The sequence below is a fragment of the Streptomyces sp. NPDC104226 genome, from assembly GCF_055584085.1.
In genome coordinates, this window is record NZ_JBVJMS010000002.1 from 791320 (window position 1) to 848990 (window position 57671).

Sequence of the window (57671 nt, forward strand, 5' to 3'; positions counted from 1 at the left end):
GGACGGCGGAGACCGTCGAGGCCGCGGCCCGGGTCCTGCGGGCCGAGGGCACCCCGATGGACGACCACCGCGCCAGCGCCCTCTACCGCTCCGCGATGCTCGGCCAGAGCCTGAACAAGCTGTACGCGCAAACCACCGAGGCGGTGTCGTCATGAGCCAGTTGTCCGAGCGTCCCGAAAAGCCCGTCGTCGGTCTGTCGATGCCGCACGAGAGCGCGAACCTGCACGTCACCGGTGCGGCGCTCTACACCGACGACCTGGTCCACCGCACCAAGGACGTCCTGCACGCCTACCCGGTCCAGGTCATGAAGGCCCACGGCAGGATCACGGCGCTGCGCACCGAGCCGGCACTCGCCGTGCCCGGTGTGGTCCGCGTACTGACCGGGGCCGACGTGCCCGGCGTCAACGACGCGGGGATGAAGCACGACGAGCCGCTGTTCCCCGACACGGTCATGTTCCACGGCCACGCGGTGGCCTGGGTCCTGGGCGAGACCGTGGAGGCGGCCCGGCTCGGTGCGGCGGCCGTCGAGGTGGAACTCGACGAACAGCCCTCCGTGATCACCCTGCGGGAGGCGATCGAGACCGAGAGCTTCCACGGCGCCCGGCCCATGATGGTGACCGGTGACGTGGACGCCGGTTTCGAGGACTCCGCGCACGTGTTCACCGGGGAGTTCCAGTTCTCCGACCAGGAGCACTTCTATCTCGAAACGCACGCGGCGCTCGCCCTCCTGGACGAGAACGGGCAGGTGTTCGTCCAGAGCAGCACCCAGCACCCCTCGGAGACGCAGGAGATCGTCGCCCACGTACTCGGCCTGCACAGCCACGAGGTGACGGTGCAGTGCCTGCGGATGGGCGGCGGTTTCGGCGGCAAGGAGATGCAGCCGCACGGGTTCGCGGCCGTCGCCGCGCTCGGCGCCAAGCTCACCGGCCGGCCGGTCCGGGTACGGCTCAACCGGACCCAGGACCTGACCATGTCCGGCAAGCGCCACGGGTTCCACGCCACGTGGAGGATCGGCTTCGACGCCGAGGGCCGCATCCAGGCCCTGGACGCCACCCTGACCGCCGACGGCGGCTGGAGCCTGGACCTGTCCGAGCCCGTGGTGGCCCGCGCGCTGTGCCACATCGACAACACGTACTGGATCCCCAACGCGCGCGTCGCAGGCCGGATCGCCAAGACCAACAAGGTCTCCAACACGGCCTTCCGCGGCTTCGGCGGCCCCCAGGGCATGCTGGTGATCGAGGACATCATGGGCCGGTGCGCGCCGCTGCTCGGCCTGGACCCGATGGAGCTGCGCGAGCGCAACTTCTACCGTCAGGGCCAGTCGACCCCGTACGGTCAGCCCGTCTCCCACCCCGAGCGGATCTCCGGCGTCTGGAACCAGGTCAAGGAAGACGGCGCCCTGGCCGAGCGCAGGCGCGAGATCGCGGCCTTCAACGCCGCGCACCCGCACACCAAGCGGGCGCTCGCGCTGACCGGGATCAAGTTCGGCATCTCCTTCAACCTCACCGCCTTCAACCAGGCCGGTGCGCTGGTGCTGGTCTACAAGGACGGCTCCGTCCTGATCAACCACGGCGGCACCGAGATGGGTCAGGGCCTGCACACCAAGATGCTGCAGGTGGCCGCGACCACGCTGGGCATCCCGCTGCACAAGGTGCGGCTCGCCCCGACGCGCACCGACAAGGTGCCCAACACCTCGGCGACCGCCGCGAGTGCGGGGGCGGACCTCAACGGCGCGGCGGTGAAGAACGCCTGCGAGCAGATCCGGGACCGGCTGCTCCAGGTGGCCGGCACGCAGCTGGGTACGAACGCCTCGGACGTGCGCATCGTCGAGGGCGTCGCACGCGCCCTCGGCGTCGACAAGGAGCTGGCCTGGGACGACCTGGTGCGCACCGCGTACTTCCAGCGGGTCCAGCTCTCGGCGGCCGGTTTCTACCGGACCGAGGGGCTGCACTGGGACGCGAAGGCGTTCCACGGCTCGCCGTTCAAGTACTTCTCCTACGGGGCGGCCGCGACCGAGGTGGAAGTGGACGGCTTCACCGGTGCGTACCGGATCCGGCGGGTGGACATCGTCCACGATGTCGGCGACAGCCTCTCCCCGATGATCGACATCGGTCAGGTCGAGGGCGGCTTCGTCCAAGGCGCGGGCTGGCTGACGCTGGAGGACATGCGCTGGGACTCCGGGGACGGCCCGAACCGCGGCCGCCTGCTCACCCAGGCCGCGAGCACCTACAAGCTGCCGAGCTTCTCGGAGATGCCCGAGGAGTTCAACGTCAGGCTGATGGAGAACGCCACCGAGGAGGGCGCCGTCTACGGGTCCAAGGCGGTCGGTGAGCCCCCGCTGATGCTGGCCTTCTCGGTGCGGGAGGCCCTGCGCCAGGCGGCCGCGGAGTTCGGGCCCGCCGGAGTCGGCGTGGAGCTGGCCTCGCCGGCCACGCCGGAGGCGGTGTACTGGGCGATCGAGGGAGCCCGCCGGGGCGGTGCGGCGCCGCACGAGGAGCGGGCGTCCGACGACGGCGGGATCCTCGCCGGTGCCGATGCAAGCGCTTTGAGCAATGTCTGACATGAGCTGGGTCGCCGCGGTCGCGCGGTTGCGGGCACGCCGGGAGGCCGGCGTGCTCGTGACCGTGGCGACCGTGCGCGGCCACGCGCCCCGTCGGGCCGGTGCCAAGCTCGTCGTGGGGCGGACCGAGACCTGGGGGTCGATCGGCGGGGGCAACATCGAGGCCGTCGCCATCGACCGGGCGCGCGAGCTGAGCGGCGCGGCCGATCCGCAGCCGGAGCTGATGGAGTTCGCGCTGAACGACAAGGTCACCAGCCGGCACGGCGTGCAGTGCTGCGGCGGAGCCGTCAGCGTGCTGCTCGAACCGCTGCCGGTGGTCCAGGCGGTGGCCGTCTTCGGTGTCGGGCACGTCGGGCTGGAACTGGCGCGCATCCTGGCCCGCCAGGACCTCGACCTGTACCTCGTCGACAGCCGCCCCGACATGCTGACGCAGGAGCGGCTCGGGGTGCTCTCGGACGCGGTGGCGCAGGTCCACGTGCACCACACCCCGCTGCTGCCGGAGACGGTGCTCGGGGAGCTGCCGCCCGGGACCCACGTCCTGATCATGACGCACGATCACGCCGAGGACGCCGCGCTGTGCGACGCCGCACTGCGCACCCCCGGTCTCGGCTCGATCGGTCTGATCGGCTCGTCCGCGAAGTGGGCGCGGTTCCGGCAGCGCCTGGCCGCCGAGGGCGGTCACGACGCCGGCACCATCGACCGGATCACGACCCCGATCGGGCTGGCCGAGATCACGGGCAAGGAGCCCGCCACGATCGCGGTGAGCGTCGCGGCGGACCTGCTCCGCACCTTCGAACAGGACCGCCAGTGGGCGGCTGCGGTCCCGGAGCCGGAGCCGGAGCGTCTTCCGGTCCCGGACACCATCGCCGAGGTGGCCTGCCCCACGGCCGCCGGCAGCGCGTGAATCCTCTGCGGCCCACGCGCCGCCGGGCGGCCGGGCGGCCTCGCGGACTCAGTTCGCGGCGGCCCGCGCCGGCCGCCTGAGCAGGTAGCCGGCCGCGCCCACGACGAGCACCGCCATGCAGGCGATGAACACCAGTCCCGCCCCCTCCAGCCCGAGGGGGCCCTCCAGCACGCCCACGCCGATCACGGGCAGCGAGATGCCCGTGTACGCCACCAGGAACAGGGTGGAGATCACGGCTGCCCGCTGGTCCTCGGGAGACGCTCCGGCCACGGCGGACAGTGCCCCGCGGAAGGCGAGCCCCTGGCCGACTCCGCTGACGAGGGCGCTGAGCACCACCAGCGCCAGCAGGTCCCACCACAGTGCGCCGGCGAGCAGCGCCAGTCCGGCGAGGAGCACGGCGCACCCCAGCGGCAGCGAGCGCTGCACCCCGATGCGGCCCACGGCCAGCTGCCCGGCGGTGGAGGCGAAGAAGGCCAGGGCGACCACCAGCCCGCTCACGGCCCGGTTGTGCACGTCCAGGGACTCCGCGAGGAACGCCGGGCTGACGGAGGTGAACACCCCGAAGAGGGCGAAACCCACGAACGCGGCGATCGCGGCAGGACCGAACACCGCCCGCACCTGCGGGGGCAGCGCGGGCTTCTGCGGTCGTACGGTGCTCAGCGGCCGCCGCTCGCGCACCGTCTCCGGCAGCCGCAGCAGGACCAGGGCCGCGACCGCCACGAGCCCGAGGTGCACCACGAAGGACAGGTACAGCGGCCAGGGGGCGTACTGCGCCAGGATTCCGGCAAGCAGCGGACCGCAGCCCAGTCCGCCCATGTTGGCGGCCGTCGCGACGAACGTGGCCCGCGAGGCGCCGCCGGGCGGTGCCAGCTCCATCACGTAGGCCGTGGCGGCCCCGGTGAACAGGCCGGCGGACAGACCGGACAGCAGCCGTCCCGCGTACAGCCAGGGCATCCCGTCGGCGCACAGGAAGCAGACGGCGCTCGCCGCGGCGAAGCCCAGCCCCGCCAGCAGGACCGGCCGTCGGCCCACGGCGTCCGAGGCGTTGCCCGCGAGCAGCAGTACGCCGATCACCCCGAAGGCGTACACGGCGTACACCACGGTCACCATCAGCGCGGAGAAGCCGAACTTCTCCTGGTAGAGCCCGTAGAGGGGGGTCGGCAGTGTGGTGCCGGCCATGCAGACGACGAACACCGCGCCGCTCAGCAGACACCGGCGCCACCCTTGTCGATCAAGGTCCATGGGGCCGACCGTATCCCGTGGGGAGCCTGGGGCTCGTGTCAGTACACCAGTTTGTAGGTCACGTCCTTGGGGACGGGATCCGGTGCGGTGTCGGTGTAGAGGAGCCGGATCGTGGTGAAGCGCCGGAGGTCGGGGTGCTCCGGCCAGGTCTGCGGATGGGACAGGGTCACGGTGACCGGGTAGGCGCGGAAGCGGCCGGCCGCGCAGTACGGGCGGCAGTCGTTCACCATGTCGGTGCCGGTGGCCGTGGCGCTGCCCGGCCCCCAGCTGTCCCAGCGGAGACCGACGAGCCGGTTGTTCCCGTCGCCGCAGGCGAGGATGTACTCCGCGGGGCGCGTCTGCGCCTGGGAGGAGCAGTCGACGATCACGACGGGATCCTGGGGATCCGGTGTGCGGGCCGTCGAAGCCGCGGCGCCGCGCGCGGGTGCGGAGGAGGCCGCGGAGGCCGGAAGCACGGCGGCCGTCAGCGCCGCCACCGTGCACAGCAAGCTCGCCGTCCGCACCTTGCGCCGGGTTGCGCGTGGGGGGCGGCCACCTGCGGAAACGTTCACGGCAGACCTTCCTTGCGACTCTGCGCACCACCGGCACCACCGGCGTCTTCCCAGCTTCCCCCATGGGAGTGCGGCCCGCACCCGCGGGAACGGCGCGGGTGCGGGCTACGGGTCGCTCGCGCGGCACCCCCTGACGGCACCGGAGCCCGGCGCGGCTACCAGACGGGGATGGGCGCGGGCGCCTCCGTGCCGAGGTCCGGTGCGTCGCGGAGTTCGACGGTGGTCCCGGGCCGGTGGAGTTCGAGGACCACCAGGGTGTTCGCGCCCGCCCGCCAGAGGGGACCCGGTGCGTACAGGGTCTTCTGCGGGCCGCGCTCCCAGAACCGGCCCAGGGCGAAACCGTTCAGCCAGACCATGCCCTTGGTCCACCCCGGGAGGGCGATGAACGCGTCGGCCGGGGCGTCGAGGTCGACGGTGACCCGGTGGAAGGACGGGCCGTCCGGGACCTCGCCGGGGCCGAACCGGAGTCCCGAGAGGTCGTCGAGGGGCAGCGGCCTGATCTCCCAGCCGAACTGGTACTGGTTGTCCAGCCTGACCCCGTCGCGGATGCCCTTGCGATCGGCCAGCAGGGGGCCGTAGTTGATGCGCCCCTGGCTCTCCACGAGGATGTCGAGCTCCGCTCCCCCGTCGGGTACGGCGACGGTCAGCGCCGCGAGTGGCTCGTCCCGTTCCAGCAGCCCGATCTCCCGTCCGTCCAGGAAGACCTGGGCGCGGTCGGCCAGCCCGTCGATGCGCAGCGCCGCCTCGGGCAGGGGTCCGCGCAGCCGGGTTCGGTAGTGGATCAGGCCGAGGGACTGGCCGGCTTCCTCCATGGTCAGCGGCTCGACGTGGTGCAGCGGCTTGGCGAGTGCGTCCAGGGAGTCGGCCAGTGAGACGTGTTCGTCCACGGTGAGCCGCCGGGGAACCACCCGTGGGGGCAGGGCGGGGGGTTCGTGGGTGACGGAGCCGGTGTGCCGGCCGATGACCTCGCGGAAGAGGTGGAACTTCCGGGTGAGTTCGCCGGCCTCGCCCACGGGGGCGTCGTAGTCGTAGCTCGTCACGTCGGGCTGGTACGTGGTGCCGTCGTGGTTGGCGCCGTTCCACCAGCCGAAGTTGGTGCCGCCGTGTCCCATGTAGATGTTCACCGAGGCGCCCGCGGCGAGCAGGCTGTCCAGGGTGTCGGCGGCGTCCTTCGGGTCGCGCGTGTGGTGCGGCTCGCCCCAGTGGTCGAACCAGCCGTGCCAGTACTCCACACAGACCAGCGGGCCTTCGGGCTGGTACGTGCGCAGGGTCGCGAGCGAGCTCTCGGGGCGCGAGCCGAAGGTTCCGGTGGTCAGGACGCCGGGGATGCGGCCGCCGAGCTGGAAGCCGTGGTCGGCCCCGTCGGTGGTGAACAGCAGGCAGTCCAGGCCCCGTCGGACCAGGCCGTCGCGGAGGTGTTCCAGGTAGCCGGTGTCGTTGCCGAAGCTGCCGTACTCGTTCTCTACGCCCACCGCCACCACCGGCCCGCCCCGGCTGCCGAGCAGGGGGACCAGTACGGGTGCCAGGGTGTCGAACCAGGCGTCGACGGCGGCCAGGTAGGCGGGGTCGCGGCGGCGGAGCCTGATGGTCCGGTCGGCCAGCAGCCAGCCGGGCAGTCCGCCGAAGTCCCATTCGGCGCAGATGTAGGGGCCGGGCCTGACGATGACGTCGAGCCCGAGATCGCCGGCGGTCCGGATGAAGGCCGCCACGTCGTTCGGCCCGTCGAAGGTGAACGTGCCGGGGCTGGGCTCGTGGACGTTCCAGGCCACGTAGGTCTCGACGGTGTTCACGCCCATCGCGCGCAGGCGCAGCAGGCGGTCGGCCCAGAGGCCGGGGTGCACCCGGAAGTAGTGGATGGCCGCGGAGACGATCCGGTGTGGGCGGCCGTTCCGCAGGAAGCCGGTCTCGTCCGTGGTCAGCGTCGTGAGGGGGGTGACCGGGGTGGTGACCGGCGTCGCGACGGGCGGGTGGGGTGGCTGCACGTATGCGCTCTCTTTCGGTGCTCCGGGTGCTGCTCGACTCGTCGACCGACGGGGCTCCGGCAGGAGGAACCCCGTACAGAAAGCGCTTTCTACGGTCGCGGATCACGCTAGGCCGAACGGGCCCGGGGGGTCAAGGGAGATCGCACATGCGGGAGCGGGAGCGCCGGGGTGCTGGGGCGTGGGGCTCACTCGTCGGGGAAGAAGTCGGTCGTGCGGACCGCGAGGGAGCGGGTCAGCGTGCGCAGGTCGTCGTCGGAGATCGTGGGCCCGCCTCCGGTGAGGACCACGATGGCACCCTGGCGTCGTGCGATGTACCGGACGGAGTCGTACGTGGGCGAGCGCCAGGTGTCGGGGGCCACCTGCGTGCAGGGGCCCGTATCGCGCCGCGTGCTCGCGGAGGTGACCTCGCACGCGTCCGGCGGCGCGAAGCCCGGCAGCTGCGGTCCGACGGTCACCCGGATGCCGCGCGCCTCGCGGTCGGCCGCACCCACGGGAACCGAGGACGGCAGGATGAGGTAGCCGAAGGTGCCGCCGTACGGGTCGGCGTCCGCGAAGTACAGGCGGTAGCCGTCCAGGTCGGGGGCGAGCAACGGGACCCGGGAGGCGGCGAGTCGCTGTTCCCGGTACGCCGACACCTGCCGGTCGGCGAGCACGGCCGTCAACGGCCACAGCAGGACGAGGACCCCGGCGAGCACCCCCCAGCGCCTGAGGGAGCCGACCCCGGGGAGCGCCACGGCGGCCGCAGCCGCGTACGCCGCGGCCAGCAGGAGCGGAGCGCCGAACAGGAACCACGGGGGCGGGGCGCCCGCCCGCCAGGAGAGCACGCAGGCCAGCACGCCCAACACCCCGCCCACTACGGCCACCCGCCAGGCAGGACGGACGCCGGCCACCCGCAACCCCGCCCACCCGATCAGGGTCGCGACGACGGGTGCGGCCACCAGCAACACGAGGAAGAGCCCCAGGCACCCCCAGCCCTCGCTCCGGCAGAAGTCGTCCAACTCCCAGGGCAGCAGGGCCGCCAGGACGCACAGGCCGCCCAGCAGCGCACCCACACCGGCGGGCCGGACCAACGGCCGGAGAGCTTCGCTGCCGCCGGCACGGCCCACCCCGCCGCCGCTCCCGCCTCCCCGACCCTCCACCGTCACGTGCATGCCCGCCGCCCCCTCGGTACACCTCCGACCAGGCCACCCATCGTGGCGCCGCCGCCGCGCTCGCACCATGAGTACGGATACTCATTCGCCGCTTGCGGCCGCGCCGCCGAGTGCGGCGAGCAGGGCCACCGCCCCGGGCGTTCGGAGCCGGGGAGGAGGCGACCCCGTTCTCGCGCATGCGCTTCGCATCCACTTCGCATACGCGAGCGCGCTCCTCCTGTCGCCGGCGGCCGACGGCGACAGGGGCCGCCCCGGTCGACGGGGGCTCGTGCGGTGCGGGCCACCGCGGGCCGAGGCACCGCGCACGTCGATCTCCGTCCCTCGTGGAGGTACCCGTCGGCTTCGCCGGCGACGGTTTCGGGGAGGTGTCGCCAGTACCGGGCCGGCAGCCCGGTCGGCGGACCGAGGGCGTCCGCTCCTCCTCCGGGACCTGCCTTCATGGCAGTCGCAACGTCCACCGCAACCATCCGAGTCCGCCGATCGGCCGATCTACCGCCAGGAGGTGGCCGGTTGATGAACTGTCAGGGATGAGCGCACCTGCGGACTTTGGGTGGACGTCGGTGGAGCTCTGCCCGTACATGGTGGTTGATTCCGCGCCATGGACGGCTCTTGACGGTACATGGGCGTTGTGCGAATCTCTCGACAGGTCTGGACCAATTGTCTTCATCGGGTGGGGGCCCGAGCTGTGAGACGACTCCGGCGATCCTCGGATCTCCGGCGGTCCCGACCGCTCACGGCCATCGGCCGGTCCCCGGGGGAGGACCGGACACCACAGATGGCCGGTGCCGTCACCGACCCGTTCGCCGCAGCCTGCCGTTGACCTCTGAAGCCCTGACGTGCGGTACTCCGCGACCCATACCGCGTCCGCACGTCGATGTGCGCTGCCCTTCCGCCCTGCTCCGACGTCCTGAGTGAGCCGCCGATGTCCGAAGTACTCCCCCTGCCCGACACCAGACCGGCCTCGCCGGCCCAGCAGGGCGTCTGGCTGACCCACCGGCTGGGACTGGCCCGCGAGGCGTTCCACATGCCGGTGCGGATCTCCTTCGACCGGATCGACGCGGAGGCGCTGGCCCGCGCGGTGACCGCCCTGACCAGGCGTCACCCGGCCCTCTCCGCACGGCTGGTGGAACGTGACGGCCGGATCCGGCAGGAAGCGGCGGCGCAGGAGCCCGAACTGGTGCAGCTCGCAGCACCCGCGGACGAGGCCGACCTGGAGAAGCGGCTGGAGGAGGAGGCCGCCCGCCCGTTCTCCCTGGAGACCGGTCCGCTCAGCCGCTTCACCCTGCACCGGCGCGCCGACGGCAGCGCCGAGCTGCTGGTCACCGCCCACCACGCGGTCTTCGACGGCAACTCCAAGGACGTCCTGGTCCGGGACCTCGCGGCCGCGTACGGCTCGGCGCTCCTGCCCGCGCCGCCCGCGCCCACCGCACCGGGGGCCCCGACGGCGGATCCGGAGGTCGTACGGAGGGCCGCCGAGTGGTACGGGCCGCGTTGGGCCGCCGCCACCGAACCGGTACTGCCCGGCGCCCCGCGCACGCCGACCGCGGCCGGGGCCGGCGCCGGTGAGGCGGTCGAGTGGCGGCTCGCAGGCCCCGAGGCCGGGGAGTTGGCCGCTGCGGCCGCCCTCGCCGGCACCACGGTCTTCGAGTTCCTGCTCGCGGCCCTGCACGGGCTGCTGCGCCGCTACGGCGGCGAAGCGGTGCCGGTGTCCGTCCCGCTCTCCACCCGGACACCCGAACTCGCTGATGAAATCGGGTTGTTCGTCAACGAGCTGCCCGTCCACGCGCCCGCGGCCGGTGCGTCGGCGACCTTCGCGGCCTTCGCCTCCGCCGTGCGGGCCGAGCTGCGGGCCGGCTACCCGTACCGCGGTGTGCCCTTCGGCAGTGCCGTCGCCGGACTGGGCCCCCGGATCGGCTTGACCCCGGTCTCGCTCGGCTACCGCAGGCGCGGCCCGGACCCGGACTTCGGGGCCGGCACCGGCGCCCGGATCGCCTGGGCGGTGCACAACCGCACCGCCCGCAACACCCTCCACCTCCAGGTCGTCGAGGCCCCCGCCTGCGACGGAACCCTGAGCGGCGGCATCGACTTCAGCCTCCAGTACGACCCGGCCGTGCTCGCCCCGGACACCGCCCGCCGGATCGCCGTCCACTACGGCACCCTGCTCGCCGGGGCGGTCGCCGCGCCCGAGGCCCGACTGCTGGACCTGCCGCTGCTGGACGCCGCCGAGCTCCGGGCCGTCACCACCGCGCCGAACGCGACGGACCGGCCCTATCCGGCCGACCGGACCGTGCTCGACCTGGTCCGCGCCCAGGCCGCCGCCACTCCCGAGGCGATCGCTGTCAGCACGGCCGGCCGCCCTCTCCGCTACCGCGAACTGATGGCCCGTACGGAGCAGTTGGCAGCGGTGCTACGCGCCTCCGGGGTCCGGCCCGGCGACCTGGTCGCCCTCCACCTGGACCGCACCGCGGACCTGCCCGCCGCGCTGCTCGCCGTCCTCGCCACCGGCGCGGCGTACCTTCCGCTGGACCCCGGCTATCCGGCCGAGCGCCTCGCCCTCGTGCTGCGCGACTCCGGAGCCGTTCTGGTGCTCGCCGACCGCGAGCCCGCGCCCGAGGTGGCCGCGGCCGCCCCCGCGGTCCTACGGATCCCCGCGCCGTCGGCGCAGGGCCCGACCGAGGCCGCCACGGCCACGGCCTCCGACCCCGGCCCGCAGGACGTGGCGTACGTCCTCTACACCTCCGGCTCCACGGGCCGCCCGAAGGGTGTTTCCGTCGGCCACCGGGCGCTGGTCAACCTGCTCACCTCCTTCGCCGACCGGCTCGGCTCCGGCCCGCAGCACGCCTGGCTGGGCTTGACCTCGCTCTCGTTCGACATCTCCGCGCTGGAGCTCTACCTGCCGCTCATCACCGGCGGCCGCCTGGTCCTGGCCCCGGACGGCCTCGCCGTCGACGGCCCCGGCCTGCTCGCGCTGATCGCCGCCGAGGGCGTCACCCACGTCCAGGCCACCCCCTCCGGATGGCGGGTGATGCTCACGGCCGGGAGCGGCGCCGATGCGCTCACCGACGTCACGGGCCTGGCCGGCGGCGAGGCACTGCCGCTGCCGCTCGCCCGCGAACTGCGGTCGCGCACGGCCCGGTTGTTCAACGTGTACGGGCCCACCGAGACCACCATCTGGTCCACCTGCGCCGAACTCCCCGCCGAGCCGGAGCAGGTCCGGATCGGCCGCCCGATCGCCAACACCCGGACCTACGTGGTCGACGAGCAGCTGAACCCCACCCCGCTCGGCATCCCCGGCGAACTGCTGATCGGCGGGGACGGCGTCGCCCACGGCTACCTCGGCCGACCCGAACTCACCGCCGAGCGCTTCGTGCAGAGCCCGTTCGGCCCGCCCGGCGCCCGGCTCTACCGCACCGGGGACCGCGCCGTGTGGACGCCCGACGGGGAACTCGACTTCCTCGGCCGGATCGACGACCAGGTCAAGATCCGCGGCCACCGGATCGAACTCGGCGAGATCGAGTCCGCCCTGCTGGAGCACCCCGCCCTCGCCCAGGCCGCCGTTGCCGTCCACACCGAGGAGGACGGGGAGCCGTTCCTCGCCGGTTACCTGGTCCCGGCCGCCGGCGCCCCGTCGCCCGCCCCCGCCGACCTGCGCGACCACCTGATGCGCACGCTGCCGGCCGCGATGGCGCCGCAGCGCTGGCTCACGGTGGAGAGCCTGCCGCTCACCCCGAACGGCAAGCTGGACCGGCGGGCCCTGCCGGTACCGCCCCGCGAGGCTCCGGCGCCACGGGCCGACGCCACCGGCGGCACCGACGAGGACGACGCCACGACCGGAACGGTCCGCCGGATCTGGGCGGAGGTGCTGAACCTGCCCGCTGTCGGCCCCGAGGACGATCTGTTCGACCTCGGCGGGCATTCGCTGACGGTGATCCAGATCGCCGCCCGGATCCGTGACGCGCTCGGCGTCGAGCTGGACTTCGACGTCTTCTTCGACGTCCCGACCCCGGCCGGCATCGCCGCCGCCGTGCGCGCACGCCAGTAGGCAGCCCCCTCGGACCGTGCCGGGCCCGCACCGCCCGGCACGCCGGATGCGCCCGGTCCGCCGGGCAGTGGCCGTTCGGCCCTGCCCGGCCCCGCTGGACACCGCCCGGTCGCAGCCCGGCCCGGTCCCACCGCGCCCCCGCGCATCCGCGCGTCCGCCCGCCACCTCCACCCGTACCGACGCGCCCCCGTCCGTCCGTACCCCCGCACGCTCCGATTCGCCCACCGCACGCCCCGAACAGGAACTCGATGACGGATACCCAGGACCTGCCCACCGACTGGTCCGCAGCCAAGCGCGCCCTTCTCAGCCAGCGGCTGCGCGGCGCCTCGGCCCCCGCCCGGGTGGTGAACCCCCGCCCGGCGGACACCGCACCGCCGCTCTCCAGCGGCCAGGAACGCCTCTGGTTCATGGACCAGCTCGCTCCCGGCTCCACTGCCTACACGCTGGCGCCGGCCCGCCGGCTCCGGGGCCCGTTCGACCGTGCCGCCCTCGACGCCGCGCTGACCGACCTCGTGGCCCGGCACGAGAGCCTGCGGATGACCTTCCGCACCACCGAGGCCGGTACCGCGGAGGTCCGGGTCGCCGAGCCCGCGCCGTTCTGCGCCCAGCACCTGGACGCCAGTGCGGACCCCGACCCGCAGGCGCGCGCCGCCACCGAGCTCGGCGCACTGATCGCCGTCCCCTTCGACCTCCAGGCCGGCCCGCTGCTGCGCGCGCTGGTGGTCCGGATCTCCGAGGACGACCACGTCCTCGCCCTCGTGATGCACCACATCATCTGCGACGGCTGGTCGATCGACCTCCTCAACCGCGAACTCGACCTCCGCTACGCCCACCACGCCCACGGAACCCCGGGCGAACTCCCGCCTCTTCCCGTCCAGTTCGGGGACTACGCCGCCTGGCAGCGGGACCGTCTGGAGAACGGGCCGCTCGCCGCCTCGCGCGACCACTGGCGCACGGAACTCGACGGCGTCCCGGCCCTGGAGCTGCCCTGCGACCGGCCCCGGCCGCCGGTGTTCACCTTCGAAGGAGCGGCGACCGAGTTCCGCTGGAGCGCCGAACTCTCCCGCCGGGTCGGCGAGGTGGCGCAGGCCCACGGCGCCTCGACGTACATGGTGCTGATGGCCGCGTTCCAGGCCCTGCTGAGCCGGCACACCGGCCAGCGGGACTTCGCCGTCGGCTCCGCCGTCGCCGGCCGCCTCCACAGTGAACTCGAAGGCGTCGTGGGCGCGTTCGTCAACATGCTGCCGATCCGCGCCCGGCTCGGCGGCGACCTCGACTTCGGCCGGCTGATCAGCCGGGTCCGCGAGACCACGCTCGACGCGTACGCGCACCAGGAGGTGCCGTTCGAGCAGATGGTCAACGATCTCGCGGTGGAACGCGACGTCAGCCGCGCCGCCGTCTTCCAGACCACCTTCGCCTTCCAGAACTACGGCGACCCCGCCGCCGCCCCCACCGCGGGCCCCGCCTCCGAGGGTTTCGGCTACGAGGCCACCACCACCCACGCCGACCTCGCCCTCTACATGCGCGAGGAGCCGGACGGCGGCCTCTACGGTCTGCTCACCTACCGCACCGACCTCTTCGACGCCGGCACCGTCGAGCGGCTCGCCGAGCGGTTCGAGCTGCTGACCGCTGCCGGGTGCGCCGACCCCGCGCTGCCGGTCGACCGGCTCCCGCTGCTCGGCGCGGCCGAGCGGACCGCCGTACTGGGCACCTGGGCCGCCGGTCCCGCACTGCCGGACGGGGGTCCCGCCACGCTCACGCGGGCGCTGGCCGAGGCCGCGGCCCGGACGCCCGGGGCACCGGCCCTGGTCTTCGAGGACCGCACCCTGACCTACGGCGACCTCGACCGGCGCGCCCGCGCCATGGCCCGGCGCCTAAGGGCGCTGGGCGTGGGTCCCGACGACCGGGTGGCCGTCTGCCTGGAGCAGTCCGCCGAGCTCGCGGTCGCCCTGGTCGCGGTGCTCAAGGCCGGCGGCGGCTACCTGCCGCTCGACCCCGAGCAGCCGCCCGCCCGGCTCGCCCACCTGGTCGCCGACGCCGGAGCCAAGGTCCTGATCACCGACTCCGCTCTGCGCCCGCGGTTCGGCGACCACCCGGCGATCGACCTGCTGACCGGCGAAGGCGGCGACGCCGGCGAAGACGACGCGGCGCCGCTGGAGGAGGTCTCCGGCGCCGACCACCTCGCGTACGTCATCTACACGTCGGGCTCCACCGGCACGCCCAAGGGCGTCGCGGTGCAGCACCGCCAGATCCTCAACTACCTCGCGGGCGCGGCCGAACGGCTGCGGATCGAGCCCGGGGCCTCCTACGGGCTGCTCCAGTCGCTCTCCTTCGACTTCAGCATGACCATGCTCTACCTGGCGCTGACGACCGGCGGCCGGGTCCATCTCCTGCCGCGCCGCATCGCGGGCGTGGAACTGGCCGCGGAGATCGAGCGGGCCGGCATCGACTACCTGAAGATGACGCCGTCCCACCTGGCCGCGCTGACCGCCGACGCGCCGCTGGAGCGGCTGCTGCCGCGCCGTGCGCTGGTCCTCGGCGGCGAGGCCAGCAGCTGGAACTGGGCGGCGGGCATCGCCGCACTGGGCCGGTGCGCGGTGTTCAACCACTACGGGCCGACCGAGGCGACGGTGGGGATCACCGTCCACGAGGTCACCACCGACGGGCTGAACGCACCGGGCAGCACGCCGATCGGCAGCCCGCTGGCCGGTGGACGCTGCTACGTGCTGGACGAGGCCCGCAACCCCGTGCCGCCGGGCGTCACCGGCGAGTTGTACCTGGGCGGGGACCGGCTGGCCCGCGGCTACCTCGGGCGCCCGGACCTGACCGCCGAGCGGTTCCTGCCCGATCCGTACGCCGCGCCGACCGGCGTGGACCCGTACGACGCCACGGCGACCGGCGGTCCGCGGATGTACCGCACCGGCGACCTGGCGCGCTGGCGCGCCGACGGGTCCCTGGAGTACCTCGGCCGCGGCGACGACCAGATCAAGGTCCGCGGCTACCGGGTCGAGCCCGGTGAGATCGAGGCCGCGCTGACCGCCCTGCCCGGCATCACCCAGGCGGTGGTCCTGGCCCGCGGCGAAGGCGTCAAGCAGAACCTCGTCGCCTACCTGGAACGCCCCTCCGGCGGCGAACCGCCGGCCGCCGCCGAACTGCGCGCCGCCCTGGGCGAGGTCCTGCCGGACTACATGGTCCCGGCCCGCTACGTGGTGCTGGAGCGGCTGCCCCTGCTCCCCCACGGCAAGGTCGACCGGAAGGCGCTGCCCGCGCCCGCGGACGGCCCGGCCGCCGGCGCCCACGTCGACCCCGAGGCCGGGACCGAGCAGGTGATCGCCGCCATGTGGGCGGACCTGCTGGACCTCCCCCGCGTCGGCGCACTGGACGACTTCTTCGAGCTCGGGGGCCACTCGCTGCTCGCCACCCAGGTGGTCGCCCGGATGCGCCGGGCCTTCCCCGACCTGACCACCCCGGTCAGCGTGATGGACCTCTTCAAGCACCCGACGGTCCGCCGGCTCGCCGAACTGGTGGCCACCCCCGAGGGCGACCGCGGGCCGCGCCGGCTGCTGCACCTGCTCACCCCCGAGGGCCGGAAGCCGGCCGCCAGCGTGGTCTGCGCCCCCTACGGCGGCGGCAGCGCGCTGATCTACAAGCCGCTCGCCGACGCCATGCCGGCGGACTGGGCCCTGCACTCCATCGCCGTTCCCGGGCACGAGCTGGGCGAGGAGGCGATGGACGTCGACGAGGTCGCCCGGCTCTGCGCCGAGGAGATCGTCGCGAACGTCGCCGGTCCCCTGGTGCTGTACGGGCACTGCGGAGTCGGCGTCCGGCTGACGGTGGAGATCGCCCGCCGGGTGGAGGCGGCCGGCCGGGAGATCGACGCCGTGCACCTCGGGGGCATCTTCCCGTTCGCCCGCCCTAAGGGCCGCGGTGCCGCGCTGGCCGAGCGCTTCGCCGAACTGGCCGCCCGGCTGCGCAGCGACCAGGGCATGATCAACGCCCTGGCCGCGGCGGGACTGGACGTGGACGAGGTCGACGAGGAGCAACTGCGGCTGATCGTGCACAACCGCCGGGTCGGCACCAAGGGGGCCGAGCGCTACTTCGGCGACCTGTACGAGAGCGAGGGCGGCACGATCTCGGCGCCGGTCATCGCCGTCTGCGGGGACCGGGATCCCGCGACCGAGTTCTACCAGGAGCGGTTCCGCGAGTGGCACCGGATCGCCGGGACCACCGCCGTGGTGGTTCTGGACGAGGCCGGGCACTTCTACCTCAAGTACCGTGCCGAGGAGTTGGCTGGCATCCTGACCGGGGTGCACCGCTCGATCGCCGCCGGCGAGGAGGCGCGCCACGAACGCACCGCCGACGCCACCTGGTGGCTGGCCGGCCTGTCCCGCGACGTGGCCGGGGCGGATCCGGACACCGTGCGGGACCCCGGGCACACCACGGACCGGACCCCCGAGGGGAACCCCCAGCCGGGATCCGGGCAGTCGAAGGGGCCGGAAGAGCCTGCCGTCTCCCGTTCGCCGTGGAGATCCCGGAAGGCCCGCGGGCGCCATCCCGTCCGTCCGACCATGGGCCGCTTCCTGGCCATCGCCACCGGCCAGCAGCTCTCGATGATCGGCTCGGCGCTCACCGAGTTCGCCCTGCCGGTCTGGATCTACCTCCAGACCGGCTCGCTGTTCCAGCTCGGCCTGCTCGCCGCCTTCGGCCTGGTGCCCGGCATCCTCGTCGCCCCGCTGGCCGGCGCCATCGTCGACCGCGGCGACCGCCGCCGGGTGATGCTGGGCGGCGACATCGCGGCCGGCCTGACCCAGGCGGCCCTGCTGGCGCTCTACCTCGCGGACTCGCTGGAGATCTGGCACTGCTACGTGATGATCTCCGTGCTCTCCGCCGCGCTCGCCTTCCAGCGCGTCGCCTGGGGATCGGCGGTGCCGCAGCTGGTGCCCAAGCGGTTCCTCGGCCGCGCCAACGGCGTGGTCCAGATGGCCCTCGGCCTCGCCCAGTTCCTCGTACCGCTGATCGCGGTCGGCATCCTGCACGTGATCGGCCTCGGCGGCATCCTGGTCTTCGACGTCGTCAGCTACCTGATCGCCACCGTCGTCACCCTGGTGGTGCGCTTCCCCGCCGTAATGGCCGCCACCCGCCGCGAGAGCGTCGGCGCCGAGATCCGCGCGGGCTTCCAACGCGCCCTCGGAAGCCGCCACTTCAGGGCCATGCTGTTCTGGTTCGCCGTACTGAACATCTTCCTCTCCCCGCTCTTCCTGCTCATCACCCCGCTGGTGCTCTCCTTCGCCTCGACCGCCGCCGCCGGCTGGGTCTCCACCGCGGCCGGGCTGGGCGCCGTACTCGGCGGCCTCACCCTGCTGGTCTGGGGAGGGCCGCGCCGGATGCGCCTGCGCGGCGTCCTGTTCGCCACCCTCGGCCTCGCCGCCGCCTGTGTCGTCACGGGCCTGCGGCCCTCGGTGACCGTGGTCGCCGTCGGCGCGTTCGGCATGACCTACGGGCTGGCGCTGCTCAACGGCATCTACGCAACGGTCATCCAGACCAAGGTGCCGATGCGCTTCCACGGCCGGGTGATCGCGGTGAACACCCTGGTCGCCTGGTCCACCCTGCCGATCGGCTTCGCCCTCGTCGCCCCGGCCGGCCCCGGACTGCTCCAGCCGCTGATGGACGAGGGCGGCGCGCTGGCCTCCAGCATCGGCGCCCTGATCGGCACCGGCGACGGACGCGGCATCGGCCTGCTCTACCTGGTGTTCGGCCTCGCCATGGCCGCACTGGTCCTCGTCAGCCTCTGCATTCCCGTCCTGGCGCGCTTCGACCGGGACGTCCCGGATGCCGAGTCCGACGACCTGATCGGCCTCGAGACCCTGCAGGCCCGCGCGAAAGGCGAGTTGACCCGATGACCAATCCGAACTTCCCGACCCCGACCTCCCCGACCCCGACCTCTCCGATCCCGACCTCCCCGGCCCCGCTCTCCCGCCATCCGCTGACCGACGAACAGCGCCGCCTGTGGTTCCTCCAGCAACTGAACCCGCAGGACGCCGGGTTCAACATGTACCTCAACCGGCGCTGGAGCGGCCCCGTCGACCCACGGGCACTGGGCGCGGCGCTGACCCGGCTCACCGCGCGGCACCAGGTCCTGCGCACCCGGTTCGCCCTGGACGGTGAACAGCCCGTCCAGCTCGTGGAACCCGTACGGGACGTCCCCCTCGCCCTGGTCCCGATCCCGGAGGCGGCCGAGGAGGCCTTCACCGCGGCCTGCGCCCCCTTCGTCAACGCCCCCTTCGACCTGGGCGAACGACCGCCGCTGCGGGCCGTCCTGGTCAGCGCCGGCGAGCACGAGCACGCCCTGGGCGTGGTGGTCCACCACATCGTCTCCGACGGCTGGTCGTTCACCGTGCTCTGGCGCGAACTGCTCGCGCTGTACCGCGAGGAAATCGGCGAGGGACCGGCCGATCTTCCCGACCTCAAGCTCCAGTACGGGGACTTCGCACTCGCCGAACGGACCAGGCTCGACGGCGGCGCGGCCGAGGAGGCGGTCCGGCACTGGAGCGGACGCCTGGCCGGCATCAGCGCCCTGCGGATGCCGCTGGACCACCCCAGGCCCGCCGATCCCACCCACCGCGCGGGCTTCGCCGACCTCGCCCTCGGCTCCGGCCTCGTTGCGGGTCTCGACGCCCTGGCCCGCGAGCAGCGCTGCACCCCCTTCATGGTGCTGCTCGCCGCCTACCAGTGCGTGCTGGCCCGCTGGAGCGGCACCTACGACTTCGCCGTCGGCACCCCGCTGGCCGGGCGCAACGAGACCGCGCACGAGGCCCTGCTCGGCTACTTCTCCCGCACCGGGGTGATCCGCGCGGACCTCACCGGCGAGCCCGATTTCCGCACCGTGCTGCGCCGGGTGCGCTCCGCCACGATGGCGGCGCTGACCCATCAGGACATCCCGGTCGAGCGGGTCGCCGCCGAACTGGGGCTGCCCGTACTGCCCGGCGTGGGACCGCTCTATCAGGCGGTGTTCGTCCACCAGAGCCAGTACGAGCTGGCGGGCGCCGACGAGCTGACCCCGCTGCCCGCGGGCGTCCGGACGCAGAGCATGGACTCCGGCTTCGACCGGGCCAAGACCGACCTTCTGCTGGACAGTTGGCGCACCCCGGGCGGCGGGATGACGCTCTCGTTCTGCTTCGACCGGGAGCTCTTCGAGCGCACCACGGTCGAGGCCCTGGCGCGCCGGGTCCGCGACCTGCTCGCCCGGGCCGTCGAGGACGTCGAGGTCCCGCTGCACGGCGACTGGCTGCTGACCGGCGAGGAGCGTGCCGCGCTCCTCGCGCTCGGCGCCGGACCCGCGCTCACCGAGGACGCCCGCCCGATCCTGCGCGGCTTCGCCGACCAGGTCGCCACCCGCCCCGACGCACCGGCCCTCGAATGCGCGGGCAGCACCCTCAGCTACGCCGAACTCGACCGCGCGTCGGATGAGTTGGCGCGCCGCCTGGGACCGGTGGCCGGCCGCGCGGTGGGCGTCCTGATCGAGCCCTCCTTCGCCCTGGTCATCGCCCTGATGGCGATCTGGAAGGCCGGCGCCGGTTACCTCCCGCTCGACCCCGCGCACCCGGCCGAGCGCCGCCGGCTGATGCTCGGCGAGGCGGACGCCGCCCTGCTGCTCACCGGGGGCGAACACCCGGACCTGGGGGTTCCGGTGCTGGTGGTTCCCGTGCCGGGGGCTCCGACACCGGCGATGCCCGTACGGCCCGCCGGCGGCCCGGACACCGGAGCCGCGCTGCCCGGCACCGCCCCGGGCGGCCTCGCGTACGTCCTCTACACCTCCGGCTCCTCCGGGGTCCCCAAGGGCGTCGCCGTCGAGCACGCCGCCCTGGCCGAGCGGGTCCGGTGGATGGCCGGACCGGAGGGCTACCGGCTCCGGCCGGGCGACCGGATCGTCCAGTTCGCCTCCATCGGCTTCGACACCCACGCCGAGGAGATCTGGCCCGCCCTCACCGCGGGCGCCTGCGTCGTCCTGCTGCCCGGCGGCGGCCGGATGCTGCCCGACCTGCTGCGCAGCGAGGCCGGGCGGTCCGTCACCGTACTCGACCTGCCCACGGCGTACTGGGAGGAACTGGTCGCGCTCGGAGACCAGACCCCCTGGCCGCCGGCGCTGCGCCTGGTCGTCCTCGGCGGCTCCGAGGCACGCGCCGCGACCCTCGCCCGGTGGCGTGAGCGGCACGGTGACACCGTCCGGCTGGTCAACACGTACGGCCCGACCGAGGCCACCGTCATCGTCACCGCGGGCGACCTCGGCGGCAGCCCCGTCGGCCACCCCGGTGACGGGCCCGCCGTCGAGCAGCGCCCACCGCTCGGCCGTCCGCTGCCGGGCGTGCGGCTCTACGTCCTGGACGAACGCGGCGGCCTGCTGCCCGCCGGTTCCGAGGGCGAGCTCCACATCGGCGGGACCGGCCTCGCGCGCGGCTACCCGGCCCGGCCCGAGCTGACGGCCGAGGCCTTCCTCCCGGATCCGTTCGCCGGGGCCCCGGACGGCCGGATGTACCGCACCGGCGACCGCGCCCGGTGGCGCACCGACGGCCAGCTGGAGTTCCTCGGCCGCGCCGACGGCCAGGTGAAGATCCGCGGATACCGGATCGAGCCCGCCGAGATCGAGGCCGCCCTCACCGCGATCCCGGCCGTCGCCCGGGCGGCCGTACTGGTCCACGACGGCCGGCGGCTGATCGCCTACGCCGTCCTGCAGCCGGCCGCAGCAGAAGGGTCCGCGGCCGCACGACCGTCCGCGCCCGGGCCGCAGGCGGCCGAACTGCGCGAGCAGCTGGCCCTGCGCCTGCCGGCCTTCATGGTGCCGGAGGCCGTGGTGCTGCTCGACACGCTCCCGCTCAACGCCAACGGCAAGCTCGACACCGCGGCCCTGCCCGATCCCGACCCGGTGGGCGGCGCCGCCGGGTACCTGGCGCCCCGCACCGATGCCGAAGCCCTGGTCGTCGGCCTCTGGCAGGAGGTGCTCGGCATACCGAGGGTCGGCGTACTGGACGACTTCCTCGCCCTCGGCGGGGACTCGCTCCTGGTCACCCGGGTCGCCGCTCGCATCCGGGCCGGCGTCGGCCTCGACGTGTCGATCCGCGACGTCTTCGAGAGCCCGACCCCGGCAGCCCTGGCAGCGCGGATCGAGGCACTCCTGATCGCCGAGATCGATGCCCTCAGCGAGGAGGAGGCCGCCGACCGGCTGGACTGACCCCGGCCGACGCACCCGCCCGCCCCCGCTTCCCCGCTCCCCCAGCCACCACCGCATCCCACCGGAGACCGCCATCGCCACCATCGCGCAGCCCGCCGCCACGACCGTCCCGGAGCTCCTCGACGCTCGCGCCACCGAACACCCGGACCACGTCGCGCTGCAGGTCGTCGGCGGCGGGGAGATCAGCTACCGCCGCTGGCGCGAGGAGGCACTGCGCGCCGCCGTCGGGCTGGCCGCCGCCGGGGTCGCACCGCACGACCGGGTGCTGTTGCGGTTCTCCAACGCGCGCTGGGACCGGTACGCCGTCGGCTTCCTCGCCGTCCAGTACGCGGGCGGGGTGCCGGTCCCGGTCCGCGAGGACCTGTCCGAGGCCGATGCCGCGGCCCTGGCCGCACTGGCCGGGGCGGGCACCGTCCTCCGGGACGGGCAGGACGGGGGCGCCGGGGATGACGGGTACGACGGCGAGGGTGAACCGCCCGCCCTCCCCGGACGGGTGGAGCTCCGTCTGGACGCCCTGCTGGCCGCCCACCCCGAGCCGCCGGCGGCCCCGCCGTACCGGGTCGGCCCGGCCGACCCGGCGCAGGTGATCGGCACCTCCGGTACCACCGGTGCGCCCAAGGGCGTGCTCGCCGCGCACGCCAACCTGACGGCCGGTCTGGTCGCACACCCCCGCCGCCGTGCCTACGCGCACTCGCGGCACGCCCTGCACGCCTTCCCGATCGGCACCAACGCGGGCCAGGTGATGCTGCTGGGCGCGCTGACCGCCGCGCCCACCACGCTCAGCCTGCCGCGCTTCGACGCGGACCGCTTCGGCAGCGCGGTCGAGAAGTTCGGGATCGGCACCGCCTTCCTGGTGCCCTCGATGGCGATCGAACTGGTCAACGCGGGCACCGCCGGTCGGTACGATCTGAGCAGTCTGCGCCTGGTCAACTCCTCCGCCGCCGCACTGCCCGTGCCGGTGGCGGCGGCGCTGGCCGCGGCGCTGCCGGGCGCGACGCTGGTCAACACCTACACCTCGGCCGAGGCCTCGCCCGCGCAGGTCTCCACCGTGGTCGACACCCGCCGCCCCGGCTCGCTGGGCCGCCCGGCCGACCCCGGTGACCTGCGGATCCTCGACGCGGAGGGACTCCCGCTGCCCGCCGGGCAGGTCGGCGAGGTGTGGCTGCGCCAGCCCGGACCGCCCCGCGGCTACCTGGGCGCCGCCGGTGACGGCGAGCGGGTGTTCCGGGACGGCTGGGTGCGGATGGGCGATGTCGGACGCCTCGACCCGGATGGTTACCTGTACTTGGTCGACCGGGAGAGCGACGTCATCAAGAGCGGTGCGCTGAAGGTCTCCACGCTGCGGATCGAGGAGGCGCTGCACGAGCACCCCGCGGTCGCCGACGCCGCCGCGCTCGGCCTGCCGCACCCCGTGATGGGCGCCGTCCCGGTGGCGGTGGTCGTCGCCGGTCCGGGCGGCCTGGACCTGGACGACCTCCGGCTGTTCCTGAGCGGCCGGTTGAGCCGCCCCGAGCTGCCGGTCCGGATCCTCCTCGCCGGCGACCTTCCCAGGAACCCGAGCGGCAAGGTGGTCAAACGCCTGCTCCGCCCCCTGTTCGACGCGCCCGCCGAGTCCGCGGGACCCGCTGTCGCTCCGACATCCCCGACGGAGCTGCGGTTGGCCGGGCTCTGGCGGCGCCTGCTCGGCCGGCCGGTCACGGACGTGGCCGCCGAGTTCTTCGCGCTCGGCGGCGACTCGTTCCGGGCGGTCCAGCTCGCCGCCGGCATCAGCAGCGAGTTCGGGGTCCGGGCGGGCACCGCCGTGGTCTTCGAACGGCCCTCGCTGCGGTTCCAGGCCGCCTGGGTGGACCACCCCGACCGCCGGCAGAGCGCTGCCGACGCGGCTTCCGCGGGGACGGACACCGTGACGCCCTACCTGGCCGCGCTCCGTGCGCAGCCGCACGCCATCGCGCTCACCTCGCAGCAGGAGAACTTCTTCCGCTGGATGGCCGAGGCGCCCGGACGGGACGCCGGAGCGGTGACGGCGCTGTTCCGGGTGGCCGACCGGCTGGAGCCGGAGACGCTCGGCCTGGCACTCACGGAGGTGGTCCGGCGCCATCCGGCGCTCCGGACCCGGTTCGAGGCGGCGGGCGAGGCAGCGGGCGAGGGTGCGGGCGAAGGGGTCGTACGGGCGGTGCTGGACGAGGAGCCCCGGGTACGGATCACGCTGACCCCCGCCCCGGGGGCCACGGACGCGGAGGTGGACGCCCTGCTGCTGGCCGAGCGCGACCGTCTGACCGACCTGGGCCGCGACCCGATGGCCCGCCTCCTGGTGGTCAGCCGGTCGGAGACCGATCACGTGGTGCTGGTCGCGGTGCACCACATGGTCTCCGACGGCTGGTCGGTGGGCGTGCTGCTGGCCGACCTCGGGGTGTTCTACTCGGCTCTGCGGCGCGGGCGTTCGGCCCCACCGGCCCGATCGGGCCCTGGGTACGGAGAGTTGGTGGACTGGGCGAACGCGCACTGGCCGGCCTCCCGGGCCCACTTCCAGGCCGCGCTGGCCGGGGCGCCGGAGGCCGTCGAGCAGTTCGACGGCCGCCGGGCGGTGGAAGAAGTGCTCACCCAGGCGCACGAGTTCGAGGTGCCGGCGCCGTTGGCCGACGCCGTGCGGGCCCGGGCGGCCGAGCTGGGTGCGACGCCCTTCCTGGCCGTCACGGCCGCCTGGACCGGACTGCTGGCGAGCCGCAGCGGCCGCCCCGACCTGGTGGTGATGACCCCGGTGCCCGGCCGCCCGCGACCGGACGCCGAGCGGACGGTGGGCTGTTTCGTCCAGTCGCTGCTGCTGCGGGTGGATGCGAGCGGCGGGCCCGGCTTCGCCGAGCTGGTGGACCGGCTGCGGACGGTCTACAGCGAGGCACTGGACCACCAGTTGTACCCGTTCGCGGAGTTCAGCCCGGCCGTGCCGTTCGCGGCCTGGCTCCGCTACGAGGCCTGGGCCGCGCCCGCACAGCTGCCCGGCCTGGCCTGCGAGCCCTGGGAACTGCCGCGCGGGAGCACCGTGCCCTGGCCCCTGCCGGGCGGCGACCGGGGAGTGCCCGAGCTGACCGTACTGGAGCAGCCGGACGGCAGCCTGCGCTGCTGGCTGCAGTACAACGCGCGGGCCTTCGACCTGCCCGTGATCACCGAACTGGCCCGGGAGTTCACGGCGGCACTGACCGCGGCCTGCGCGTGACCCGACGGGGGCTCCGGGAGCCGGGTACCCGGAGCCCCCGTCATGGCGCGAACAGCGCCTCGACGGTCTCGGAGGCCGTGTCGCGCAGCCAGGTGTGGGCGCGGTCGTCGTCGTAGCGCTGGTGCCACAGCAGGTACACGGGGACGTCGGGCAGCTGGAGCGGCAGCGGCAGTGTGACCAGGCCCAGTTGGTCCCGGGCCGCGCGGGTGACCGCGTCGGGGAGGGTGACGATTAGGTCGGTGCCGAGCGCGAGGTGGAGGGCGAAGGCGGTGGTGGGGCCGGCGGCGACGACGCGTCGTGCGAGGCCTCGTGCGGTCAGGGCGTCATCGATCGGGTCGCGCAGGCTTCCGCGCCGCGAGACGGTGAGGTGTTCGGCGGCCGTGTAGCGGTCGAGGCCCAGCGGGCCCTCGGTGAGCGGGTGGCCCGGGCGGACGGCGACGACCAGCCGGTCCCTGCCGACGAGGCGGTGCCGGATGTCGGGGAGCGCCGGCCGGCCGGAGCTCGATTCGAGGTCGACCTCGCCGCGGCGCAGCTCGGGGGTGTCCGTGCCGGGTTCGGCGGGCAGCCGCAGCTGGACCCCGGGGGCTTGGCGGTGGACGGCGGTGATCAGGGCGGTGCCGCACGCGGCGGCCAGGGCGTCGTGCCAGCGCACGGTGAAGACCCGTTCCAGAGTCGCCAGGTCGAGTTCCTGTTGTGCGGAGAGAAGGCGGTGGGCCTGCTGTACGAGGGTGTGGACCTCGGCGCGGATGGCCAGGGCGCGGGTGGTGGGGACCATGCTGCGGCCGGTCCGGACCAGGATCTGGTCGCCCGTGGCCTTGCGGATGCGGCCCAGGGAGCGGCTCATGGCCGGCGCGGTGACGTGGAGTCGGGCCGCGGCGCCGGCGACGCTGCCCTCTTCCAGCAGGGCGTCCAGCGCGGTGAGCAGGTTCAGATCCAGTTGCATGGGAGTAACTCTACGAGTGAAAAGCATGCACTTGTTGTTAATCCACAGGGCTTCTAACTTCGAAGTGCGGGCAGGGAACGAGCCGCCCGCACCCACCGAAACCAGGGAGCCCGCCATGAGCACAGCCATGCCCTTCGCCGCCGACACGACGCTCCTGCCCGAGGTGACCGCCGCGGTGAAGGCCGCCGGCCGCACGCTCCGGGACCGCTTCACCCCGTACGCCCGGGGAGTGAGCCTCGACGAGGTCGTCGGGGAGATCCACGCCAACGACGACGCGGTCCTGGCCGTACTGCGGGAGCCGCTGCTGCGGGCCCGGCCGGGATCGCAGTGGGCCGAGGACGAGCTGGCCGGCGGCGCGCTTCCGCCCGGGGAGTGGTGGGTCGTCGACCCCGCCGAGGGCAACATCAACCACGTCCACGGCATGGACGACTGGTCCGTCACCGCCACCCTGGTCCGCGACAACCTGCCGGTGCTCACCGTCGTCCACCTGCCGCTGACCGGCGACACGTACACCGCCGCAGCCGGCGGCGGCGCCCACCTGAACGGCCGGCGGCTGCAGGTGTCCGCCAAGACCGACCTGGGCGCCGCACTCATCGGCACCGGCCAGGCCAAGCCCGGCGAGGACGAGCGCACCTTCCGGCGGATCGGCGACTCCGTCACCGCCATGCTCGTGGGCGGCCTGGTCGTACGCGTGTCCGTGCCCGCCACGATGCAGCTCATCCATGTCGCCGCCGGACGCATGGACGCGTTCTGGCAGTTCTCCGACGTCCGCTCCGGCCTGGTCGCCGGCGCGCTGCTGGTCTCCGAGGCCGGAGGCACCGTCACCGACCTGGCGGGCGAGCCCTGGAACACCGGCAGCCGCGACTTCCTGGCCTCCGCCCCCGGCATCCACGCCGCCGCCCTGAAGGTCCTGTCGCCGATCGCCTGACCGGACGACCACCGCCCTTCCCACCCCCTCCCCCGACATCACAAGGAGCATCACGTCATGACCAGCATCGGCATCCTGGGCGCCGGCCGCGTCGGCACCAACCTCGCCCGCAAGCTCTCCGAGGCCGGACACCAGGTCGTCCTCGGCCGCCGGAATCCGACGGAGCAACATACGGCGGTTGCCGAAGGCCCGGGCCCCCGCGTCTCCTTCGCCGACCAGCGCACCACCGCCCGCACGGCGGACATCGTGATCAACGCGACGCCGGGCGACAGCGCCCTCGACCTCCTGGGCGGCCTGCGGAGCGAACTCGCCGGCAAGCTCCTCGTCGACGTCTCCAACGCCACCCGCCACGCCGGTGACGGCCTGCCGGGGGACCTCTGCTACCCGGGCGGCAGCCTCGCCGAGCACCTCCAGGCCGCCCTTCCCGACACCCGTGTGGTCAAGACCCTCAACACCATGCTGTTCATGGTCATGACCGCCCCCGAAACGCTCGCGACCCCACCGACCGCCTATGTCTCGGGCAACGACGAGAACGCGAAGAAGACCGTCACCGGCCTGCTCGGCGACCTGGGCTGGCAACCCGGATGGATCGAGGACCTCGGCGACATCACCACGGCCCGCGCCACCGAGGCCATGGTCCTCGTGGTGCCCCACGTCCTGCGCCGGCACGGCTTCGGCCCCTTCGCCGTATCTCTGGCCCGCTGACCCCCGTCGCCGCGGTGTGAGTACGGTCAGCTCATGCAGAAAGTGGAATCGGGGCAGCGGGGGCATGTCCTTCTCATAGCGGGCGCCGGCGCCGTGCGCCGTCGCGCCGTTCAGGTGGCTCCGAGTGCCAACCTGGCCGCACTGGGGGTCGTTCCGGTTTCGCTGCTCCTGAACAGCGGCGTCTCCTGCGATACGACGTACCTGGACGGGGCCCGGGATCCGAACCTGGTGGTGACGCGGTTGCGGACGGCTGCGGCCACGCGGGGTCCGCTGCTGGTCTACCTGTCGGGCCGCCTCACCGTCGACCGCCGTGGCGGGCGGCTGCACGTGGCCCTGGCCGGTACGACGGCCGGGTCGGTCCGGTACACGGCGCTGCCCTGGGAGTGGCTGGGCAGGGAGCTGCGGGGCCGTCCGCCCGGGCTGACGACGGTGCTGCTGGACCTGGTCGCGGACAAGGCGGCGTGGCCGCTGCTGCAGGAGTACGGCAGCCTGCCCTCGTCGCCGTCCGCCGAGGTGTACGGGGTCGTCTCGCCGCCGGACTTCGCCGGCAGCGGGACTGCGGTGAGCACGTACACCAGGTGCTGGATCGCTCAGCTCGCCGCGGGTCCGGGCCGTCCGGCGAATCTTCAGGTGCACGCTCTGGCCGTGGGTGCGGCGGCGCTGCCGCCGGGCACGCTCGTCGTGCCGACGGCTCGCGAACTCGCCGCCCCCGCCTCCCGGAAGCCGGGTCCGGAGCAGGCCGTGCATCCGGGTCCGGCGGTTCGGGCCGCGGGCGGGGCGCCCGCCCCGGGGCGGGCGGAGGCGGCCGCTCGGCAGCAGCCGAACGCCGGCGCCACCGGCGGGGCGGTGCGCGATCCACGGCCGCAGATCCACGCCCTGGCCCTTGCGGGCCGGCACGCGGAGGCCGCGGGTGCTGCCGAGGCCTGGGAGCAGTACGTGCTGCAGCGGTCGGGGTACGGGTCACCCGGCGCCATCAGCTGGCTGGAGATCCGTGCGGACCTCGCCCGGATGGCGGGTTCCTTCGAGCTCGCGACACGACTGTGGACCAAAGCGGGCCGGATCCGGCTGGGCAGCCAGTCTCCCGACGAGCCGGAGGTCCACGCGGCCGCGGCCGGCGCCCTGCACTGCTGGTCCCGGCTCAGAGAACCGGCGGCGGCCCTCGACACGGCTACGGAGCTCATCGGCTTCCTGCGCGACCTGCCGTCGCTCGATCCGCGGAACGTCGAACTGGCCGAGCAGCGCGTGGAGTTCTTGCACGGTACGTCGAGCAGACCCGGATAGCCCCCACCGGGGCGGCGCGGTGACGGCGGGGCGCCCGACCCCGCTCGGGCGCCCTTCCGGTACCCGGATCCCGGGTACCGGAGACGCCCCCGCTACGCAATCGATACGAAACGGATCGTTGCGTGATCAGTGTGTGGCCAAGAGCCGACGCCTGTCAACACGAGACGTAGCGTTACGCTCGGATAGAGTCGCCCCGTGAGCCCCGCAACGCGCAGCGAAGAGTCCCGGCAGGCCATCATCGAGGCCGCTCTCGGCCTCTGCGTGGAGCGGGGGTTCGCCTCGACCACGATCGAGGGCATCGCCGCCCGGGCGGGGGTCGGCAAGACGACCATCTACCGGTGGTGGCCCTCGAAGGCCGCCATCCTCGTCGAGGGCGTCGAGAACGCCCGGGACGCCGCCACCGGCTTTCCCGACACCGGTGACATCCGCGCAGACCTGGCCGCCCAGACCTCGAGCGTCACGAGCCTGTTCGCTACGGAGTTCGGCGAGGTCTGGCGAGGCCTGATCGGCGCCGCCCAGTCCGACGAGGCCGCCGCGGACGGGGTCACCCGCATCCTGCGGGTCTCGATCGACGCATGCGTCGCGCGTCTCGCCGCGGCACGCGACGCCGGGCAGCTCCGCAGCGACCTCGACCTCGAGCTGGCCGTCGAACTGCTCTACGGGCCGCTCTACCACACGTGGCTCCTGCGCACCCGCCCCCTGCCCGAGGCGTACATGGAATCGGTCCTCGCGACGATTCTGCCCGCACTGGAACCCGCGCCCGACGACCACGCGGCTCCGAGGCCCTGACCACAAACACCCCCGCCCTTCCATTCATTGCAGATTCGTGAATTGAGCCAAAGATTCAAAGGTATCTGGACCAGTTCGATCTACGATCCAGTCACCCCTTCGTTTTGGCTCTTTCTCTGCACATGGATCACACAATGATTTCTGCACCGCCGCGTCGACGTACCCTGCTCGCCGCATCCACCGCTGGCGCCCTCGCCCTCCTCCTGTCCGGCTGCGGCGCCGGAGGATCCGACGAGCACCGCATCCGGGTCGGCGTCTCCGGCGACTCCCCGGAGTGGGACGTCCTCGCCAAGGAGGCCAAGAAGGAGGGCCTCACCGTGGAGACGGTGGTGTTCGACGACTACTCGCTGCCCAACAAGGCCCTCAGCGCGGGCGACATCGAGCTCAACGCCTTCCAGCACCTGGTCTTCCTCGCCCAGTCGAACACCGAGAACAAGACCGACATCGCCCCCATCGCCGCGACCACGGTGGTCCCCCTCGGGCTCTACTCCGGCAAGCACAAGCAGCTCGCGGACCTTCCCGACCGGGCCGAGATAGCCCTGCCCAACGACCCCGCCAACCAGGGACGCGGTCTGCGCGTGCTGGAACAGGCGAAGATCATCGAACTGCGCGAGGACGCGGGGCTGTTCGCCACCCCCGACGACATCACCGCCAACCCCAAGCACGTCAAGCTCACCCCGGTCAACGCCCAGCAGACCCCCCGGACCCTCAAGGACACGGACGCCGCGATCATCAACGACGGCGTGGCCGAGCTCGCCGGCATCAAGGCCGACACCGCACTCTTCAAGGACGATCCGGCCGGGCCGCAGTCCGTCCCCTACCTGAACGTCATCGCCGCGCGGGCGGACCGGAAGGACGACGCGGACTACCAGAAGATCGTCAAGCTGTACGCGTCGCAGGTCGTACAGGACGAGGTACGCCGCACCAGCAACGGCACCGCCCACCACATCGAGCTGCCCGCCGCCGAGCTGCAGGCCGAGGTGGCCCGCATCCAGAAGCAGCTGAAGCGATGACCGCCGCCGTGGAACTGCGCGACGTCGCAAAGGAGTTCCCGGGCGGAGCGCGCGCCGTGGACGGAGTCAGCCTCACCGTCGGGGCGGGCACCGTCTTCGGCGTCGTAGGGCACAGCGGTGCGGGCAAGTCCACCCTGTTGCGCCTGGTCAACGGCCTGGAGGAGCCGACTTCGGGCAGCGTGCTGCTGGACGGCCGGGACCTCTCGTCCCTCGGTGAGCGCCGGCTGCGCCCCATCCGCCGCGACATCGGCATGATCTTCCAGCAGTTCAACCTGTTCCGCTCGCGCACGGTCCTGGGCAACGTGCTCTACCCGCTGCGCCTCGCCGGGATGGACCGCGCCGCGGCCCGGGCCCGCGCCGAGGAGACGCTGGAGTTCGTCGGTCTCGCCGGGCACGGGAAGCGCTACCCCGAGCAGCTCTCGGGCGGTCAGCGCCAGCGCGTCGGCATCGCCCGCGCGCTCGCCACCCGGCCGAAGGTCCTGCTGTGCGACGAGGCGACCTCCGCCCTCGACCCGCAGACCACCGGCGAGGTACTGGCCCTGCTGCGCCGGGTCAACCGCGAGCTGGGCGTCACGATCCTCCTCATCACCCACGAGATGGAGGTCGTACGGACCCTGTGCGACCGGGTCGCGGTCATGGAGGACGGCAAGGTGGTCGAGAGCGGCGAGGTCTACGAGGTCTTCGCGCGGCCCCGCCACGCGACCACGGCCGCGTTCGTCCGCTCCGCACAGCACGCCGAGCCGGACGCAGGACTCCTGGAACGGCTGCGCGCCCGCCACCCCGGCCGCCTGGTCACGGTGCCCGTCGTCGACGGCAGCCCCGCTCTGGACGGCCTCTCCGAGCTCGTGCGCGTCCACGGCGTCGACTTCGCCTTCGTCCACGGAGGCGTCGCCGAGGTGCGCGGACGCCCCCTGGGCAGCGTGACGCTGGAGCTGCGCGGCGAGGCCGGCGCGGTCGAGGCCGTCGCCGCCGGGCTGCGCGCACCCGGCCCGGCGGAAGCGGGTGTCCGGTGAAGGCGGACTGGAGCACGTTCTGGCCCAAGGTCCTCGACGCCACCGGCGAGACCGTGTACATGGTGCTGATCACCCTGGCGCTGTCGACCGTCGGCGGTCTGGCGGTGGGGCTCACCCTCTACGCCACGCGCAAGGGCGGTGTCCTGCCGAACCGGATCGTCCATTCGGTCCTGGGCCTGCTCATCAACGTCATCCGGCCCGTGCCCTTCATCATCGCGATCGTCGCGCTCGCCCCGGTCACGCGCGGGGTGGTCGGCACGATGATCGGCACGAACGCAGCGATCTTCCCGATGACCGTCGTCGCGACGTTCGGGGTCGCCCGGATCGTCGAGTCCAACCTGCTCTCGGTCGAGCCGGGCGTGATCGAGGCCGCCCGCTCCATGGGCGCCGGCCCGCTGCGGATCCTGCTCACGGTCCTCGTCCCGGAGGCGCTCGGCCCCCTGGTCCTCGGCATGACCTTCATGCTCGTCGCGCTGATCGACTTCTCGGCGGTGGCCGGGACGGTCGGCGGCGGAGGCGTCGGCAACCTGGCGATGACCTACGGCTACCTGCGCTTCGACACCTCGGTGATGGTGGTGACGGTGCTCGTGCTGATCGCCCTCGTGCAGTCGGCGCAGCTCCTCGGCAACGTGCTGTCCCGCAAGGTGCTCCGCCGCTGACGGAACCCACCGCGGCGTGGCCGCGCTTCCCGGTAGGGCCCCCGGAATCCGGGGGCCCTACCTGCGTTCCGCCGGATCCCGGCACTCGTAACCCCACCCGTCTCACGTGCATCAACACCGGCGTTTCGGCCAGCGCCTTCCCGGGCGGGACCCGCACGCCTCAAGGGTGGATGCACCCTGCACGAGCAGCCTTCCGCGCTCCTGTACGGGATCCGCTTCGTCTCAAACACGCGTGTTCGATCCGGCGCCCCCGGTCGTTGACCCCGGCACCATCACGTGAGCACAACACACCGCACATCCAGTGCAGTTGACGCCGTCGAGAGGCAGCACCATGAAGCCCTGTGTGACGCCCGCTCCTCCAGAACCCCTCGGTCTTGTACGACAGGAAGCGGGGTGGACCGCATGACCGACCGGCGACAGGCCGACGCAGAGGAGTCCACCGGGGTGGACGAAGAGTCCTCCGTGGTGTCGGAGTCCGAACGACTGCTGTTCGGCGGTGAGCTGGCGTACGACGTCGGCTGGGAACGGCACGAAGGCGCCTGGCTGAAGCTTGGCCTCGTGACCATGGCCAAGGCCTTGCCCCGCATGGTCGGCACCGGGCTGAGGCTCGCGCACCTCGCCGACGCGCGCGCCCTGCGCGTGGTCCTCGGCGCCGAGGTCGGGCGGGGCGTCACCCAGGCGGTCGGGCTGGTCGCGGTCAACGGCGTACTGGGCCACGTGCTGGCCGCCGGCACGACCAACCAGCGCCTGGCCCAGGCCGCCCCGTCGCTCGTCCTGGTCGCGGTGACGGCGTTGCTGGGCTCGCTGCTGCGCTCCGCCTCGACGGCGGCCACCGGCGAGCTCGAACCCAAGGTCCAGCGGGTGGCCACGGAGCGGTACCTGGGACTGGTGCACCGGGTGGAGCTCGCGGCGATCGAGGACGACGAGTTCCACCGGCTCCTGGACGCGGCCCGCTACGGGGCCGACTCCGCCCGCCGGATGATCCGGTACTGCACCAACACGCTGAACTCCGGGATCTCCCTGATCGCGGCCGCCGGTGTGCTCACGGTGCTCCACGTCGCGCTCCTGCCCCTTCTGGTCCTGATGACCCTGCCGAGCGCGTGGAGTTCGCTGACGATCTCCAAGCAGCGCTACATCAGCTTCCACACGTTCGTGCAGCACGCGCGGGCCGGGCACCTGCTGGGGCAGTTGCTGACCCAGCGGGAGGCGGCCGCCGAGGTCCGGGTCCACGAGGTCGGGCCCTTCCTCCTCGGCCACTTCCGGCAGATGGCCGAGACCAGCGAGCGCGAGCAGACCCGCCTGGCCCGCAACGCCGCCAGGATCGGGCTCATCGCGGACGGCGCTTCCGGGGCCGCGACCCTCCTCACCTACGGGGCGCTGGGGCTGCTGCTGTGGAGCGGCCGGATGGACCTGGCGGTCGCGGGCACCGCGGTGCTCGCCATCCGCGCCGGCTCCTCCAGCCTCGACGGCCTCGTCCTGCAGATGGCCGACCTGCACCAGGAGTCGCTCTTCGTCGCCGACTACGAGCGGCTGTGCGCGGAGGCCGAGGCGCGCGCGATCCCGGAGACCGGGGAGGACCTGCCCGAGCAGGTGCGGGAAGTCCGCTTCGAGAAGGTGACGTTCACCTACCCGGGATCCGGCGGCGAGACCCCGGATCCGACCCTGCGCGAGGTCTCCCTGTCCTTCCCGATGGGCAAGGTCATCGCCCTGGTCGGGGCCAACGGCTCGGGCAAGTCCACTGTCGTCAAACTCCTGGCCGGCCTGCACCTTCCCGACGAGGGCGGCGGCACGATCTGGTGGGACGACGTGGACGCCGCCAGGGCCGACCGGGGGCAGATCTTCGCCCGCATCGCCCTCATGTCGCAGTCCTTCTTCCGGTGGCCGTTCACGGTGCGGGTCAACATCGGCATCGGCCGGCCCACCGTGCCCATCGAGGACGCTGCGGTACGGGACGCGGCGGCCTTCTCCGGCGCCGACAAGTTCATCGCCGCACTGCCCCGGGGCTTCGGCACGCTCCTGGGCCGGGGATACAAGGGCGGGCGCGAGGCGTCCGGCGGGGAATGGCAGCTGACGGGCATCAGCCGCGCCTGGTACAAGCGCGCCGGGATCCTGGTGGTGGACGAGCCCACCAGCGCTCTGGACGCGGTCGCCGAGCAGCGGGTCTTCGATCAGATCCGCGCGCTCGCCGCGACCGGCCAGACGATCATCTTCATCACCCACCGGCTGCATTCGGTGCGGCAGGCCGACGTCATCCACGTCATGAAGGACGGCCGGCTCGCCGAGTCCGGGACGTTCTCGGACCTCATGGACGAGGCCACCGGCACGGGGGACTTCCGGGATTCCTACCTGATCCAGGCGGCCGCGTTCGCGGAAACCCTGCCCGCCCAGCGGGTGGCCGCCACGGACACCAGGACGGAGGAGCCGGCGTGAGCTCCGCGATGCGCATCGGAACCGGCCGCCGTGGAACCGGCCTCCATGGGGTGACACGGTGAGCGGCGGCGCCCGGCACACGGTGCCGGTCGACGTCCACCTCGTCCTGCGCCGCGACACCGGGCACGGCCCCGAGGTGCTGCTGTCCCGCCGCGCCGGACCGGTGTACGCGACGGGCCTGTGGCACCTCCCGTCCGGGCACCTCGACCCGGGCGAGACCATGGTCGAGGGGGTGATCCGGGAAGCCCGTGAGGAGACCGGCGTCCTCATCGATCCGGAGGACGTCACCGCAGCGGTCACCGTCCACCACCGGCCTCCCGTCGGCACCAACTCCCGGATCGGCGTGTTCTTCGAGGTCCGGCGGTGGTCGGGGCAGCCCCGGGTGAGGGAGCCCGACCGGTGCGACGGCATGGGCTGGTACCCCCTGGACGGGCTGCCGGAGCCGATGGTCGCGTACTGCCGGGCCGGCCTGGACGCCTACCGCGCAGGGCTGCCCGCCGCCGTGCACTTCCAGCACCCCGGCGACCCCGTCCGGCACGCTCCGGCGGGCCCCGACCGCACCCGCCTCCTGCCCGGCCCGCCCGCCGCCGAAGGCGTGTAGTCGGCGCTTCGGCTCCGGCTGTTCGGTCAGAGGAGGCCGAGTTCCCCGACGCGCAGGCCCGCCTGGAAGCGGCTCTTCGCGCCCAGGCGCTCCATCAGCTTGGCGGTGATCCGGCGCGTGGTCCGCAGCGAGACACCGAGGCGCAGGGCCACCGCCTCGTCGGTCAGCCCCTGTGCGAGGAGTTTGAGGACCTCGCGCTCTTGGCGGCCGAGGTCCTCTCCGTCCACCGGGACCGACTCCATCAGGGGGGTCCCGGTGGCCCACAGGTGGTCGAAGAGCGCGCACAGAGCGGCGACCGTCCCGGGACCGCGGAGCAGTACCGCGCCTTCCTCGCTCCGTTCGGGGTTGGCCGGTACCAGGGCCGAGGTCCGATCGGTGATGATCATGCGCAGCGGGAGCGCGGCCACGGTCCGTGTCTGCCCGCCCCTCGCATTGAGCCACCGGGCGTACTCGACGCTCGGCGGATGGCTGCGGACGCTGTCGACGTACAGGGTGCGCAACCGTACGCCGCGTTCGAGGAGTTGCTCGTCCAGCGGTTTGGCCGCTTCGAGGTTCTGCTCCGTCTGGGCCCCGCCGGGAGACAGTGCCGAGAGCTCCTCGCGGACCTCCTCCACGAGCTCCGCCAGCCGCGCCCGTACCGCTTCCACGCCGATCAGGTGCTCGACGTGGGGGTGTTCGCGCGTGCCGTGCAGATGGGCGAACCGGGCGATCAGCGTGGCCGCGGCGGCCCGGCTGCGCTCGATCTGGTGCTGACGCTCCAACAGCTCGGCCTGCTGGCGTGCCAGTAGGGCCTCCAGCCCGTACTCGGGGCTGATCACCTGTACCGGGCTGCCTCCGTCGACGGGCGGGCGCAGCAGGGAGAGCGAGGCGAGCCGGTCCATGGCGGCACGCACTTCGGCAGGGTCGGTTCCCGTCTGGGCGGCGATCTTGTCCAAGGTCATGTCGGGACTGGACAGCATCAGCTGATAGGTGTGCTCGGCCAGTTCGTCGAGCCCAAGTGATTCGAGCATGCTGCCTGTTCCCCTTCGACGGTGGAACCGATGATGCTCGAATCGGCCGGGAATCGATCGCGCCGTCCTGTCGAGGGCGGTCGTTTCGATGCGCCACAGTGGACAGGACGGCGTACAGGATTCCCGACGGTTCGGAGATGGTTCGGAGGTGGATCAGGGGAGGTCCGGGGCGGCGCGCCCCGTGTAGTACTCCGCCACCAGGCCGGGCCAGACCGCGGACACGGTCCAGTCGGCCGTGAGAATGCCCCAACAGGCCTCGCAGGCCTGGGATTCGGCCTCCGCCAGGGTCCGGGCCCGGACGAACGCGGTCAGGACCGCCGTCCCGGGATCCGGTCCGCCGTGCGTGGTCAGGTGCTCGATTCCGGCCGCGGCCAGGGCGGTCGCGTGGCGGGAGGGATCGACCGTAGGCGGATCGGCGTACGGTCCGTGATCCGCCCGGAGCAGCAGGTGGATCAGGTACACGGCGATCGGCCCGTCTGCCGTCCGGCGACGAGCGACCGGGTGCCCGGGTGCAACGGCCCGGAGCGAGAGGTCGGGGTCAAGGCGGAACAACTCCAAGGCGGTTCGGGGTCCGTGGGGACCGGGGAGGCCGGGCGGGCTCCCGCGACGCGGTACCGGCCCGTGCGGGGGCGGGGGTGGGGGTGGGGGCGGCGAAGGAACGCGCCCCTTCGAAGGCTGCCTTCTACGTGGCCGGTGTGTACACCGTCCGCCGGTTCAGGTTGGTGACAGTGGCACTGCCCTGCCAGCGGCCCGTGGGGTGGCAGGCTGCGGCCCCGTCACCAGGCTGCCGCTCGAATCCATGGCCAGGGCGCATTCACGTCGGCCACGATGGGACCACCGGCCGACAAGGCCCCTCGGAAAGAGCGGGGAGAGGCCGGTTCTCGATTCGATCCCCCGCTCTCCCTTTCCTCTCTTTCCCTTTGGAGTTTTCATGAACCGCTTCGCCATGCTCACTTGCGGACTGATCACCGTTCTCGGATTCGCCGCCACCACCGAATTCCCCGCGACCGCCGGTTTCTCCGGCACCGCGACCCGGATCACGGCCGAGGCCGAATCCACGGTGGCGGTGCCGGCCGATCCCGCGCCGAAGGGTGATTCGGCCGGATGGCAGTGACCGGGATTCGGAGTTCCGTCATGGTGAACACGTCGGCGAAGAGAATCGCCCTGATCTCCCAGGAACACGTCGGGGAGACCGGTGCGGACTGGCATCGGGACGCCCTGCACGAAGTGGCGTCCCGGCTCGAAGACCCCGGCTTCCCCTGCGTCTTCTCGAAGAACGCGCTGCGCAAGCAGCTGCTGAGGTTCGTCTTCGTGGAGAACGGCGACGACGACGGCGTCCGGCACCTGGCGCAGGGGCTCAAGGAGTACGTCGAGCTCTCCAGGGATTGGGACGGCAGGCTGGACACGGCGTATCCGCTGGTCGTCGTGTTCTCGGCCGGGGCGGTCGCGGGCCGCCGTACGGAGGACCACCACGCCTTCGGCTGGAAGGTCCTCCAGGGACTGCACGAGATCGACGCGGCGCCCTGGCCCGCGGACGTCGACCGGGATCCGAGTTCCCCGGGCTGGTCCATGTGCTTCGACGGAATGCCGCTGTTCTGCAACATGAGCACCCCTGCGCACAGGAAACGCCGCAGCCGCAATCTCGGAGAGCGTTTCGTCATGGTGGTCAATCCGCGTGAGCGTTTCGACGTGTTCGCCGGTGACACTCCGAGCGGCCGCAAGGTCCGCGCCAACATACGCGGCCGGATCGATCGGTACGACGAGATCCCGCATGCCCCACAGCTCGGCTCCTACGGAGCCGGCGCACTCGAATGGTTCCAGTACGGCCTCACGGACGAGAACGCCGAGCAGACGGACAGCTGCCCGTTCGCGTTCCGTAGTTCCGGGCCGGCTGCCGAGGAAAGGAACTCCCGATGAATACCGACCTGCCGATCGACCTCATTGTTTCCCAGGGCCGGGTGGCCGACCGCGTGCCGAGGATGATCGAGGGCGCGGCCCTGGTCGCACGGGCCCTGGAGGACCGCTACCGACTGCGGGGCCGGGCGATCGGCACCTTCGCGCCACCCGCCGACGACGACTGGAGCGTGAGCCTGCCCCAGGCGAGGGAGACCCTGCTCGGACTGGGCACGGCGGTCACCGAGAGTCTGGGTGCCGGCCGGCTCCCGGTGCTGATCTCCAACACCTGCTCCGCGAGCATCGCCACCCTGCCCGCCGTGGCGCGGGAACGCCCTGACGCCGTGGTGCTGTACATCGATGCCCACGGGGACTTCAACACGCCGGAGACGACCGGCACCGGCTACCTCGGGGGCATGGTCCTCTCCGCCGCGTGCGGACTCTGGGACAGCGGCCACGGCTCCGGCCTCCGGCCCGGGCAGGCCGTCCTGGTCGGCGCCCGGGACATCGACGAGGCCGAGCGCGACCTGCTGGCGCAGACCGGTGTCCGCGTCATCCCCCCGGCGGAGGTGACCGGGGAGAACATCCTGCGCGCAGTCGGCGGGGCACCGGTGTGGATCCACATCGACTGGGACGTACTCGACCCGGAAACCGCTGTGCCGGCCGAATACATCGTCCCGGGCGGCCTGTTCGAGTCCCAGATCCGGGCGGTCTTCGAGGCGATCCCCCGGGAGCAGCTGCTCGGGGTGGAGCTGGCCGAGTTCAACGCCCCGCTGGACCAGGAGGTCTCCGAGGCCGCGGTCGCCGCCATCCTCGACATGGTCGCGCCCGCCTTCGAGGACGCACGGGCCCGATAGCCGGCCCGCGCCGCCCGACCTACCCGGCATCCAGCCCGGCCACGCCACTCCAAGCCAAGCCAATCCACACCAGCCACACCGGCCGCACCGGCCAAGCCATCGAAAGCGACATCCCATGCCTCTCCACGACAGCATCCTCGACACCATCGGGCGCACGCCCATCGTCAGGCTGCACCGGCTCGCACCCGAGCACGTCTCGGTCTACGTGAAGGTGGAGTCCTTCAACCCCGGCGGCTCCGTCAAGGACCGCCTCGCCCTCTCGGTGATCCTCGACGCCGAGGCCAAGGGGCTGCTGAAACCCGGCGACACGATCGCCGAGTGCACCTCGGGCAACGTCGGCATCGCCCTGGCCATGGTGGCGGCGGCTCGCGGCTACAAGTTCGTGGCCGTGATGTCCGACTCCTACTCGGTGGAACGGCGCAAGCTCATCCGTGCGTACGGCGGCAAGGTCATCCTCTTCCCCGGCGCCCTGGGCAGCAGCGGCGGCAACCGGCTGGCCGACGAACTGGCCGCCCGTCACGGCTGGTTCCGCGCGCGGCAGTTCGACAACCCGGCGAATCCGGCGTACCACCGCGAGACCACGGCCTCGGAGATCCTCAGCGACTTCGCCGGGAAGCGGCTGGACTACTTCGTGACCGGCTTCGGCACCAGCGGCACCCTGACCGGTGTCGGTCAGATGCTGAAGCGGGCCCGTCCCGAAGTCCGGATCGTCGCCGCCGAGCCGGACAATGCCGCCGTCCTGTCCGGCCAGGCGTGGAACGTCCACCGGATCCAGGGCTGGGCACCCGACTTCGTACCGAGCGTGCTCGACCGGAGCGTCATCGACGAACTCCTCACCGTCGACGAGGTGGACGGCCGTGACACCGCGCGCCGGCTCGCCGCCGAGGAAGGCATCTTCACCGGGCTTTCGGCGGGCGCCACCCTGGCCACCGCGTTGCGCGTCGCGCAGACCGCGCCGGCCGGGTCCGTACTGCTGGCGATGCTGCCGGACACCGGAGAGCGCTACCTGTCCACGTTCCTGCTCGAAGGGGTGACCGAGGGCTCGGACGACGCGTGGCTGGCCTCGCTGGACGCCCACGCGCGCAGCGCATGAAGGCCCCGGCAGAGGACCGAAAGGAACGTGGACGCATGACGGAGTTCATCCCCCGCGCGACCCGCTTCGTCGACCTGCCCGACGGCTTCCCGATGAGGGCCGGCGGCACCCTGCACGGCGCGCGGATCGCCTACGAGTCCTTCGGGCGGCCGAGCCCGGCCGGCGACAACGTCATCCTGATCCTCACCGGGCTCTCCCCGGACGCGCACGCCGCCTCGCATCCGCAGGACCCCAGCCCAGGCTGGTGGGAGTCGATGCTCGGCCCGGGCAAACCCATCGACACCGATCGTTGGCACGTCATCTGCGTGAACTCGCTCGGCAGTTGCAAGGGATCCACCGGGCCCGCCTCGGTCGATCCGCGGACCGGTGAGCCCTACCGGCTGGACTTTCCCGAACTGTCCGTCGAGGACATCGCCGACGCCGCGGCACACACGGTCCGCGCGCTCGGCTTCGAGCGGCTGGCCTGCGTGATCGGCGTCTCGATGGGAGGAATGAGTGCGCTGTCACTGCTCACCCGCCACCCCGGGCTCGCACACAGTCACGTCAACATCTCCTCCGGGGTGCACTCGCTGCCGTTCTCGATCGCGGTGCGCTCCCTCCAGCGCCAGGCGATCCGCTTCGATCCCCAGTGGAACCAGGGCCGGTACGACGCGGAGCACTATCCGTGCCGCGGAATGCTGACGGCACGCAAGCTCGGCATGATGACGTACCGCTCGGCCCGGGAGTGGGACAGCCGTTTCGGCCGGGCCCGGCTGAGCCCCGAACGCAGCGGAAACGAGGGTCCGTTCGGCCCCGAGTTCCAGGTCGAGGGGTATCTCGACTTCCACGCCCGGCGGTTCCTGCACCGCTTCGATCCCAACAGCTACCTCTACCTCAGCCGCAGCATGGACCGCTTCGACCTCGGGGAATCCTGCGGCACCACCGCCGAAGACGCGCTGGCCCGGCTGGGCCTGGACAAGTCCTTGGTGATCGGGGTGGAGAGCGACATCCTCTTCCCCCTGTCACAGCAGCGTGAGCTCGCCGAGGCCCTGGGCGCCGGCGGACCCGGCGTCGAGTTCCTCGCGCTGGAATCCCCACAGGGCCACGACGCCTTCCTCGTCGACATCGCCCGCTTCGGGCCGCCGGTGGCGAAGTTCCTGTCGGTCGGCTGGTGACACCCCCCTCCCGGCCTTCCCCGCCTTCCCTCCCCGGGCCGTATCCGACCTCTGGAGCAAGACGTGCCACACACGCCATCCCACCCCTCCCCCACCGCCCTCGTCACGGGCGCCAACCGGGGCATCGGCCTCGAGGTCGCCCGCCGGCTCGGCGAGCACGGCATCCGGGTCCTGCTCGGCGGCCGCGATCCCGGGACGACCGCCGCGGCCGCGGCCGGCCTGCGCGCCGACGGGCTCGACGCCGAACCCCTCGTCCTCGACGTGACGAAGCCGGACACGATCGCGGCCGCCGCGGCGGAGGTCGCCCGCACCCGCGGCCCGCTCGACATCCTGGTCAACAACGCCGGGATCCGCGTCGAGGAGTACGGCCGACACCCGTCGGAGCAGCCTCTGTCCCAGTGGCGGGAGACCTTCGACACCAATCTGTTCGGCGTCGTCGCGGTGACGACGGCCTTCCTGCCGCTGATCCTGCGGGCGGAAGCGGGACGCATCGTGAACGTCTCCAGCCTGCTCGCCTCACTCACCCTGCACAGCGACCCGGATTCGTACACATACAGCCCGGAGTTCAAGTCCCTTCCGGCGTACAGCGCTTCGAAGAGCGCGGTGAACTCCTGGACCGTGCACCTGGCGTACGAGCTGCGCGACACACCGGTCAAGGTGAACGCCGTCCACCCGGGCTACACACGGACCGCCATGAACGACGGCGCGGGCGAACTCGAACCCGCCCAGGGCGCCGAGACCGCAGTGCGGATGGCCCTGCTCGGCAGCGACGGACCCAGCGGCGGCTACCTGCACCTCGCGGACACCCTGCCGTGGTGACCCGCTCCGACACCGACGCGCACGCCACCACCACCAACCCCACCGAAAGGACACCCGCCATGGGCGCCGTTGCCCTGGTCACGGATGCCGCAAGCCTCCCCATCGACCACGACATGCCGCTGCTGCTCGAAGCCTTCGCGGAGGTAGGACTCGCCGTCGAAGTGTGCGACTGGCAGGACCCGGCCGTCGACTGGCCGCGCTTCGGCGCCGTACTGCTGCGCTCGCCCTGGACGTACGTGGAACGGCTGCCGGACTTCGTCGCCTGGTGCGAACAAGTCGCCGCCACCACGGACCTGTTCAATCCCCTCTCGGCCGTGTGCTGGAGCCTCGACAAGTACTACCTGGCCGATCTCGCCGCGTACGGGGTGCCGGTCGTGCCGAGCCGCTTCGTCGAACCCGGGGAGGAACCGCTCTCGGTGGTAAGGGAGTTCCTCGCCGCCCATCCGCAAGTCGGCGAGATCGTGGTCAAGCCCACCGTCGGCGCCTACTCCAAGGGCGTCCAGCGCTACGCCCGATCCATGGCGGAGGCGGCGGCCGGGTACGTCGCCGACATGCTCGACGAGGGGTGCCACCTCATCCTGCAGCCCTACCTGGACGCCGTCGACCGGGACGGCGAGACCGACCTGATCTACTTCGACGGCGTGTACAGCCATGCCATCCGCAAGAGCGCGCTGCTGATGGCCGACGGCACGGTGAACGTCCCGACGCTCGAGAGCCGCACCGCACGCTGCGCCGACGCGGACGAACGTGCCGTCGCCTCGGCCGTCCTCGAAGCGGCAGCCGCCCGCCTCGGGCTGGACCGGCCGCTGCTCTACGGCCGCGTCGACCTGATCCGCGGCAGCGACGGCCGGCCCGTGGTGCTGGAGATGGAGCTCTGCGAGCCCTCACTGAACCTGCCGTTCAGCGAGGACGGCGCCCTGCGCCTCGCCCGAGCCGTAGCCGACCGCCTGCGCTGACCCCGCAGAACCAGGCACGAACCACTACTCAGTCCCAACCCGACGAAAGTTGTAAGTCATGGACGTCGAAGCCCCCGCTGCCGCCCCCGTGCGCGTACCGTCATCGTCATCGTCACCGTCACGGACCCGAGGCACCCTGTTCGCCGCGCTCGGCGTACTGAGCTTCTCCTTCAGCTTCCCCGGAACCGCCTGGGCGCTGGACGGGTTCGGCCCCTGGGCGGCCATAGGGGTCCGCGGTGTGCTGGCCGCCGTCATCGCCCTCGCGGCGCTGCTGCTCAGCCGCGTGCCGATACCCGCCCGCAAGGACTGGCCCGCCCTCGCCGTGGTCGCCGGCGGCTGCGCGATCGGCTTCCCGCTGCTGACCACGCTCGCCCTTCAGACCTCCTCCACGGCGCACTCCGCGGTCGTCATCGGGGCCCTTCCCATGGCCACGGCGACCATCGCCGCACTGCGCACCCGGCGCCACCCCTCGAAGGTGTTCTGGGCTGCTGCCGCCACCGGTGCGGCCGCCGTCATCACCTTCACCCTGGCGCAGAACCACGGCGCACCGACCGTCGCCGACCTGTACCTCTTCGGCGCCCTGCTGGTCTGCGCGGCCGGCTACGCCGAGGGCGGGCGGCTGTCGGCGCGGATGCCCGGCTGGCACGTCATCGCCTGGGGCGTGGTGATCGCCGCCCCCGTCAACCTGGCCGTGGCCGCGCTGGCGCTCCAGCACGAGCCCGTACACCTCACGGCGAAGGCCGTCATCGGCATGGCGTACATCGCCGCCATCTCTCAGTTCGGCGGGTTCGTCGTCTGGTACAAGGGCATGGGCCTGATCGGAGTGGCCAGGGCCAGCCAGCTGCAGCTCGCCCAGCCGCTCCTGACGCTGGTGTGGGCCGTGCTCCTGCTCGGCGAACACCTCAGCCCCGCCGTCCCGCTCACCGCGGCGGTCGTACTCGGCTGCATCGTAGTCACCCAACGCGCCCGAGCCTCCTGACCCCAACTCCCCCTCCCCAAGCGACGCCCAGGGCACCGTGTGCCGGCTTCGGGGAGGGCGGAGGGAGGCCAACAAGGCCTCACACTGCGGGGCGTTCCACCGTCTGCCAGTCCTCCACCGGCTTCGTCCGGAACAGGCCCCGGTACACCAGACGGGTCAGCACCACGGCACCCTCCCCGTACTCGTCCAGCTCCTCGAAAGCCTCAGCCGCGGAGTCGTACACGAACTTCTTGCCCTTCGCGTTCTGGATGACCCACTCCCGATCAGCCGCAACACCAATCCCACCGGTCTGCACGACTCCCCCGTCTGTATCAACAAGCTCTGAACGACCGCGCGATCCTAACGCTGCCAGCAGAGACGCAGACCCCCGCCCCTGGTCAGGGGGTCCTTGTCCGGCGTCTGGTTCCGGGCCAATTTGCGCACGTACTCGCGTGCATGGGCCCGGGCGGTGCGGATCGCGTCCAGGGCCTTCGGCCCGGCTTCGGCCGGACAGTCTCCGCTCAGCGCGACTGCCAGCGTCTCTCTTGGGGGTGGGCAGGACCCTATACAAGCCCTGCTTTCCCAGTTCAGAGACGTTCTCCGGCAGGTCCGGCCTGCGGCTGAACATCAGCTCAGACGTGTCACGGGACCCAGGATCCAGGCAGGTCCAGCCAAGGTTCGCCTTCGATCAGCCGCGGTCGCCGGGAGTACCACCGCGCATCGTCTGCCTGGCCGTTCAGGGGCACGGTAGCCAGTTGGAAGCGGGCATCCAGGTCGTCGAGCTCTGCTTGCCGCAAGACCTGAATCCTGTGGGTGAACATGGGCCATGCCTCCGCGATCCAGCGGCGGCAGCGAAGCCTGTCCGTGTACTCCCAGATGAGCTCGGCGTGGAACCCCTCTTCGGTGTCCTCGACCAGCGCCTCCCACGCCTCCATCATGGCGTTGAGCGTCACCATCCCGTACCGCGCCGCCAAGCTTCTGCTTGCCCGGTGCACCGACTCATAGTCATCTGCGCTGAGCGCCTCCATGTCCATGAACACAGCCTGCCAGCCGTGACACGCCGGATGGATGCGTCACCCGACGGGTGAAAGCACCACGGCAAAGGTGACGGCCGGGCTGATGGCGGGCACGGCCGCGGGCTCCGGGCGCGCCGCCGGCGCGCTGCGCATGGGCGCTGGAGACCGCCGAGCGGTACTACGCGAACGGCAAGGCGAACGAGCGGGCCCTGGCCTCCCTCATCGCGAGTGGGAGGACATGCGGGCCACCACGGGTGCGCCAGCAACCCCCTCACCCACCTTCCCGGAAGCGGCCAAGCAGGGGTACGCGGGCCAGGTCGGCGACCGTCCGGTCTCGCCTTCGCTCCCCGACATCCGCATGGAGCGAGTGGGCGGGAGCCCGGACGAGACCTCCTTCGGTCCCGTCGCCATCCAGGTACGGCGGGGTGTGGAGGTGCTCGGCTACGATCCGGACAATCTCACCGAACAGCAGAGGTCCGTGGTGGAGGAATCCCTCCAGGACCCCGGGCAGAACGTCTTCATCGCCCGGGGTACCTGGCCCAGCTGAAGGCGGAGAGCGAGTTCTCCGACGTACCCGCGCGGGAGATGACCCCCGCCCAGTACCAGGAGCTGGCGGCCCGGTACAACGGCGGCCCGTACTGGCAGGGCGACGACGCCCAGGCTGATCACCCTCCTCCCGTCGATCCGGCCCGTGATGGGGCGGTGGTGGCTCGCTCCGCCCCTGGTGCTGGGGATCGCCGCCGCCGTGCGGTGGATGCTGGGCAGCTGACACGGGGAGCCGTGTCAGGGCGTACTCGGGAGTCGGTGTCGTCAGAAGTCGGTCAGGAGGCCGTCTCGGCGGGCATCGGTCGGGGCGGTGGCGGCCTGGGTGTGCGTGAAGTGGGTGGACGGTGCCTCCACGTTCCCGGGGTTGAGCGGCCTCGGGTGGAAGTAGGACCGCCCTCCCTGGAATCGGGCGAAGGCCAGTGGGACCAGGCCGAGGGCCAGCGCGCCGAGCCCGATGGTGAGTTGCGTGCCCGTCAGGGTCGGGATCGACGCCGCGAGGACCCAGACGTTGAAGGCCGTGCCGGCGAGCGGCCACAGGCCCAGGAAGAGGAGGTTGCCGATGGAGGCGAACAGCACGCTGCGGAAGGCCACGGTGACGGAGATGCCGGCCAGGGCGTAGTAGAACGCGATCAGCAGGCCGATCCCCATCAGCGCATCGCCGAGGACGGCGACCCCGGAGCCGGTGAGCGCGATCAGTGTCAGAACCGATACGGCGACCGCGCCGACCGCCGCCGTGGCGGCCACGGGAGTCTGGCGGCGGGGGTGGATGCGGCCGAGGAAGGAGGGGAGCGTGCGGTCGCGCCCCATGGCGAACAGCGTGCGGGTCGCCTGGAGGAGCGTGGTCTCCAGCGTGGCGATCATGGAGAGCGGCACGGCGAGGACGAGCAGGGTGCCGCCCACTCCGGGCCAGGCCGCCTCGCCGAGCTGGTGGAGGAAGCCGCCGTCCGTCGGGGTGACGGCGTCCGGGCCCAGCAGCATGTTCGCGCTGACGGTCAGGGTGAGGAGGGTGGTGGCGACGACCAGCAGGCCGATCAGGCCGCCGAGTCCGGAGCCGCCCCGGCCACTGCGGGTCTCTTCGCCGAGGTTGGCCGTCACGTCCCACCCCCAGTACAGCCCGCCGGCGATCAGTGCCCCCGCGGTGAAGGTGTGGGCGGTGTCGAAGTGCCCGAAGCCGAACCAGGAGTACGAGAACTCCGCGGTGTGGACGTCCTGCGTCAGCGCGGTGACGGCGACGGCCAGCAGCAGTGCCAGTTGGGCTCCGACGGCCACGGCCCGTACCCGGGCGGCGATCCGGGCGCCGGATGCCACGAGGGCGGCCATGAGCAGGAAGCAGCCGAGGCCGGCCGCGGTGGCCAGGAGGTCGTTCCCGGCCAGGTCTGCGTCGAAGAGCGAGACGGTGGCCCTGCCCGCGGGCGTCGTCGAGGCGATGACGAACAGGGTGGTGGAGACGACCACGGCCCACCCGCTGAGGAATCCGAGGAAGGGGTTCAGGCTTCTGGCCACCCAGGAGTACGTGGCACCGGAATTGACGTCGAGCCGTCCCAGGTGCCGGAAGGCGAGGGCGATGCCCACCATCGGGATCGCGCAGTAGAGCAGGACGGCCGGGGCGGCGAGGCCGACTGCGGCGACGAGCGCGGGGACCAGCGCGATGACGGTGTACGCCGGCCCGCACCCTGCCACCGCCGTGACCACGGAGTCGAACGTACCCAGGGCACCTGCTCGGAGCCCGCCCCCGCCCCCGCCGTTGCCCCCGCCCCCGCCGTTGCCGGGTCTGTCGTTCACCGTTGCGCCTTTCCTCTGTCGTGCTGGACGACGTCCGTGACGTCCGGAGATGCGGACGGGGCGGGGCGGTGTCGGCCGCCCCGCCCCGCATCGGCCCGTCACCGGGCCGCGGTCCTGCCTCAGCGAGCGGGCTGCTGCTGGGTGACGCAGTGGATTCCGCCGCCGCCGGTGCCGAGGCGGTCGATGTTGAGCTGTTCGACGACGCGGCCCGGGAAGAGCCGCGTCAGCAGGGCCTTGGCCGCGGTGTCCGCGCGGGTGTCGCCGAACTGGCCGCTGATGACGGCCCCGTTGCACACGTAGTAGTTGGCGTAGGAGGCGAGGAAGTCCGGGTTGGCGGAGCGGATCTTGTAGTAGTCCGGGCCCTGGAGCTTCTCGGCGGTCATGCCGGCGCCGCCCGCGGTCGTCGCCGTGGACAGGATCTGGTACTGCTGGCGGGCGTCCTTCGCGTAGGCGTCGTTGTCCGAGGCCAGCGGCATCTGGACGAGGGCCTTGCCGGGTGCGAGGAAGCGCGAGGTCGCGTCGACGTGGTCGTCGGTGATGTCCTGGCCGTACACGCCGTCGAACCAGATGACCTTGGACGCTCCGTAGGCGGTACAGAGCGCGGCCTCGATCTGTGCCTGCGACTTGTTGGGGTTGCGGTTGCTGTTCACGAGGCTGCTGCGGGTGGCCATCAGGGTTCCCGCGCCGTCCTGTTCGACCGCGCCGCCCTCGCCGACCAGCCCGGCCACGGTGAACGGGACGCCCGCGTAGGAGGCGATCCGGCCGGCGACGAGGGCGTCCTTGGCGTGGGTCTGCTTGTTGCCCCAGCCGTTGAAGCTCAGGCCGATCGCGTCGAGCCCGCCGGCCCCGTCGGTACGGAAGACCGGTCCCGTGTCGCGCATCCAGCAGTCGTCCACGGGGATGGTGCTGATGACGGTGACGGTGGATCCGCACATGGAGCGGGCCTTGGCGGCGCTGGCGGAGTTGGCGCAGAGGTAGACCGGCTCGTACTTGGCGATGGTGCGGGCGATGAGGGCGATGTCCGACTGGACGCCGCTGAGCTTGCTGCCCCAGATCGAGGTGCTGTCCGGCCAGGCCATCCAGGTGCGGGTGTGGCGGACGTCCTCGATCGGGACGCTGAAGGTGCCCGCCGCCGCGGTCCCGAGGGTCCGCGGTCCCGCGCTGGCCCGGCCCTGGGCTGCGGCCAGGGCCCCGCCGGCGGCGGTCAGGGCCGCGGCCGCCAGGAATCCGCGCCGGCCGAGGCTTCCGCCCGACGGCCGCTTCGCGACGTTCTCGTTCATGTGCATCTCCTGTCTCAACTGCCCGTAAGTGGTGCTGTGGTGGAGAGAAAGCTAGAACTGACCAAGCGCTCGGTCAATCATGTGGACACCGGTTTCCCGGTGGCCCGGGAAACCTTCGGGTGCCCGTGGAAGCGCTCGTTAGAGTGGCGCCATGGCTGCATCCCCGAAGGGTCCTCAGAGCTCCGCCGAGACGCAGGCCCGCCCGGCCCGGCCCCGCGTCTCGGCCAAGGGCGAGCAGACGCGGACGCGTCTGCTCGCCGCGGCGCGCGCCCTGCTGGCCGGTGAGATGAGCGAGCGGTTCACGACCCGCAACGTGGCGGCGCTGTGCGGGGTTTCGCACGGGATGTGCCACTACCACTTCAAGGACCGGACCGATCTCGTCGTCGCGGTCATCGAGGACATCCGCCCCGAGTGGATCCTGCCGCTGGAAGAGGCGGTGGCCGCTCCCGGCACCTTCGCCGAGCGGGCCGAGCGGGTGCTCGGCCTGCTGACGCAGCCCGAGGGCACGGACCTCTCGCACCTGCACGCCGCGCTCCACTGGCACGCACTGAACGACGAGCGGGTGCGCACGTCCCTGGAGGCGGAGTACCGGCGCCGGCGGTCCTGCTTCGTGGCCCTGTTCCAGGTGCTGGCCGACGAACGGGATGGCGGCGTCGACGCACGGTCCCTGGGTGAGGCGGTGGCCGCCGCCGTCGACGGGCTGGCCGCCACCCGGTCCCTCGATGCCTCCTTCGATGCCGCGGAGGTTCTGCGGACGCTGGTACGGACCCTCACCGCCGGCGCCTGAACCGGCGGCGGTCCGTCACAGGGCCCGGCGGGCCGCGGCGATGGCGTCGGGATCCCAGCCGGGGCGGGGTACGGATTCCAGCAGGAGCCGGGTGTAGGGGTGCTCGGGGGCGGCGAGGACCTCGGCGGTGGCGCCCGCTTCGACGACGGCGCCCCGGCGCATGACGATGACATCGTCGGTGACGCACCGGACCACGCCGAGGTCGTGGGTGATGAAGAGGTAGCCGATGCGCGTCTGCTCCCGGATGTCGGCGAGCAGGTTGAGGATCTGTGCCTGCACGGAGACGTCGAGGGCGGCCACGGCTTCGTCCAGGACCAGGACGGCCGGCTCGACGGCGAGGGCCCGGGCGATGGCGACGCGCTGGCGCTGCCCGCCCGACAGCTGCCGGGGACGTGCGTCGGCGGCGCGGGTTCCCAGGCCGACCTGGTCGAGGAGTTCCCGGATGCGGCGGTCGTGGTCCGCGCCCGGGAAGTGCAGGCGCAGGGTTTCCCGCAGGACCGCGTCCACGCTGGTCCTGGGGTCGAGGGAGAGGTAGGGATCCTGGAAGACCATCTGGACCTCGCGGGCCCTGACCAGGCGCTCGGCCCGGCCGCGGCTCCGTGCGGTCCGGGCCTGGCCGCGTACGAGGACTTCGCCGGAGTCGGCCCGCTCCAGGCCGACGACGATCCGGGCGGTGGTGGTCTTGCCGGAGCCCGATTCGCCCACGATGCCCAGGGAACCGCCCTCGGGGAGGGTGAAGGACACGTCATCGACGGCGCGGACGGCTCCGTAGCTGCGGTGCAGGCCGACGACTTCCAGTACGTTCTCAGGCACGGGCGGAGCTCCCTTCGAGGAGGTCGCTGTGGTGGCAGGCGGCCTGGTGCTGCGGGGTCCCCGGTGCGGGGAGGGCCTGCGGGGCCTGCTGGTCGCAGATCTCCGTGGCGAGGGGGCAGCGGGCGGCGAACGGGCAGCCGTGCAGTTCCTGCCGCAGGTCGGGGGGCTGGCCGTCGATGGCGGCGAGTCTGCCCTGAGGGGCTTCCAGGCGGGGGGTGGAGGCGAGCAGGGCTGCCGTGTAGGGGTGGCGGGGCTGCGCGAAGAGGACTTCGGCGGGGCCGCTTTCCACGATCCGCCCGGCGTACATGACGTAGACGCGGTCGCTGATGGCTGCGGCGAGGTCGAGGTCGTGGGTGACGAACAGCAGGCCGGTGCCGAAGCGTTCGCGGAGTTTGGCCAGGAGGGCGATGACCTCGGCCTGGGTGGTGACGTCCAGCGCGGTGGTGGGCTCGTCGGCCAGGAGGAGGGCGGGATCGCCCATCAGGGCTGCGGCGATCATGACGCGTTGCAGCATGCCGCCGGAGACCTGACCGGGGTACTTGTGCAGGGCGGAGGCGTCCAGGCCGACCGCCTGGAGGAGTTCGGCGGCGCGTGCCGTCGCGTCCGCCTGGCTCAGCGTCTTGGTCAGCGTGACGCTCTCGGTGAGGAAGTCGCCGATGCGGCGCAGCGGGTTGATGGCCGCGCGGGGGTCCTGGAAGATCATGGCCACCGTGCCGGCGCGCAGGGCCCTCAGCTCTTTGGTGTCCATGGTGAGCACGTCCTGGCCGCCCACCTTCACCGCGCCTTCGACGACGGCGCCGGGGGGCAGCAGCCGCAGGGCGCTGCGTGAGGTGAGGGTCTTCCCGGAGCCCGATTCGCCCACGAGGGCGACGGTCTCGCTTGCGCCGACGGTGAGGTCGACTCCGTCGAGGACGGGCCGGGCGGTGCCGGGCAGGGTGATCCGCAGCCCTTGGATGTCGAGCGTCTGCGGTGGTGTCATCGGGTTCGTCTGGTTCGTCGGATTCATCGGTCTCTCCTGGCGACGCGGTCGGCCCAGCGTTCTCCCACCACGTTGAAGGCGACCACCGTCAGCACGATGAAGATGCAGGGGAGGATCGCGGACAGCGGATAGCCGTGCTGGATGGCGGTCTGTCCGTCGAAGACCATGCGGCCCCAGTCCGGGGTGAGCGCGGGTACGCCGAGTCCGAGGAAGGACAGGCCGGCGAGGTCCATCAGGGCGTAGCCGAAGTTGATCGTGGACTGGGCGAGGACCACGGGGGCGATGTTGGGGAGCACGTGGCGCAGGCAGATCTGGAGTGCCGAGTGGCCTTGGACCTGGTAGGCGCTGACGTAGGGGCGTTCGCATTCGGCCAGGACCAGGGAGCGGGTCAGGCGGCTGACGTACGGCAGGTAGGCGATCGAGAGGGCGATGACCGGGGCGAGGAGCCCTTCGCCGTAGACCGAGATGATGAGGATCGCGAGCAGCATGCCCGGGAAGGCGAAGACCAGTTCCGTGCTGCGGGAGAGGGCGGAGTCGAGCCAGCCGCCCTTCCATGCCGCGGTCATGCCGACGGCGATGCCGGCGAGGGTGGAGAAGACGACCACTCCGAGGGGGCCCAGCAGGGAGGTGCGGGCGCCCAGCAGCAGGCGGGAGAGGGTGTCGCGGCCGGCCGCGTCCACGCCGAGCGGGTGCTCGGCCGAGGGTCCGGCGAGTGCGTTGCCGAGGTCGATGGCGTTGGGGTCGTGGGTCACCACCCAGGGCCCGATCAGGGCGGCGGCGGTCACCAGGGCGACGAGGCCCAGGCAGACCGCGTAGAGCGACGACCGGGCGGAGCGGACCTTGGCGAGTCCGGGCCGGCGGGTGAGGGTGGCGGTCATGCGCCGGACCTCCTCGATCCGAGGGTGATCCGCGGGTCGACCACCGGAAGCAGCAGGTCGACGATGAGGTTCACGGTCATGAACAGGGCAACGATGATCAGGGAGATGGCCTGAACGGTCGGGAAGTCCTTGGTGGTGGTGGACAGTTCCAGCAGCTGGCCGATGCCGCCGATGCTGAAGGCGGTCTCCACCAGGATCGTGCAGACCAGGAGGGTCGAGATGATCAGTCCCCCGGTGGTCAGGACCGTGCCCAGTGAGTTGCGGAAGACGTGGCGGCGGATGACCTCGCGTTCGGGGACCCCGCGGCTGCGGGCGACGGTGACGTGCTCGCTGTCGAGGGCTTCGAGCATGGCGGAGCGGGTGACCCGGGCGAGCATGCCGATCAGGTAGAGCGCGAGGGCGATCGCGGGGAGGGTCAGGTGCCAGACCATGTCGCCGAATCCCTCGCCCGCGCCGCTGCTGGGGAACCAGCCCAGGTTCACGGCGAACAGGCCCTGGAGCAGGACGGCCGCGACGAAGGAGGGGGTGCCGAGGGCGAACGTGGTGCCGACGAGGATGGCGGAGTCGGTGCCGCCGCCGCGTACGGCGGCGATCCATCCCAGCAGCAGGCCGATCACCGCGACGACCACCAAGGCCATCGTGACGAGCAGCAGGGTGGTGGGGAGGCGGTCGGCCAGGAGCCGCGAGACGTCGGTGCGGTAGGTGATGGACCGGCCGAAGTCTCCGTGGAGCACGTCTCCGAGCCATCGGAGGTACCGGACGAAGAAGGGGTCGTCCAGGTGGTACTGGGCGTTGATCGCGGCGAGGGCCTCCGGCGAGGCCGAGCGTCCCGAGAGCAGGAAGCTGGCCGGGTTGCCCGGCGCCATGTACATGGCGCCGAACACCACGAACGACGCACCGAGCAGGGTGGCGGCCATCTCCGCCACCCGGCGTACGGCGAATCTCAGGAAGTTCACTTCACGGCCCCCACGTCGGCGGCCCACGGGTAGTACATGTACGAGATGGTGGTGGGAGCCCCGGTGATCCTCTTGTTGAGGAAGACGGCCGTGGGCCATTCCGCGACCGGCATCCACAGCAGCTGCTCGGCGGCCTGCTTCTGGAGCTTGGCCTCGATCTCCATCCGCTGCTCGGGCTGGTAGACGGCGGTGGCCTGGTCCACGAGTTCGTCGTATGCCTTGTCGCTGTAAGCGGCGAAGTTCAGGTAGGCGCCGGACTGGAAGTTCTGCAGCAGGTCCAGCGGGTCGGTGATGTTCTGGTACGAGGTGTACGGGAACATGTCGATGCCCTCGCGCGCCTGGGGATCGGTGAAGAGCGCGGTGAAGGCGTTGGGGGCGACGGTCTTGAGGCGGATGTCCAGACCGATCTGGGTGCCGGCCGCCTGGACCGCGGTGGCGAGCAGGGAGACGTCCTGGCCGATGGAGCTGGTGGCGACGGTCAGGGTCTTGCCCGTGGCCCCGGCCTCCTTGATCAGGGCCTTGGCCTTCTCCAGGTCCTGGGTGGCGGGCGGCAGCTCGTCGAAGGCGGCCTTCTTGGTCTGCTCCGAGGCTCCGGCCCAGGCTCCCCGGGGAGTGAGGGAGTTGGTGACGGTGCCCGCCCCGCCGAGTCCGGCCTTGACGAAACCGGACCGGTCCAGGGCCAGGGACAGTGCGCGGCGTACGCGGACGTCACCGAGCGGGCCCTGCATGTTGGTGACGTTGACGTTGACCGTGGTCAGGCCCTCGCCGAAGTACAGGGTGCCCACCCCGCTGTCGCGCAGCCGGCCGTAGCTCTCCGTGGGGATCAGGTAGCCGCCGTCGGCCTCCCCGCTGAGCATGGCGTTGGTGCGGGCGGACGGGTCGGTCAGGAACCGGAAGACGGCCTTCTTGGACTTCGCCTTGGTGCCCCAGTAGTCGTCGAAACGGTCGAGCTCGATCGACTGGCCCTTGCTCCACGTCTTGAGCTTGAACGGCCCGCTGCAGGCGAGGTCGCCGGTGGTGCCGTAGTCCTTGCCCGCGGCCTCGACGCCGGCCTTGGAGGCGACCACGCCGGCGGCGGTGGCCATGTACTGCGGGAACTGGGAGTCGGGCTTCTTGAGCTTGACGGTGACCTGGAGCGGTCCGGTCTTGTCCAGGGAGGCGACGTTCTGGAAGGACTGGGCCCAGGCGGCGGCGTTGTCCGGGTCCATCTGCCGGCCGAGGCTGAAGACCACGTCGTCGGCGGTCATCTCCTTGCCGTCGTGGAAGCGCACGCCCGGGCGGAGGTCGTAGACCCAGGTGGTGGGGTCGGGGTTCGTCGCCTTCTGCGCCAGGCCGGGCTCGGTGGTGAGCCCCGGTGTCCAGCGCATGAGGCTCTCGCACACGTTCGACAGGATCGTGTTCTGCGGGTAGTCGAACGCCACCGTGTAGTCGAGGGTGGGCGGCTCCGCGTAGAGGGCCCAGGTGAAGGAGTCGATCTCACCGGCGGCCGGAGGCGTGGAAGCCGAGAGCTTGATCGCGTCGCCGGTGACGCCTGCGTCCTTGGGAGGTCCGGAGCAGGCCGCGAGGGCGGCGAGGGAGGTGAGGACGGCCGTCGTGACGGCGATCCGGGCGCGCCTGCCGCGGGGGCGTCTGCGGCTGGGGGTCGGGGTGGTGGTCATCGTCGCGCTCTCTTTCCGTGAGGGGTTGCGGGGCGGGCGGGCCACGGGAAGCGGCCCGCCCGGAGCGGTCCGTTCTCGGCTCAGGCGGTGGCGCCCGAAGCCGGGATCTGCTGGGTGATGCAGTGGACTCCGCCGCCGCCGAACGCGATGGCGAGCGCCCGCACCCCGACGACCTTGTGCCGGGGGTACGCCTCGGAGATGACCGCGAGGGCTTCCGCGTCCTGGGGCACGCCGGCCACCGGTACGACGATGCCTCCGTTGGCCACGTAGTAGTTCAGGTAGGACACCTCGACGTCGCCGCCGGGCATGTCGACGAACGCGGTCTGCGGGACGTCGATGATCTCGAACGGCCGGCCCTTGGCGTCGGTGGTGGCCTCCAGGACCGCGCGGTTGGCGCGCATCCGCGCGTAGTCGGGATGCGCCGGGTCGTCGGGCAGGGAGACGACGACCTTGCCGGGGGCGGCGAAGGCGCAGACCCCGTCGACGTGGCCGTCGGTCTCCGTGTCCAGCAGACCGCCGTACGGAAGCCAGACGACCTTGTCGACGCCGAGCCGGGACTTCAGTTCGGCCTCGATGTCGTCCCGGTTCATACCGGGGTTGCGGTTGGGGTGGAGGAGGCACTGCTCCGTGGTGATCAGCGTGCCCTCGCCGTCGACGGTGATCGCGCCCCCCTCAAGGATCATGTCGGAGTGGATGCGCTCGACCCCGAGGTGCTCCAGCAGCAGGGCGCTGGCCCGGTCGTCGGAATCGAAGGGGTGGTGCTTGCGGCCCCAGGCGTTGAAGCGGAAGTCGACCCCGGCGCGGTTTCCGTCGCCGTCGAGCACGAAGAGCGGGGCCGAGTCCCGGAACCAGGAGTCGTCCAGCGGCATCTCCACCACGGTGACCGCGGGGTCGCACCAGTCCCGGGCGTCCTCGCCGTGGCCGGGCGGCGCGACCATGGTCACGGGCTCGAACCGGGCGATCGCGCTCGCCACGTTCGCGTACTCCTCCTTGACGTCCTTCAGCACGCTGCCCCACAGGTCCTCACGCGTGGGCCATGCCATCAGGCACCCCTCGTGCTCGGACCACTCGGCAGGCATACGGAACGCAGTCATCACGGGTCTCTCTTCGTTTCGCCAGAAGTACTCGTCGGGGGCGGCCGGCTCCGTGGAGCTCCCGGCAGAACCGAAGGACGAGTACGCGGTATGAACGGCATCTTGCTCTCAACTGAAAATTCAGTCAAGAGGTGTGGCGGATTTCAGAGGTTCCGACCTTCAGGGCCTACGGGCGGCCCGATCGACATCGCCGTCCGGCGGTGCCGACAAGGCCCCCACCGGCCACCATGGGGCTGGAGGGGGCATCCGGAAGGCCCTGAAGGTTCGGTCAGCCTGCGGCGCGGCAGGAGGCCCTGCAGGCCCGCCAGGGCTAGGCCTGGCGGGCTCGGGCGCGCGGTCGCTCGGTCAGCAGGCCGTAGAGCTCGGGGCGGCGGGTCTGCAGGAGGCCGAAGTCGAGCCAGTCACGGCGCTGGTCGAGGTCGAGGTCGGCGACGAGGACGGCGGGGCGGTCGCGGGGCGCGCGGAGCATGACCCGGCCGTAGGGGTCGGAGATGAAGGAGGAGCCGTAGAAGGTGGAGCGGCCCTCGGTGCCGACGCGGTTGGGCACGATCATGAAGAGCGCGTTGGCGAGGCCGTTGGCACTGATGGCGTGCTCCCACATGGGCCGGGTGTCGAAGTCCGGCAGGTCCACCTCGGAGCCGATGGCCGTGGGGTGGACGAGGATCTCGGCGCCGGCCAGGGAGTAGGCGCGGGCCAGCTCGGGGAACCACTCGTCCCAGCAGGTGGGGAAGCCGAAGCGGGCCCCCTCGTGGGCGACGACGGGGAACCCGCTGTCGCCGGGGCGGAAGCAGAGGTCCTCGCGGTAGCCGGGGAACGCGGGGATGTGGTTCTTGCGGGTGCGGGCGATGAGCGCCCCGTCGGAGGCGACACAGACGGCGGTGTTGTAGCCGAGGCCGCCGTCCTGCGCACGCTCGTAGAGCGAGGCGTGGACGGTGATGCCGAGGCCGGTGGCGAGCTCCGCGGCGAGCTGGACGGTGGGGCCGTGCTCGACGTCCTCCAGGTAACGGGCGGCGCCGTCGGCCATCGGATCGTCGGTGTTGCAGAAGTACGGGCTGCGGGTCAGCTCCGGCAGGCACACCACTGTGGCGCCCTGCGCGGCGGCGAGGGCCACGCCCTCGCGCAGGCGGTCGTCATGCTCGTCCTGGTCGGCGTACCAGCGCATCTGGACGAGGCCGACGCGCAGCAGGTCGCGCTCGGCGGGCTCCGTGCGGCCCGGGGAGCCGAGCGGGGAGCCGTAGGACGTGAGCAGTTCGTACGAGGTCACGGGTGGGTCGCCTTCGGGAGAATGGTGTGCATGCGCGGGCAGCCGCTGTTTTCGGCTGGTTCGGCGGCCGTGGGCCCGGCGGTGTGGTCCCGGCGTGACGGCGTTCGCCTGGGGTGCGGGTCGGATCGACCCGCACCCTTACTGAAGTTTCAGTCAGGATGCCTGAGGGCGAAATGCCTAGTCAAGGGGCTCCGGAGCAGTTCCGGATCCCCCCTCAGGCCGATCGCAGGGCGTCCGTCGGAGAGGCCCCGGCCGCGCGCAGGGCCGGATAGATCCCGGCGAGGGCCGCGACGATGACGGAGACGACGGGGCCGGCGACGATCGTGTAGAGCGGGATGGAGGCCGGCCATCCCTGGGTGAGGGCGTAGCCGTAGACGGTGAGGCCGCCCGCGATCAGCCCGCCGACGCCTCCGATGAAGCCCATCAGCACGGCTTCCAGCAGGAACTGGACGGCGATCTGCCCGCCCCTGGCGCCCAGCGCTCGGCGCAGTCCGATCTCGCCGCGGCGTTCCATGACGCCCACCACCATGGTGTTGGCGATGCCCACACCGCCGACGAGCAGGGCCACTCCGGCGAGGGACAGGACGAGTCCGGTGAGCGCCCCCTTCGTCTCGTTCCGTGCCGTGAGCAGGTCGGAGGGGCGGCTG

General features: G+C 72.4%; 45 protein-coding genes (2 of these 45 only partly in view). 26 read left to right on the forward strand and 19 right to left on the reverse strand.

Annotated features, from left to right (window positions below):
* The 3 genes in view from ACZ60J_RS08925 to xdhC are tightly spaced (at most 1 nt apart) and all read left to right on the forward strand, a layout consistent with a single transcriptional unit that may run on beyond the window.
* Positions 1 to 155, forward strand: partial view of a xanthine dehydrogenase small subunit gene (locus tag ACZ60J_RS08925; protein ID WP_469679937.1) — the final stretch only. The gene continues 1333 nt to the left of window position 1, outside the view; the window shows 155 of its 1488 coding nt (coding positions 1334–1488); its start codon lies off the left edge, out of view; its stop codon occupies positions 153 to 155.
* Positions 152 to 2560, forward strand: coding sequence for a xanthine dehydrogenase molybdopterin binding subunit (gene xdhB, locus ACZ60J_RS08930; RefSeq protein WP_469679938.1), 2409 nt, complete (start codon positions 152 to 154; stop codon positions 2558 to 2560). Before ACZ60J_RS08925 ends, xdhB begins: the two co-directional genes overlap by 4 nt.
* Position 2561: 1 nt before the next feature.
* Positions 2562 to 3464 (forward strand): xanthine dehydrogenase accessory protein XdhC, encoded by a 903-nt coding sequence (gene xdhC, locus ACZ60J_RS08935; protein ID WP_469679939.1) that lies wholly within the window; start codon positions 2562 to 2564, stop codon positions 3462 to 3464.
* 48 nt (positions 3465 to 3512) lie between these two features.
* On the opposite strand, the gene ACZ60J_RS08940 is transcribed toward xdhC, so the two are convergent.
* The 4 genes from ACZ60J_RS08940 to ACZ60J_RS08955 all read right to left on the reverse strand — a co-directional run bounded on the left by ACZ60J_RS08940 (position 3513) and on the right by ACZ60J_RS08955 (position 8390).
* Complete coding sequence (locus ACZ60J_RS08940; RefSeq protein ID WP_469679941.1) at positions 3513 to 4706, reverse strand: MFS transporter; 1194 nt, start codon at positions 4704 to 4706, stop codon at positions 3513 to 3515.
* A gap of 38 nt (positions 4707 to 4744) precedes the next feature.
* Positions 4745 to 5257: a hypothetical protein gene (locus ACZ60J_RS08945; protein ID WP_469679942.1), complete on the reverse strand. Its 513-nt coding sequence runs from the start codon at positions 5255 to 5257 to the stop codon at positions 4745 to 4747.
* A gap of 155 nt (positions 5258 to 5412) precedes the next feature.
* On the reverse strand, positions 5413 to 7239 hold the full coding sequence (locus tag ACZ60J_RS08950; protein WP_469679944.1) for a glycoside hydrolase family 35 protein: 1827 nt from the start codon (positions 7237 to 7239) through the stop codon (positions 5413 to 5415).
* 185 nt (positions 7240 to 7424) lie between these two features.
* The gene (locus tag ACZ60J_RS08955; RefSeq protein WP_469679946.1) at positions 7425 to 8390 is read right to left on the reverse strand and encodes a hypothetical protein; all 966 of its coding nucleotides are present in this window, start codon (positions 8388 to 8390) and stop codon (positions 7425 to 7427) included.
* A gap of 922 nt (positions 8391 to 9312) precedes the next feature.
* Between ACZ60J_RS08955 and ACZ60J_RS08960 the strand changes: the two genes are divergently transcribed.
* The 4 genes from ACZ60J_RS08960 (at position 9313) to ACZ60J_RS08975 (ending at position 24869) form a co-directional block, all read left to right on the forward strand.
* The gene (locus ACZ60J_RS08960) at positions 9313 to 12432 is read left to right on the forward strand and encodes a non-ribosomal peptide synthetase (protein ID WP_469679948.1); all 3120 of its coding nucleotides are present in this window, start codon (positions 9313 to 9315) and stop codon (positions 12430 to 12432) included.
* Between the two features lie 248 nt (positions 12433 to 12680).
* Positions 12681 to 18332, forward strand: coding sequence for an amino acid adenylation domain-containing protein (locus ACZ60J_RS08965; RefSeq protein ID WP_469679950.1), 5652 nt, complete (start codon positions 12681 to 12683; stop codon positions 18330 to 18332).
* Positions 18329 to 21658, forward strand: coding sequence for an amino acid adenylation domain-containing protein (locus ACZ60J_RS08970; protein ID WP_469679951.1), 3330 nt, complete (start codon positions 18329 to 18331; stop codon positions 21656 to 21658). Before ACZ60J_RS08965 ends, ACZ60J_RS08970 begins: the two co-directional genes overlap by 4 nt.
* Positions 21618 to 24869 (forward strand): class I adenylate-forming enzyme family protein, encoded by a 3252-nt coding sequence (locus tag ACZ60J_RS08975; RefSeq protein ID WP_469679952.1) that lies wholly within the window; start codon positions 21618 to 21620, stop codon positions 24867 to 24869. Before ACZ60J_RS08970 ends, ACZ60J_RS08975 begins: the two co-directional genes overlap by 41 nt.
* Before the next feature lie 40 nt (positions 24870 to 24909).
* Here the strand turns inward: ACZ60J_RS08975 and ACZ60J_RS08980 are convergent, their stop codons facing one another.
* Entirely contained in the window at positions 24910 to 25812 is a 903-nt protein-coding gene (locus ACZ60J_RS08980) for a LysR family transcriptional regulator (protein WP_469679954.1), read from the reverse strand.
* A gap of 115 nt (positions 25813 to 25927) precedes the next feature.
* Here ACZ60J_RS08980 and ACZ60J_RS08985 point away from each other — a divergent pair, with 115 nt between their 5' ends.
* The 9 genes from ACZ60J_RS08985 to ACZ60J_RS09025 all read left to right on the forward strand — a co-directional run bounded on the left by ACZ60J_RS08985 (position 25928) and on the right by ACZ60J_RS09025 (position 35231).
* Positions 25928 to 26740 (forward strand): inositol monophosphatase family protein, encoded by an 813-nt coding sequence (locus ACZ60J_RS08985; RefSeq protein ID WP_469679956.1) that lies wholly within the window; start codon positions 25928 to 25930, stop codon positions 26738 to 26740.
* A 57-nt stretch (positions 26741 to 26797) separates the two neighbouring features.
* On the forward strand, positions 26798 to 27445 hold the full coding sequence (locus tag ACZ60J_RS08990) for an NADPH-dependent F420 reductase (protein WP_469679958.1): 648 nt from the start codon (positions 26798 to 26800) through the stop codon (positions 27443 to 27445).
* A 33-nt stretch (positions 27446 to 27478) separates the two neighbouring features.
* Positions 27479 to 28726, forward strand: a complete 1248-nt coding sequence (locus tag ACZ60J_RS08995) for a hypothetical protein (protein ID WP_469679960.1) — start codon at positions 27479 to 27481, stop codon at positions 28724 to 28726.
* A 195-nt stretch (positions 28727 to 28921) separates the two neighbouring features.
* Positions 28922 to 29515, forward strand: a complete 594-nt coding sequence (locus ACZ60J_RS09000; RefSeq protein WP_469679962.1) for a TetR/AcrR family transcriptional regulator — start codon at positions 28922 to 28924, stop codon at positions 29513 to 29515.
* 134 nt (positions 29516 to 29649) lie between these two features.
* Positions 29650 to 30528, forward strand: a complete 879-nt coding sequence (locus ACZ60J_RS09005; RefSeq protein WP_469679964.1) for a MetQ/NlpA family ABC transporter substrate-binding protein — start codon at positions 29650 to 29652, stop codon at positions 30526 to 30528.
* Entirely contained in the window at positions 30525 to 31541 is a 1017-nt protein-coding gene (locus tag ACZ60J_RS09010; protein ID WP_469679966.1) for a methionine ABC transporter ATP-binding protein, read from the forward strand. Before ACZ60J_RS09005 ends, ACZ60J_RS09010 begins: the two co-directional genes overlap by 4 nt.
* Entirely contained in the window at positions 31538 to 32200 is a 663-nt protein-coding gene (locus tag ACZ60J_RS09015; protein ID WP_469679968.1) for a methionine ABC transporter permease, read from the forward strand. The genes ACZ60J_RS09010 and ACZ60J_RS09015 overlap by 4 nt, the downstream gene beginning before the upstream one ends.
* 402 nt (positions 32201 to 32602) lie before the next feature.
* A complete protein-coding gene (locus ACZ60J_RS09020; protein WP_469679970.1) occupies positions 32603 to 34630 on the forward strand; it encodes an ATP-binding cassette domain-containing protein in 2028 nt (675 codons plus the stop codon).
* Positions 34631 to 34688: 58 nt separating this feature from the next.
* The gene (locus tag ACZ60J_RS09025) at positions 34689 to 35231 is read left to right on the forward strand and encodes an NUDIX hydrolase (protein ID WP_469679972.1); all 543 of its coding nucleotides are present in this window, start codon (positions 34689 to 34691) and stop codon (positions 35229 to 35231) included.
* A gap of 26 nt (positions 35232 to 35257) precedes the next feature.
* Here ACZ60J_RS09025 and ACZ60J_RS09030 read toward each other — a convergent pair whose 3' ends face one another.
* Positions 35258 to 36241, reverse strand: a complete 984-nt coding sequence (locus ACZ60J_RS09030) for a LuxR C-terminal-related transcriptional regulator (RefSeq protein ID WP_469679973.1) — start codon at positions 36239 to 36241, stop codon at positions 35258 to 35260.
* Between the two features lie 153 nt (positions 36242 to 36394).
* Positions 36395 to 36703, reverse strand: a complete 309-nt coding sequence (locus ACZ60J_RS09035; protein WP_469679975.1) for a hypothetical protein — start codon at positions 36701 to 36703, stop codon at positions 36395 to 36397.
* 469 nt (positions 36704 to 37172) lie between these two features.
* Between ACZ60J_RS09035 and ACZ60J_RS09040 the strand changes: the two genes are divergently transcribed.
* From ACZ60J_RS09040 to ACZ60J_RS09075, 8 genes are all read left to right on the forward strand, one after another.
* Positions 37173 to 37355: a hypothetical protein gene (locus ACZ60J_RS09040; RefSeq protein ID WP_469679976.1), complete on the forward strand. Its 183-nt coding sequence runs from the start codon at positions 37173 to 37175 to the stop codon at positions 37353 to 37355.
* 20 nt (positions 37356 to 37375) lie between these two features.
* Positions 37376 to 38158, forward strand: coding sequence for a YqcI/YcgG family protein (locus tag ACZ60J_RS09045; RefSeq protein ID WP_469679978.1), 783 nt, complete (start codon positions 37376 to 37378; stop codon positions 38156 to 38158).
* On the forward strand, positions 38155 to 38991 hold the full coding sequence (locus tag ACZ60J_RS09050; RefSeq protein WP_469679980.1) for an arginase family protein: 837 nt from the start codon (positions 38155 to 38157) through the stop codon (positions 38989 to 38991). Before ACZ60J_RS09045 ends, ACZ60J_RS09050 begins: the two co-directional genes overlap by 4 nt.
* A 115-nt stretch (positions 38992 to 39106) precedes the next feature.
* Positions 39107 to 40084 (forward strand): cysteine synthase A, encoded by a 978-nt coding sequence (gene cysK, locus ACZ60J_RS09055; RefSeq protein WP_469679982.1) that lies wholly within the window; start codon positions 39107 to 39109, stop codon positions 40082 to 40084.
* A gap of 35 nt (positions 40085 to 40119) precedes the next feature.
* Positions 40120 to 41238 (forward strand): homoserine O-acetyltransferase MetX, encoded by a 1119-nt coding sequence (gene metX, locus ACZ60J_RS09060; RefSeq protein ID WP_469679984.1) that lies wholly within the window; start codon positions 40120 to 40122, stop codon positions 41236 to 41238.
* A gap of 63 nt (positions 41239 to 41301) precedes the next feature.
* Positions 41302 to 42057, forward strand: coding sequence for an SDR family oxidoreductase (locus ACZ60J_RS09065; protein WP_469679986.1), 756 nt, complete (start codon positions 41302 to 41304; stop codon positions 42055 to 42057).
* The gene (locus ACZ60J_RS09070) at positions 42054 to 43013 is read left to right on the forward strand and encodes an ATP-grasp domain-containing protein (protein WP_469679988.1); all 960 of its coding nucleotides are present in this window, start codon (positions 42054 to 42056) and stop codon (positions 43011 to 43013) included. The genes ACZ60J_RS09065 and ACZ60J_RS09070 overlap by 4 nt, the downstream gene beginning before the upstream one ends.
* A gap of 58 nt (positions 43014 to 43071) precedes the next feature.
* Positions 43072 to 43992, forward strand: coding sequence for a DMT family transporter (locus tag ACZ60J_RS09075; protein WP_469679990.1), 921 nt, complete (start codon positions 43072 to 43074; stop codon positions 43990 to 43992).
* A gap of 79 nt (positions 43993 to 44071) precedes the next feature.
* Here the strand turns inward: ACZ60J_RS09075 and ACZ60J_RS09080 are convergent, their stop codons facing one another.
* A complete protein-coding gene (locus ACZ60J_RS09080; protein WP_469679992.1) occupies positions 44072 to 44287 on the reverse strand; it encodes a hypothetical protein in 216 nt (71 codons plus the stop codon).
* A gap of 325 nt (positions 44288 to 44612) precedes the next feature.
* Positions 44613 to 45005: a hypothetical protein gene (locus ACZ60J_RS09085; RefSeq protein ID WP_469679994.1), complete on the reverse strand. Its 393-nt coding sequence runs from the start codon at positions 45003 to 45005 to the stop codon at positions 44613 to 44615.
* Between the two features lie 220 nt (positions 45006 to 45225).
* Here ACZ60J_RS09085 and ACZ60J_RS09090 point away from each other — a divergent pair, with 220 nt between their 5' ends.
* On the forward strand, positions 45226 to 45534 hold the full coding sequence (locus ACZ60J_RS09090; protein ID WP_469679995.1) for a hypothetical protein: 309 nt from the start codon (positions 45226 to 45228) through the stop codon (positions 45532 to 45534).
* Positions 45535 to 45797: 263 nt separating this feature from the next.
* Here the strand turns inward: ACZ60J_RS09090 and ACZ60J_RS09095 are convergent, their stop codons facing one another.
* On the reverse strand, positions 45798 to 47315 hold the full coding sequence (locus tag ACZ60J_RS09095) for an APC family permease (protein WP_469679997.1): 1518 nt from the start codon (positions 47313 to 47315) through the stop codon (positions 45798 to 45800).
* A 119-nt stretch (positions 47316 to 47434) separates the two neighbouring features.
* Entirely contained in the window at positions 47435 to 48595 is a 1161-nt protein-coding gene (locus ACZ60J_RS09100) for an agmatine deiminase family protein (RefSeq protein WP_469679999.1), read from the reverse strand.
* 151 nt (positions 48596 to 48746) lie between these two features.
* Here ACZ60J_RS09100 and ACZ60J_RS09105 point away from each other — a divergent pair, with 151 nt between their 5' ends.
* Positions 48747 to 49382, forward strand: coding sequence for a TetR/AcrR family transcriptional regulator (locus ACZ60J_RS09105; protein ID WP_469680001.1), 636 nt, complete (start codon positions 48747 to 48749; stop codon positions 49380 to 49382).
* A gap of 15 nt (positions 49383 to 49397) precedes the next feature.
* On the opposite strand, the gene ACZ60J_RS09110 is transcribed toward ACZ60J_RS09105, so the two are convergent.
* The 8 genes from ACZ60J_RS09110 to ACZ60J_RS09145 form a co-directional block, all read right to left on the reverse strand.
* On the reverse strand, positions 49398 to 50195 hold the full coding sequence (locus ACZ60J_RS09110; RefSeq protein WP_469680003.1) for an ABC transporter ATP-binding protein: 798 nt from the start codon (positions 50193 to 50195) through the stop codon (positions 49398 to 49400).
* Complete coding sequence (locus ACZ60J_RS09115) at positions 50188 to 51201, reverse strand: ABC transporter ATP-binding protein (protein WP_469680005.1); 1014 nt, start codon at positions 51199 to 51201, stop codon at positions 50188 to 50190. The genes ACZ60J_RS09110 and ACZ60J_RS09115 overlap by 8 nt, the downstream gene beginning before the upstream one ends.
* On the reverse strand, positions 51198 to 52052 hold the full coding sequence (locus ACZ60J_RS09120; protein ID WP_469680007.1) for an ABC transporter permease: 855 nt from the start codon (positions 52050 to 52052) through the stop codon (positions 51198 to 51200). The genes ACZ60J_RS09115 and ACZ60J_RS09120 overlap by 4 nt, the downstream gene beginning before the upstream one ends.
* Entirely contained in the window at positions 52049 to 53008 is a 960-nt protein-coding gene (locus ACZ60J_RS09125) for an ABC transporter permease (RefSeq protein WP_469680009.1), read from the reverse strand. The genes ACZ60J_RS09120 and ACZ60J_RS09125 overlap by 4 nt, the downstream gene beginning before the upstream one ends.
* Positions 53005 to 54666, reverse strand: coding sequence for an ABC transporter substrate-binding protein (locus ACZ60J_RS09130; RefSeq protein WP_469680011.1), 1662 nt, complete (start codon positions 54664 to 54666; stop codon positions 53005 to 53007). The genes ACZ60J_RS09125 and ACZ60J_RS09130 overlap by 4 nt, the downstream gene beginning before the upstream one ends.
* An 80-nt stretch (positions 54667 to 54746) precedes the next feature.
* Entirely contained in the window at positions 54747 to 55760 is a 1014-nt protein-coding gene (locus tag ACZ60J_RS09135) for an agmatine deiminase family protein (protein ID WP_469680013.1), read from the reverse strand.
* Between the two features lie 310 nt (positions 55761 to 56070).
* The gene (locus ACZ60J_RS09140; RefSeq protein ID WP_469680014.1) at positions 56071 to 57024 is read right to left on the reverse strand and encodes a nitrilase-related carbon-nitrogen hydrolase; all 954 of its coding nucleotides are present in this window, start codon (positions 57022 to 57024) and stop codon (positions 56071 to 56073) included.
* Positions 57025 to 57238: 214 nt separating this feature from the next.
* On the reverse strand, positions 57239 to 57671 hold the 3' end of the coding sequence (locus tag ACZ60J_RS09145) for an ABC transporter permease (RefSeq protein ID WP_469680016.1). It continues 767 nt past the right edge of the window; only the last 433 of its 1200 coding nucleotides appear in the window; its start codon lies beyond the right edge, outside the window — the gene reads right to left on this strand; the stop codon is at positions 57239 to 57241.

Excerpts from the sequence above, each read along its gene's own strand:
- ACZ60J_RS08985 (WP_469679956.1), top strand. The coding sequence starts at position 25,928 with ATGAGCACAGCCATGCCCTTCGCCGCCGACACGACGCTCCTGCCCGAG.
- ACZ60J_RS08965 (WP_469679950.1), top strand. The coding sequence starts at position 12,681 with ATGACGGATACCCAGGACCTGCCCACCGACTGGTCCGCAGCCAAGCGC.
- ACZ60J_RS08955 (WP_469679946.1), bottom strand. The coding sequence starts at position 8,390 with ATGCACGTGACGGTGGAGGGTCGGGGAGGCGGGAGCGGCGGCGGGGTG.
- ACZ60J_RS09120 (WP_469680007.1), bottom strand. The coding sequence starts at position 52,052 with ATGACCGCCACCCTCACCCGCCGGCCCGGACTCGCCAAGGTCCGCTCC.
- ACZ60J_RS09085 (WP_469679994.1), bottom strand. The coding sequence starts at position 45,005 with ATGGACATGGAGGCGCTCAGCGCAGATGACTATGAGTCGGTGCACCGG.
- ACZ60J_RS09115 (WP_469680005.1), bottom strand. The coding sequence starts at position 51,201 with ATGAATCCGACGAACCAGACGAACCCGATGACACCACCGCAGACGCTC.
- cysK (WP_469679982.1), top strand. The coding sequence starts at position 39,107 with ATGCCTCTCCACGACAGCATCCTCGACACCATCGGGCGCACGCCCATC.
- ACZ60J_RS09075 (WP_469679990.1), top strand. The coding sequence starts at position 43,072 with ATGGACGTCGAAGCCCCCGCTGCCGCCCCCGTGCGCGTACCGTCATCG.
- ACZ60J_RS08970 (WP_469679951.1), top strand. The coding sequence starts at position 18,329 with ATGACCAATCCGAACTTCCCGACCCCGACCTCCCCGACCCCGACCTCT.
- xdhC (WP_469679939.1), top strand. The coding sequence starts at position 2,562 with ATGAGCTGGGTCGCCGCGGTCGCGCGGTTGCGGGCACGCCGGGAGGCC.
- ACZ60J_RS09090 (WP_469679995.1), top strand. The coding sequence starts at position 45,226 with ATGCGGGCCACCACGGGTGCGCCAGCAACCCCCTCACCCACCTTCCCG.
- ACZ60J_RS09130 (WP_469680011.1), bottom strand. The coding sequence starts at position 54,666 with ATGACCACCACCCCGACCCCCAGCCGCAGACGCCCCCGCGGCAGGCGC.
- metX (WP_469679984.1), top strand. The coding sequence starts at position 40,120 with ATGACGGAGTTCATCCCCCGCGCGACCCGCTTCGTCGACCTGCCCGAC.
- ACZ60J_RS09020 (WP_469679970.1), top strand. The coding sequence starts at position 32,603 with ATGACCGACCGGCGACAGGCCGACGCAGAGGAGTCCACCGGGGTGGAC.
- ACZ60J_RS09030 (WP_469679973.1), bottom strand. The coding sequence starts at position 36,241 with ATGCTCGAATCACTTGGGCTCGACGAACTGGCCGAGCACACCTATCAG.
- ACZ60J_RS09100 (WP_469679999.1), bottom strand. The coding sequence starts at position 48,595 with ATGAACGAGAACGTCGCGAAGCGGCCGTCGGGCGGAAGCCTCGGCCGG.
- ACZ60J_RS09005 (WP_469679964.1), top strand. The coding sequence starts at position 29,650 with ATGATTTCTGCACCGCCGCGTCGACGTACCCTGCTCGCCGCATCCACC.
- ACZ60J_RS08960 (WP_469679948.1), top strand. The coding sequence starts at position 9,313 with ATGTCCGAAGTACTCCCCCTGCCCGACACCAGACCGGCCTCGCCGGCC.
- ACZ60J_RS09010 (WP_469679966.1), top strand. The coding sequence starts at position 30,525 with ATGACCGCCGCCGTGGAACTGCGCGACGTCGCAAAGGAGTTCCCGGGC.
- ACZ60J_RS09105 (WP_469680001.1), top strand. The coding sequence starts at position 48,747 with ATGGCTGCATCCCCGAAGGGTCCTCAGAGCTCCGCCGAGACGCAGGCC.
- xdhB (WP_469679938.1), top strand. The coding sequence starts at position 152 with ATGAGCCAGTTGTCCGAGCGTCCCGAAAAGCCCGTCGTCGGTCTGTCG.
- ACZ60J_RS09045 (WP_469679978.1), top strand. The coding sequence starts at position 37,376 with ATGGTGAACACGTCGGCGAAGAGAATCGCCCTGATCTCCCAGGAACAC.
- ACZ60J_RS09050 (WP_469679980.1), top strand. The coding sequence starts at position 38,155 with ATGAATACCGACCTGCCGATCGACCTCATTGTTTCCCAGGGCCGGGTG.
- ACZ60J_RS08980 (WP_469679954.1), bottom strand. The coding sequence starts at position 25,812 with ATGCAACTGGATCTGAACCTGCTCACCGCGCTGGACGCCCTGCTGGAA.
- ACZ60J_RS09040 (WP_469679976.1), top strand. The coding sequence starts at position 37,173 with ATGAACCGCTTCGCCATGCTCACTTGCGGACTGATCACCGTTCTCGGA.
- ACZ60J_RS09135 (WP_469680013.1), bottom strand. The coding sequence starts at position 55,760 with ATGACTGCGTTCCGTATGCCTGCCGAGTGGTCCGAGCACGAGGGGTGC.
- ACZ60J_RS08990 (WP_469679958.1), top strand. The coding sequence starts at position 26,798 with ATGACCAGCATCGGCATCCTGGGCGCCGGCCGCGTCGGCACCAACCTC.
- ACZ60J_RS08995 (WP_469679960.1), top strand. The coding sequence starts at position 27,479 with ATGCAGAAAGTGGAATCGGGGCAGCGGGGGCATGTCCTTCTCATAGCG.
- ACZ60J_RS08940 (WP_469679941.1), bottom strand. The coding sequence starts at position 4,706 with ATGGACCTTGATCGACAAGGGTGGCGCCGGTGTCTGCTGAGCGGCGCG.
- ACZ60J_RS08975 (WP_469679952.1), top strand. The coding sequence starts at position 21,618 with ATGCCCTCAGCGAGGAGGAGGCCGCCGACCGGCTGGACTGACCCCGGC.